The sequence below is a fragment of the Sphingopyxis sp. BE235 genome, from assembly GCF_031457175.1.
Lineage (GTDB): Bacteria > Pseudomonadota > Alphaproteobacteria > Sphingomonadales > Sphingomonadaceae > Sphingopyxis.
Genome location: NZ_JAVDWC010000005.1, coordinates 55,405 through 109,254, shown reverse-complemented (window position 1 = coordinate 109,254; position 53,850 = coordinate 55,405). Strand labels below are relative to the sequence as shown.

Sequence of the window (53,850 nt, the reverse complement as noted above, 5' to 3'; positions counted from 1 at the left end):
AATCTTGAGCTCGGTGCAGATCTGGTCGGCGATGCGGCCCTTTTCCTTGCTGCCGCCGGCCTTTTCGAAGCTTGCGAACAATGCCTCGACCTCGCGGTGGTCCTTGGTCAGGATGTGGGTGGCGTCAGTATCTTCGCGGTTCATTGCAGTCTCCGTTCATTGCCTCCCCCGGAGTGAAGGAGAAACGGGGGGCTGAGACGAAGGTTGCGCGGGAGTGGCTAATATCCCCCCTGCGCGCCTGGCGGGCGGTAGAAGCGATGGCGGGTGACCGCGCCGTCGATGATGTGACCACGCAGACGCAGGCGCATTTCTTCTGCGCCGGCAGGCGTGGTGCAGATGAGGCGGGTGCCGCCCGATTGCAGCGGCTCGATTGCGCTGATGCTGACGCCTTGCGACAGGCAGATTTGCTTCACCTCGCTCTCGGGCAGCGCGAGATTCATCGCGCGGCTCATTCGAAGCCCGGATCGCGCGCCCACGCACGGATTGCGGTGGCAACCTGTTCGTAGCCGGTGTCGCTGGCGGTTGCGACCGCGAGCGGGCGGCCACCGAGTTCGGCGTTCTCGCTATTGAGGAAAGCGATCGCGGGATCGCGCCCGCCCATCGTCAGAAAGGCGAGTTGGCTGATGTCGCCCTGTCGCCGCGCGTCTTCGCGGGGCAGCGGCGCGCGCTTTGGGCGGAAGAAGCTGTTCGACCGCGTCCTGGCGGGGGTAGCAGTCTCCTCGGTGACGGCCGGGTTGGCGGGGCTCGTTTCGGGATTCATGGCGCGCGGCTCCTCCTTGTAAGCGGGAGCGCGCATGTCTCTCAGTCGCGGCGGCCTACGAAAAACGCGTGCCGCGATAACGCTTATATGGGGGCGCTGTGGGGACATTGTAAGGCGCCGCCGGGGAATGGTTCCCCGGCGGTGCGCTTTGGTTTAGCCGACCTCCTCGGCGAGCGGGCGAACGGCGCGCGGGCGGCGGTCGGGACCGACCGCGACGAAAATGAAGACCGCCTGCGTGACCTTGTTATCCTCGTCGGCGTGGCGATCGCGCGCCCAGGCTCCTACTTCGACGTGCATCGAGGTGCGGCCGACTTTGACGAGGCGCCCGAACACCGACACCTCGTCGCCGACGAAGACGGGGCGGTGGAAGGACATGCCTTCCACCGAGATCGTCACCGCGCGGCCGCGTGCGTGGCGCGAGGCCACCGACGACGCCGCAAGGTCCATCTGCGCCATCAGCCAGCCGCCGAAGATGTCGCCGTAAACATTGGCGTTGGCGGGCATCGCGGTAACGCGGACGGCGGGCTGGCCGGTCGGCATGGCAGGCTCAGTTTGCATTATAGGCGCCCCGGATGCGCATCGCCTGCGCGGCGGCGACCATCGCGGTCAGCGCGGGGCGCACCTCGTCCCATTTGCGCGTCTTGAGCCCGCAGTCGGGGTTCACCCAGATCTGCGCGGCGGGGACATGTTTGCCGGCGAGGGTCAGGAGGTCGGTCATCTCGCGCTCCGCGGGGATGCGCGGGCTATGGATGTCGTAGACGCCGGGGCCGACCTCGTTCGGATAGGCGTAGGTGGCGAAGGCGTCGAGCAGCTCCATCTGCGACCGCGCGGTCTCGATCGAGATGACGTCGGCGTCCATCGCGCCGATCGCGCGGATGATGTCGTTGAACTCCGAATAGCACATATGCGTGTGGATCTGCGTGTCGTCGCGGACGCCGCTGGCGGTGATGCGGAAGCTTTCGACCGCCCAGTCGAGATAATGCTGCCATTCGCTGCGGCGAAGGGGGAGGCCTTCGCGCAGCGCGGCTTCGTCGATCTGGATGATCGCGGCGCCGGCCGCCTCGAGATCCTGCACCTCGTCGCGGATCGCGAGCGCGATCTGGCGGCAGCTCGTCTCGCGCGGCTGGTCGTCGCGGACGAACGACCAGTTGAGGATGGTGACGGGGCCGGTGAGCATGCCTTTCATCGGCCGGTCGGTCTGGTCCTGCGCATAGCGCCACCAGTCGACCGTCATCGGTGCGGGGCGCGAGACGTCGCCGTAGAGGATCGGCGGGCGGACGCAGCGCGAGCCATAGCTTTGCACCCAGCCGGCGCGGGTGAAGGCGAAGCCCGCGAGCTGCTCGCCGAAATATTGCACCATGTCGTTACGTTCGAACTCGCCGTGGACGAGGACGTCGAGGCCGATTTCCTCCTGCCATTTGACCGCCGCGCGCGTTTCGACGCGCAGATACCGGTCGTAGGCGGCATCGTCGATCTCGCCCTTGATATGCGCGGCGCGGGCTTTGCGGACCTCGGGGGTCTGCGGGAAGCTGCCGATCGTCGTGGTGGGGTAGGCGGGGAGGGCGAGGCGCTTTTGCTGGGCGTCGCGGCGCGCAGCGAAGGGAGAGGCGCGGTTGGTGGCGCTGTCATCGAGGGCCGCAAGGCGCTTTGCGACCGCGGGGTTGTGGATTTTCGGCGAGGTCTGGCGTGCGACCGCGGCGATGCGCGAGGCCGAGAAGGCGGCGAAGCTCGCGTCCTCGCCTTCGTTCAGCGCCTTGGCGAGCGCGGCAAGCTCTTCGATCTTTTGCGCCGCGAAGGCGAGCCACTGCGCGATTTCGGGGTCGAGCGACGTTTCGAGCACGAGGTCGACGGGGACGTGGAGGAGCGAGCAGGACGGAGCGAGGATGAGGTCGCGTTTGCCGGCGAGCTCCTTGAGCCGCCAGTAGAGGTCGGGGAGGTTGGCGCGCCAGATGTTGCGGCCGTCGACGACGCCGAGCGAGAGGAGGACGTGCGGCTGGAGCTTTGCGAGCGCGGGTTCGAGCTGGCCCGGCGCGCGGACGAGGTCGAGGTGGAGGCCGTGGACGGGAAGGTCGGCGACGAGACCCAGATTGTCGCCCAGACCGCCAAAATAGGTGGTGAGCATCAGCTTCGGCCCGCGGGTGGCGAGGCGGGCGTAGGCGCGCTCGAACGCGGTGCGTTGCTCCGCGCTGAGGTCGAGGACGAGGCAGGGTTCGTCGATCTGGACCCACTCGGCGCCGGCCTTGGCGAGGCGCGACAGGATTTCGGCGTAGGTGTCGAGGAGCCCAGGCAGCAGCGCGAGCGGTTCGACTGCCTTGCCCTTGGCGAGCATCAGATAGGAGACGGGGCCGAGGAGGACGGGGCGGGTCTGATAGCCGAGCGCCTTCGCTTCCTCAAATTCGCCGAAGATCTTGGTCGAGGCGATCTTGAATGTCTGACCCGCGGTGAGTTCGGGGACCATGAAATGATAGTTGGTGTCGAACCATTTGGTCATTTCCTGCGCGGTGGTGTCGTGGCTGTGGCCGCAGGCGGACGGCCCCTGCGCGCCGCGTGCCATTGCGAAATAAAGGTCGGGGTCGACGATCTCGCCGTCCCAGTCATAACGCGGCGGGACCGCGCCGATCAGCGCGCTGGTGTCGAGGACATGGTCGTAGAGCGAGAAGTCGTTCGACGGCAGGATGTCGGCGCCGAGTGCCTTTTGCCGCGTCCAATTGAGGGCGCGGAGGCCCGATGCGGCGGTCTGCAATTCGGCGAGGGTTGATTTGCCCGCCCAATAGCTTTCGAGCGCGAATTTGAGCTCGCGGCGAAGGCCGATGCGGGGGAAGCCGAGGGTGGCGACGCTGACAGTCATTTCTTCAAGCACCTTGCAAGGGGCAAGGCGCCGGGCAGACGAGCAGGCACGCGTCTGCGCCCGCAAAGCAAGGGTCGGGCGCAGCCATGCATGCGGCCTGACCGGACACCCCGCCGGAGGACGTATCTGACGAGGCAGGTCTCCTGGCTCACGGATCGACGCGGCGGTCTGGCCTTCCCGGTTCCTTGCGAACCAGTGACACATAGCGACCATCGCTCACCGCTTACAGTTGCGGGGGCAGCGCCGGTTTTGCACCGGCTTCCCGTCTTAGCTCCACGCCGTGCAACGGGCGCGGAGAACCTCGACAGGTTGAAACATAACGAAACGGCGGGCTCTGTCAACACACATATAAAGAATTCTTTATATGATATTTCCGGGGCACGGATCGGGCGGCGCCCCGGCCCGGCGCGCCATGCCATCGTCAAGTCGTTTGTCGATTCGAAATGGCGACCCGTCGAACGGACCGCTGATGATACTGGGCAGTATGACAATGATATGCCGTATATTTTCGAGGTCGTGCGCCGCCCTTCGTGGTGCCGTCCGTATGTCCGTGTGACGCAGGAGACGCATCGCCGACCCAATATTTCGCCCCCGGCGGCGGTCACGGCTGGGCCAGCCGTCGGGACTGCCCCCTTCGTTTCCCCCACCGAAGGCTCTCCCCCAATGAAGCTCCCCCAGCAAAACCCCAGCGGCTCCAACGACGGCGAATGCGACTGTCTGCCGCGTCCAGAAATACAAGCCGACAGGCCCGCGCTGACGACCTTTGTCCTGCGATACCAGGATGCCTGGTTCGGAATGGAAAAGCGTGTCGCGTTCGAGGCCGAAGATGTCGCGGCGGCGCTCGTGATGATGGAGCGCGAGCCGATTGGCGCGTGGGCCGAGCTCACGAGCGAGGGCGAACTGATCTGCCGCCGCGGGTATGAGCCGGGCGGCGCGGCCGGCTATTGGGTCGTCGACTGAGGCGCGGGGCGAGCCGCTCGCCACCGCCACCTCAGCCGCGCCCGCGGAGCCGCCGGACGAGCCGGAAGGCGCCATAAGCGAGCAGGCCGACAATCGAGCCGTATATCAGCACCCCGATCGCCACCATCTGCAGGTCGCGCCAGACGAGCGGCAGCGCGCTCGGCGGGGCGCCCAGGGTGCCATAGACGATAAGGGCCGCGCCAAGCCCGAGCCATTGCCGCACGCTGAGCGCAAAGCCGCGTGCGATCTTTTCGTGGCGCGTGAGCGTGCGCAACGGGGTGTGATGCGCGACCGCTTCCCACACCCGATATTTGAAGCGGGCGCGGATGATGCGCTGCGCGATCGCGGTGAACCACCAGCCGAACATCGAGAGCAACGCGAGCCCGATGAACAGCGGCGCTTTATATTTGACGCCAAGGGTCCCGAACAGGATCAGCAACACGACCGAGGCCCAGACCGAATGACCGAAGCGGCGTGCGTGCCGGTGGGCGAGCGCGGCATAGTCGCTCCAGAACCCGACGGCTTCGTCCTCGGACACCACGCGTCCTTCGCCGCCCGGCGAGGTCGAGAAGATGAGGTGTCCGCTCTGGGCGCGAAAACAGGCGGCGAAGCCCTGCAATTCGCGTTCGAGTGAGGTGTTTCGCGCGGCCATGGCCGGTTCCTATCCGTCCGGGGTAACGATCTGCCTAACATTGCGATGCACTGGCCCGTCTGTCTTGCCGCGGCGAGGACGCGCAGCCTATCCGGTGGCCTGTTTGCCGCTCGCACGGGCGGGCGCCGGGTCGTTCGCGGGGGCGGGGAGGGCGAAGAAGGCGCAGCGGGCGGCTTCGCCGGCGCGGCGCAGCGGTTCGACGAGTTCGGCATGCGCGGCCTCCCACGCTTCTTCCTCGTCCGCGTCGAGCGTGCGCGCATAATCCTCGTCGCCGAACACGCCTTCCTCGATGCCGATAAATCCGCCCGGCGGCGGGAAGTTGGTGCGCAGCTCGCCGGTTTCCTCGTCGTGCCAGACGGTCATTGCCGCGGCCTCTTCCTCGGGGGTCGGCCCCTCCTCGTCAGCGCTTTCGGGTCCGGCGTCGAAAATGGCGGAAATCTGCGCAACTTCATTCGCGATTGCGGTTCCGCGCCACAGGCTGGCGAGGGGATTGGCGCGGTTGTCGCGCGCGGCGAGCCAGAGGGCGAGGGGGGCGGCCATTCCGTCCTTCTGCCCCTCGGCGTCGGTGTTCCCCGCCCCGGCGGCGCCCGGCGCCACAGCCTCGGCGGCGTCGAAGAGCGCGAGGAAGCCCCGCCAGTCGCCGGCGATGATCTGCGCGAGCATCTCCTCGCCGGCCCATCCTCCTTTTTGGGAGGCGCGCGTTTCGACCATCCTGTCGAGCCGCGCGAGCATCGCGAGGCCGAGGCGCGAGTCGAGGCGGCGGCGCTTGACGAAGCTCCGGCCCTCCTCGCGCTGGATCTCGGCGGTCTCGTCATGCCCCCAGATCGCGCGGTCGAGCAGCTCGTCGACGAGCCGCCCGCGCGCGATCAGCAGCGCCGCGGCGCAGCCGAGCCGGAACGCCGCGCCCTCGGGACGCTGCTTCAGCTGATAGACGGCGGAAGGCGACATGCTCACCTTGGCCGCCGAAATCTTCACCGACCCGTTGGTGGCGAAGGCTTCGAGAAAGTCGCGCTGGAGTCGCGGCGTCCAGTGATAGCTGCCGGGGGCGGGGATGGTGGCCGGATTATGCGCGGCGTCGTCTATCGATTCGTCCTTTCGGTTAGATAAAACCGATAGAATAAACCATATGGGTGAAATGTAGGAAAGGAGTTTCTACACTCTATCTGGCTAGCTCAACCACAAATATGCAATCCATTAGGGCATGCGCTGCTTCGCTTTGGAATGCTCATCATTTAACTTCGGTCAGTCGTGAAATGTTTGGAGTTCGTATGTTCGAAAGTGCATTGCTGAAAATTGGCCGCGCGGACCGGCATATACAGGACTTTGAGGGGGCCCTCCGGGAATTCCAAGCCGGTCATGGGCACACAATTAGGGTTCATGGGAAAATAAAAGGACCGATGTTCTTTGAGACGATCTCGGACGCTCCATTGCCGATCGACCTGTCTTTAATTCTGAGTGACGCTCTTCATAATCTAAGAACGGCGCTCGATCACGCCACTTGGGAGCTGGTCGGCATCGATGATGGGGTGCAAGACCGCTTTCTGAAGCTTCCGACGGGCAACGATCAACAGAGCTTCGACGCTGCATGCAGAGGGATGAGAACTCCAAATACGAGCACGAAGGATTTCTTTACAAATCTTGCAATTTATCCGGGCGGAGTTGGTGAACTGATTTACTGGCTGTGCCAGTTAGACAATGCTGAGAAGCACACCATAATTTCCCCTGTGGTCCAAGCCGCTAGCGTTGATCGAATTATATTTATCGATCTGGATACGAAGGAGCGTTGGGCAAGTGATAATGTCGTGTTGCACCCAGGAGTGGACGGAAGAAGCTACATTCAATTGGAGCCTGGGCTCGGGGTCGATTGCAGTAGGCATTTCAATACTAAGAGCGGGGTGTTCTTTGGAAAGGCTCCGGGAGTTAGTCAAAAGCCTGTAATTCCAAAGCTTTTTGAGTTTCGCGAAGCCGTTGTCGGCGTTCTGACGGATTTTCAGCGTCTTGTGGATGGCAGGAGCAGCCGCGCACAGTAAGGGCTTGCTGCCTTGCCCCTCCACCGCTCGCTGCGCGAGCGGTCCCCCTCCCCATCGCTTCGCGACAGGGAGGATTTGGGGTTTTGGTCCGGGGTGGGGCGGGTTGGGGTTTGTGATTTCCTCCCTGCGCCGTAGGCGTGGGGAGGGGGACCGCCGCCGCAGGCGGTGGTGGAGGGGCTGGGGCGCCCGCGCTTTTGGCCCCTCCGTCAGCTGCTTTGCGGCTGCCACCTCCCCATGGCCTTTGGCCACAGGGAGGATTGATTTGGGGGAGGGGCGGTGGGGCGTTCTACTTCTAAGGCGGTGGTCAAAATGGCGCGTGGGTTGCGGCGGGAGATGTCGTTGCCTGAGGTGATGTTGTGGCAGCGGCTCCGGGCTCGGCCGGGTGGGGTGAAGTTTCGGCGGCAGCATCCGGTGGGGGCTTATGTAGCGGATTTTTATGCGCCGGATGTGCGGTTGATCGTTGAGGTGGATGGGTTGGCGCATGATCATCGGGTGGAGCGGGATGCTGTGCGCGATGAGTGGTTGATCGGGCAGGGGTTTGTTGTGGTTCGGGTGGCGGCTTCGGATGTTTTGAAGGATGTGGATGCTGTGGTTGAGGGGTTGGTTCGGTTGATTTTGGCGTCGCGCTAGTGGCCCCTCCGTCAGCGCTTCGCGCTGCCACCTCCCCATGCCTTCGGCACAGGGAGGATTTGGAAGCGTGGTGCTTTATCCTCCCTGTCGCGTAGCGATGGGGAGGGGGACCACGAAGTGGTGGAGGGGCGGCGGCCTTACGCGCCGTTGGCGGCTGAAAGGATCGCCCGCACGCTCGCCGTCGCGACGTCGGTATCGAGTCCGCAGCCGAACAGGCTCTTCCCGTCGGCGGTGCGGCACTCCACGTACGCCGCGGCCTGCACATTGCTGCCCTGGCCGATCGCGTGCTCGCTATAGTCGACGATGTCCATGATCGGGCCGCCTGACTCGGCGAGCGCGGCGATGACGCTGCTCATCAGGCCGTTGCCGCGGCCGCTGACGCTGCGCGGCGTGCCGTCGATGGTGAGTTTCCCGGCGAAGATGCGGTCGGTGCCCGCATGGCTTTCCGACCAGTCGACGAGCTGGAAGCGCTTGCCCTCGGTAACCAGATAGGCGTGGTCGAAGGCGCCCCAGATGTCCTCGGCGCCGAGTTCGCGGCTCGTCTCGTCGGCGAGTGCCTGCACGACATGGCTGAAGCTCGCCTGCATTTTCTTGGGCAGTTTCAGCCCCTTGTCCTGTTCGAGCACCCATGCGACGCCGCCCTTGCCCGACTGGCTGTTGACGCGGATCACCGCTTCATAGCTGCGGCCGAGGTCGGCGGGGTCGATGGGCAGGTAGGGGACTTCCCAGCGCTCGTCATTCTGGCGCTCGCGCGCGGCGAAGCCTTTCTTGATCGCGTCCTGATGGCTGCCCGAGAACGCCGTGTAGACGAGCTCGCCGCCATAGGGGTGGCGCGGGTGGACGGGGAGCTGGTTGCAATATTCGACCGTCTGGATGACCTCGTCGATGTTCGAGAAGTCGAGTTCGGGGTCGACGCCCTGCGTGTACATGTTGAGCGCGATGGTGACGAGGCAGGTGTTGCCGGTGCGCTCGCCATTGCCGAACAGGCAGCCCTCGACGCGGTCGGCGCCCGCGAGCAGGCCGAGCTCGGCCGCCGCGACGCCGGTGCCGCGGTCGTTGTGCGTGTGCAGCGAGATGATCGCCTTGTCGCGGCCGGGCAGATTCTTGCCGAAATATTCGATCTGGTCGGCGTAGATGTTGGGCGTCGCCGCCTCGACCGTCGCGGGGAGGTTGAGGATGATCGGGTTTTCGGTGGTGGGCTGGAGGATGTCCATCACCGCGGCGCACACCTCGATGCTGAAATCGATTTCGGCGGTCGAGAAGGTTTCGGGGCTGTACTCGAAGCGCCAGTTCGTCTGCGGCAGACGCGCGGCGTTGTCGCGGAGCTGCTTTGCGCCCTCGATCGCGATCTGCTTGATCTCGGCCATTTCCATGCCGAAGACGATCTTGCGCCACGCGGGGCTGACCGCGTTATAGACATGGACGATCGCGGTCTTTGCGCCCGCGAGGCTGTCGAAGCTGGTGCGGATGAGGTCGGCGCGGCTTTGCGTCAGCACCTGCGGGGTGACGTCTTCGGGGATGCGGCCCGATTTGACGAGGCCGGAGATGAAGTCGAACTCGGTCGCGCCGGCGCTGGGGAAGCCGACTTCGATCTCTTTCAGGCCGATGCGGACGAGCAGGTCGAAGAAGCGCGCCTTTTTCTCGGCATCCATCGGGTCGATCAGCGCCTGATTGCCGTCGCGCATGTCGGTGGAGAGCCAGATCGGCGCCTTGGTGGTGACGCGGGCGGGCCATTCGCGGTTCGTCAAGGGAATCTGCGGAAAGGTGCTGTACTTGACCGAGGGGTCGCGGAGCATGGTCATGATGTTTGGACTTCTTCTGGTGGTTGCGATGCTGTGTCGATCGGACCCTTGAGCGGGTGGCCGCGACTAGCGCGCAGCCAGTGTCACGCCCAAGGGCGTGTAAGTCGCAGAAGAAGAAGGGCGTTGCCGCGCATGGGGAGGCTATTGGTTCAAAATGTCGCGTTTGGCAAGGGGGGAGTGTGAAAATTGCGTGATTGCGCCTCCTTCGTCATCCCCGCGAAGGCGGGGATCCCGCTATTGCGGTAAAAGCGGGACCCCCGCCTTCGCGGGGGTGACGAGTGAAGAACGGCGGCGGGCTCAGCCCGTCACCCATTCGACCTTCGGATCGGTGAAATCGACGACGTCGGCGAGCTCGCGGACGTTGGGATAACCATAGCCGACGAGGTTGATGAAGGTCTGGATATTGAGCGCGAGCGCCGCCGATTTGAGCGGCACGGGGCTGCGGTGGTTCGAGAAATTATTGTTGCAATAGATGAGGATGGGACGATCGGGGCTGGCGCCGATCACCGCGGCGAGGCTCTCGGCGGTGAAGTCGGTGAGCGGCAGGTTGACCGCGCCCTTGATATGGCCGCGCGCGAAGGCGTCCTTCGAGCGCGCGTCGAGGAGGAGGGTGCCGGGCTTTGCGGCCTCGGCCTTGAAGGCGTCGAAGGCGATGAGGCGCGTCGTGCGCGCCGGGGCGACGCTGGCGGTGAGCGCCTGGAAGGCGGGATAATCGATTTGCGGGTTCGCTTGCGCCAGCGCGGGGGTGGCGGCGGTGAGGGCGAGAGCGAGAAGCAGGGTGCGCATGGTGATCCTCCCTTGAATATGGGGAGGCTACGCCGCGGTTGCTGGCTCTGCGATGAACCGAAAATGTCGCCGGGCCGCAAGGGATCTTGCGGCCCGGCGCAGTGCAGGGGGTGGTGGCGGGGCGAGCGTCAAGCGGCTTCGCTCTCGTCGTCGTCTTCGTCCCACGGTTCGAAAACCTCGTCCTCGATCAGATTGTCGACCGCGTGGATGCGCACGCCGATGCACCAGTCCAGAAGCGGGCCTTCCCATGCGGCCTCGACTTCCGAAAGCACTTCGGCGGCGTCCGCCGGGCGATCGCCGACGAGGTCGAAATCCTGCACGCCGTCGTCGGGCGGGGTGATGTAGACATGCGGGTCGAGCCGGATATTCGCCCAGCCGATGGTGGGGGCAAGACCCTCGACCTCGACGACGAGCAGCGGATTTTCCTCGTCGCCGTCGATCGAGGCGTTCACTTCGACAATTTCGCGTACCAGTTCGCTCATCACATGGCTCCTGTACGAAAAGGGGCGGGACCATCGCTGGTCCCGCCCCGTTCATACGCAGCGCGTGTGACAGATTAGCGTGAGCTTACTGCTTTTCGAACGCCGCGTGGATTTCGAGTTCGACCGCGTCGCTGACGTAGGGAATGCCCATGTTGATGCCGAAATCGCTGCGCTTGATCGTGGTTTCGGCCTGGAAACCGATGGTTTCCTTCTTGTTCATGCCCATGCCCGCGCCGTGGAAGTCGACGTCGAGCGTGACGGGCTTGGTCACGCCGTTGAGCGTCAGATTGCCGGTGACCTTGGCCTCGTCGCCGTCGCTGTCGAGCACGACGCTGGTCGAGACGAATTTGGCGTCGGCGGGGGCGGCGCCGAAGAAGTCGGGCTTGCCGCCGTCCTTGCCGGCGCGCAGCAGGTGGCTGGTCAGGCCGGCGCTGGCGGTGGTGACCTTTGCCACGGGGATCGTGACGTCGACCTTAGCCGCGGCGAGATTCTTGGGGTCGATGACGAGCGTGCCGGTCACGTCGCCGAAGATGCCGGTATATTTGCTGAAGCCGAGGTGATCGACTTCCCACACGACCATCGTGTGGCCGGCGTCGGCGGCGTAGGTGCCCGCGGTGACGCGCGTCTTGTCGGGTGCGCCGGGGGCGGAACCGCCCTGCGCGAGGACGATCGGGGTGGCGACGACGGCGAGTGCGAGGGCGGCGAGGGGGACGATGCGACGCATGAGAAAGTCTCCTGTTGAGGACGGCGCGAAGCTAGGCGAAGGCGAGGGACGGCGTCAATAAGCCCCACGGAAACGCAGCGTTGCGATTTGGGTTGCGGCTGCGCATCACCGCAAGGCGCTTGTGCCGCGCCCGCTTTCATGCTGCAATGCGGTAAGCTACGAAAGCTGGGCACGAAGGCTGGGGGGCCGACGTCGATGGATAGCTTGTTCGCCCGCGAAGCGGGCGAGGTTGAAAATGCCTTTCTGGCGGCGCCGTTCGAAGCGGACGGCTGGAACGCGGCGTTGCGTCTGTTCGCGCGGCGGACCGGTTCGTCGCGCGCGCAATTGCTGGGGCTGGGCGACGACGCGACTTTGTTCAACTTCATGCCCGATATCGACCCCGCCTATCAGCGCGAATTCGTGGAAATCGAGGGATGGCGGCCCGAGGTCAACTGGCGCGTCGCCGCGAGCGGCCGCCCGCTCGAGATATTGAGCGAGGCGCATTACGACATCGCGCGCCAGCACAGCGGCACCGACGATTATGAGGAGCATATCCGTAAGTGGGACGGCGTCCACGGCTGCCAGACCGTGCTGGTCGAGGGCGAGGGGCTGCTCGTCGGGCTGGCGGCGCTGCGGTCCGAGCGCGACGGCCGCACCGGGCAGCGCGACCGCAAGCTGTTCGCCGCGGGCGCAACCTATGCGCTGGCGGCGGTCCGCATGCAGCAGGCGATGGCGCAGCGCGGCGCCGCGATGACCGTCGGCGCGTTCGACGCGATCGATGTCGCGGCCTTTCTGGTCGACCGCCACGGCGCGGTTGCGGCGCTGTCGGGGGCGGCCGAGGCGATTGTCGGCGACGGTGCGGACGGGGCGCTGCGCCTGCGCCGCGGCCGGCTGGGCGCCGCGCGCCGCGATGCCGATACGGCGTTGCAGGCGGCGCTGACACGCGCGCTGAACGGGGAGGCGATGCAGCAGCACTGGATCGGGTCGCCGCAGGAGGGCGAGGACGGGTTATTGTGCGAACTCTTCCGCCTGCCGCGGCGCGAATGGGATTTCGGATTCGACCCGCGCGTGCTGGTGGTCGCGCGGCGCGCCGCGGATATTCCCGCGATGCGGATCGTGCCGCTGCGCGCGGCGCTGGGCCTGACCGAAGCCGAGGCCGAGATCGCGCTGCGCCTGGCGAATGGCGAGGCGCGCGAGGATATCGCGGCGGGGCGCGGCACGAGCACGCAAACGCTGGGCACGCAGATCAAGTCGATCCTGCGCAAGAGCGACGTCGCCCGCGAGGCCGAACTGACGGCGCTGGTGAACCGGTTGCTGCGCTAAAGGAACGGACCGGAAGATACCGGCGGCGGGTCGCGAGCCGCCGATATCCCCCCTCAGGCCGGGCGCCGTCATTGCCGTGCAACGCCGTGCCCTCCATCATCCACCGGCAGGCCGAGGCAAGCCGTTGATCCGCGGCGGGTATCATCGATCTGTCGCGAGTGTCATACCCCGTTCGGGGTATATGCGACGAGCGGAGGGTCAGGGGCCTGGCCCTAGGGCGCGCGGCGTGCCTCGAACCATTCGCGCATCGCCGCGGCGGCGCAGCCGGTGAAACCGTAGCTGCCGACGGGCGAGCAGCTGTTCGGGCGGCTCGCTGCCGCGGCGCCATTGGTATAGCCGTCGACGGCCGAGGCCCAGCTGCCGCCGCCGGCGGGAACATCTTCCTTCAACTCTTCGCGCAATTCCTTGGGCACGCGGTAGCGTTCGGTCTCGGGCTGCTGCGCGCAGACGACGATCTCGTCGCCTTTGGGTTCGGGGCAGGGTTCGTCGCCATAGGTGTAGAGGACCGAGGTGCGCTGCGGCGGCTCGCCCGATTGCGCGAGCGAGCTGTCATTCTGCGCCAGTGCGGGCGCGGCGAAGGCGAGTGCCGCGAAGAGGGGGAGGAGGAGGCCGGCTGTTTTCTTCATTATCGATCGCGTTCCCAGACCCCGTATCCCCGCGGCGCAGATTGATGCGCGAAGATGAACCTAAGCCGAACTCGCCCGGCCTAACCCATTGCGCTTTCGGCGGGAACGGGAATGCGGCGGCCCGGCGCGGGGCCGATGTTACTCAGATGGTGTCTCGAAAATGGAAAACCAGACCCCGTTCCGGTAGTTCGTCGCAGCGGGGTGGGCCTTTGCAACGCTGCATGCCCCCCGACCCCTCCCGCAAGCGGGAAGGGAGAAGGATGGCAACTTCCGGTCGATATCGTCGCCGCGGAGCGGCTGTCTTGGCCGGTAAACCTTCCGGCAGCCGATCTTTGATGTGAACCGACTGGAGCGCCGCGCCTAACATGCTAAGGGCATCCTATGCTTCACATGCACGGCCACGGCGGCACCGTCCAAATCGATGGTGTCAAATATGACTGGGAACTCCTGAGCGAGCCCCAACTGTCCTCTTCCGAAGGCTGGAGGGGCATGAGGGTCGCCCTGCGCCAGAGAGATATGCCACGCGAAGCCGTGCTGGAATTTCCGACGCCAAAGCGCCTGTTGAAGGGATTGCCGAAAGGGCGTTCGCACATCAACGACGCGATAGCCCTGCGAGGGGTGCGGGCGGCATTGTCGGCAGGATGGGACCCGGCTTCTCGCGGCAAGCCGATAGTCTTCATGGTCGATGCCAACGGCGACTAGGCGCAATCGTCTGGAGCACTGGCATCCAGCCTGAAGCGCGGCAATTCCTCCTTTGGGAGAAGGGGAAGATGAGGGTTTATTTTAATCGCCCAACCAATCGGTTGTGATCGCTCCCCTATGCCCCTCCGGCGCCAGCGCGGCGCGCAGGGCTTCCAGCAGAGGCGGCAGCGCCTGCGTGAAAGCGTAGGGCGGGTTGACGATAAAAAGGCCCGCGCCGTTATAGATGTCGGGCTGATCGCGATCGTACAACCAATGCTCCACCACCAGAAATTTCGGGATGCCGAGCTTGCGTAGCTGCGCCTTCCACCGCACATGCGTGGCGCGGTCCTTCAGCGGATACCAGATCACCGTCACGCCATGCGCCCATTTGCGGTGCGCGGCGGCGAGGGTGGCGGTAATCTGTGCGCGTTCATCGGTCTGCTCGTACGGCGGGTCGACCACCACCACGCCGCGCGCGGTGCGGGGCGGCAGCATCGCCAGCCAAAGCTCGTAGGCGTCGCGCTGATGCACGGCGGCGGATGTGCCGCGCATTGCGCCGCGCAGGGCATAGGCGTCGTCGGGATGCTTCTCGTTCAGGATCAGAAAATCCTGCGGCCGCAGAAGCTGCGCCAAGAAGCGCGGCGATCCGGGGTAGAGGCGCGGCTCTTCCCCGGCATTTACCGCCTGTACGGCGGCGCGATAGTCGTCCAGCAAGGGGTTCGTGTCGGCAAAGGCGCGCACTACGCCTTGTGTAGCCTCACCGGTGCGCCTCGCCTCCTCGCCTCCAAGGTCGTACAGCCCGCACCCGGCATGGGTGTCGATCAGGGTGAGCGCGCTCTCTTTGAGCTGCAACGCCCGCACAAGGGCGATCAGCAGACTGTGCTTTACGACATCGGCGCTGTTGCCAGCATGGAAGGAATGGCGATAATTCATTGTAATTCAAAATCCTGGCGATCTGCCTCTATACCAACGGCTGGGCGCGGAAGCCGAACGCGAGGCGATGGAAGCAACCAATCCGGTGCCCGTATAGAATCGGGCGGAAACCTTCAAAGCATTCTGCACAAGGCCTCAACGAGCCGGATGCGATTGGCTTTGCCGCGAAGCGTCCGGTCGTCTGATGTCGGCCAAACATTCATATAATGTCGCATTATCAGAACTGCGGCGCTTCGACTCCGCGTCCGTCAGTAGCGGACCTGCACCCGCCCGATGTCGAATGACTTGGATTGGTCGTTTCCCGCCACTGCCCTATATGGCGCCGAGCGAGGCGCTGATCGCACCCCACACCTGCGTCAGTTCGTCCGCGGTGATGCAATAGGGCGGCATCACGTAGAGCGTGTTGCCGAGCGGGCGGAGGAGGACGCCGTGGTCGCGGGTGAAGGCGATCAGGCGCGGGGCGAGGTTCGAGAGATAGCCCGCGTCGGGGACGACGATGTCGAGCGCGGCGATGGTGCCGAGGCGGCGCGGGTTTTGGGCGCGCGGGTCGTGGCTGAGCAGCGAGAGGTGCGCGGCCTGCGCATCGGCGAGGGTGTCGATGCGTTGCTGGACGGGTTCGTCGCGCCAGATTTCGAGGTTCGCATTCGCGGCGGCGCAGGCGATCGGGTTCGCGGTGTAGCTCGACGAATGATAGAAGGTCTTGGCGCGGTCGGTCGAGAAATGCGCCTCGAAGATCGGCTCGATGCAGAGGGTGACCGCGAGCGGCAGCGCGCCGCCGGTCAGGCCTTTCGAGAGGCAGACGATGTCGGGGATCACGCCTGCCTGATCGCAGGCGAAGCGCGTGCCGGTGCGGCCCCAGCCGGTCATCACCTCGTCGGCGATGAAGAGGACGCCGTGGCGCGCGCAGATCGCGCGCATCTCGGCGAGCACCCATGCGGGATAGATGAGCATGCCGCCCGCGCCGAGGATCAGCGGTTCGACGATGAAGGCGGCGGGTTTTTGTGCGCAGGCGGCTTCGAGCGCGTCGAGCGCCGCCTGTTCGCGGCGTTCGTGGGGGAAGGGGATGGTGTCGACGTCGAAGAGTAGCGGCTGCCAGGCGCGGTTGTAGACGCCGCGCTCGCCGACCGACATCGTGCCGATCGTGTCGCCATGATAGCTATGCTCGAGGACGAGGATGCGGCTGCGCGGCTCGCCGATGTTGAACCAGTAGCCGAGCGCCATTTTGAGCGCGACCTCGACGCTGGTCGAGCCCGAGTCCGAGAAGAAGACGCGCGTAAGCGGATCGGGGGTGATGCGGATCAGCTCGGCGGCGAGGCTTTCGGCGGGCTCGTGCGTCCAGCCGGCGAAGATGAGCTGGTCGAGCTTTTCGGTCTGGGCGCGGATCGCGGCCATGATGCGCGGGTGCGCGTGGCCGTGGGTGGTGACCCACCATGAGGAGATGGCGTCGATCCAGCTTTGGCCGTCGGCGGCGTAGAGTTTGGCGTCTTTGGCGTGCGAAATCAGCGGGATGGGGTCGCCGAGGCCGTGCTGGGTGAAGGGGTGCCAGATGGGGGAGGTCATGTGGGAACCATTCTCTTTCGTCATTCCCGCGAAGGCGGGAATCCCGCTTAGTCGCGAACGATGCAAAGAAAAAGCGGGACCCCCGCCTTCGCGGGGGTGACGAAAATTAGAGGAAGTCCGCGAGGTCGAAGTTCGCGCTGAATGCGGCGGCGAGCGTTTCGCTGGTCAGCGGATCGATGATCGGCAGGCGGCCCAGGCGGCGAACGCCCGCGATGTCGGATATGATCGCCTCGCTGTCCTCCACCGCGTCGCCAAGGAAGGCGAGGCCGTGGATCGGGACGCCGCGCGCGCGGAGCGCCTCGATCGTGAGCAGGCTGTGGTTGATCGTGCCGAGCGCGGTGCGTGCGCAGACGATGACGGGGATCTGCCAGCGCGCGAAGAGGTCGGCGTAGAGGGTGGTGCGCGTCACCGGAACGAGCGCGCCGCCGGCTCCCTCGACGATGAGGTTGCCGGGGGGCGGGGTCAGCGTTTCGAGCTCGATGTTAACGTCGTCAATTTCGGCGGCGCGATGCGGTGAGGCGGGGGTGACGAGGCGGTACGCTTCGGGGTGGATCGCCACACCCGCGAGGCGCGCGACGGCCTCGCTGTCGGTCTCTTCTTCGAGACCCGACTGGATCGGTTTCCAGTAAGGCGTGCCGGCGGCCTGTGCCAAAGCGGCAGAAAAGATGGTTTTTCCGATACCGGTATCGGTGCCGGTGACGACGAAGCGCGTCATGCCGCGGCCATCGCCTGCGCCAGCGCGTCGGCCATATCGTCTATGTTATCTTCGTCAACATTGAGCGTGATCGCGATGCGGAGACGCGCGGTTCCCTGCGCCACCGTCGGCGGGCGGATGCCGCGGATGTCGAAGCCGGCGCCCTGCAGGCTTCCCGCGATGCGCATCGTGCGATCGTTGTCGCCGATGATCACGGGCAGGATCTGCGTGCCGCTCGCGGGGATGCCGAGCGGGACGAGGCGTTCGGCGGCGTGGCGGACGAGGGCGTGGAGGCGCGCCTGCCGTTCGGGCTCGTTCGCGACGATCTCGATCGCCTGCCGGACGAGCCACGCCATCAAGGGCGAGGGCGCGGTCGAGAAGATGAAGGGGCGGCCGCGGTTGACGATGAAGTCGGTCGCGACTGCGGGGGCACAGAGCAGCGCACCCTCGGCGCCCAAGGCCTTGCCGCAGGTGTGGAGGGTGATCAAATTGTCGCGGCGCGCGAGGCCGTGTGCGAGGCCGGTGCCCCCGGGGCCGAACACGCCGGTTGCGTGCGCTTCGTCGACCACGAGTATGGCGTCGTGGCGGTCGGCGACGGCAGCGAGATCGGCGAGCGGCGCGCGGTCGCCGTCCATGCTGTAGAGGCTTTCGACCGCGATCCATGGGGTTCCGGCGCCGCCGCCGGCGCGCCAGCGGGTAATGATGTCTTCGAACGCCTGCGCGTCATTGTGGGCGGCGGCGATGGTGCCGGCGCGGCCGAGCTTCATCCCGTCGTGCGCGCTCGCGTGGATGAGTTCGTCGTGGACGACGAGGTCGCCGCGCTGGGGGAGCGCCGCGAACAGCGCGGCGTTGGCGGCGAAACCGGTGGGGAAGAAGAGCGCGGCTTCGCTGCCATAATGGCGCGCGGCGTGGGCTTCGAGCGCTTCATGCTCGGCGTGATTGCCGCGGAGCAGGCGCGAGCCGCCCGAGCCCGCAGGAAGGCCGCGTTCGATGCCGGCGGCGAGGGCGGTGCGGAGCGCTTCGCTATCGGCGAGGCCGAGATAGTCGTTCGACGCGAAATCGCGGCCGGCGCGCGGTGCGAGCGAGCGGCGGCGGCTGTCGTGCGCGAGCGCCGCGAGATCGGCGTGGTGGGCGGTAAAAGGGGAGGTCACCATCTTCTTCCTTCTCTCGTCATTCCCGCGAAAGCGGGAACCCAGTAGCAACGCTGGCTCGCTGGGTCCCCGCTTTCGCGGGGAAGACGAAGTTTTTCAGTCTGTGCGGCTGCCGCCTTCTAGCGCCTGCCGTTCTTCGCCGGTCAGCCGGTACGGGATAGCGATCGGTTCGAGCGTTTTTGCGTCGAAAAGCGCGGCTTTCCGACGGTCGCCCGAGACGATGTCCTTGATCGCGCGTGTGAAAAAGCGCCGCATCAAGGTGAACATGCTCATTTTGGGTAGCTGGCTGGCGTCGCCGATCGCGTCCTGCGTGAAGAGATGGCCGCGGGGCGGCCCGAAGACCTGCTCGCGCGCCGCGGGATCGCAGGCGGCAAGCAGGACGGTGACGAAGGGGAGTTTGCCGTTCTTGAATGTGTTGAACAACGGCGTGCGACAGCAGGCCGCATACCAGCGCAGCGTCGGCGCGTCGGTCAGGTGGAGACAGGCGAGGCGCTCGCGGCCGGTGTCGAGGTGCATGCGCGCGCAGCGCGTCTGATAGAGCGGCGTGCCGCCGTGCGCGTCGAGCAACTGCGCGTGGCCGAGATGGTGCGTGAGGTCCTGGCAATCGGTGCAGTGGCAGACGACATGGTCGCCCTCGCCGGAGGTGACGCGCATCGTTCCGGTAACGGTTCCGCAGTCGCAGGCGAAGGAGAGATCGGATGGCATGATCCGGCCCTAGCTCCTCGCCCGCGACTGGGGAAGCGATCAGTTCTTCGACTTGTCGACGAGCTGGTTCTTGGCGATCCACGGCATCATCGCGCGCAGTTCAGCGCCGGTCTTTTCGAGCTGATGCGCGGCGGCGGCCTTGCGGCTCGCCTTCAGTTCGGGCTGGCCGGCCTGGTTGTCGAGCACGAAGTCCTTCACGAAGCGGCCCGACTGGATGTCGGCGAGGACACGCTTCATTTCGGCCTTGGTTTCGTCGGTGATGATGCGCGGGCCGGTCTTGATGTCGCCATATTCGGCGGTGTTCGAGATCGAATAGCGCATGTTCGCGATGCCGCCTTCATAGAGAAGGTCGACGATCAGCTTGGTTTCGTGGAGACATTCGAAATAGGCCATTTCGGGGGCGTAGCCGGCCTCGACGAGCGTTTCGAAACCCGCCTGGATCAGGTGGGTGATGCCGCCGCAGAGCACAGCCTGTTCGCCGAAGAGGTCGGTTTCGCACTCTTCCTTGAAGGTCGTTTCGATGATGCCGCTGCGGCCGCCGCCGACAGCGCTCGCGTAGCTGAGCGCGAGCGCCTTGGCGAAGCCGTTACCCGACGAACCTGCACCCTGTGCTTCCTGCGCAACCGCGATCAGACAGGGGACGCCGCCGCCCTTCTGATATTCGCTGCGCACGGTGTGGCCGGGGCCCTTGGGGGCGACCATGAAGACGTCGATGTCAGGGCGCGCGTCGATCAGGCCGAAGTGGATGTTGAGGCCATGGGCGAAGGCGAGCGCGGCGCCGGGCTTCATGTTCGGGCCGATGTCGTCGGCGTAGATTTTTGCCTGATGCTCGTCGGGGGCGGCGATCATGATCACGTCGGCCCATTCGGCGGCTTCCTTGTTCGAAAGCACCTTGAAGCCCGCAGCCTCGGCCTTTTTGGCGGTAGCCGAACCCGGGCGGAGCGCGATCGCGACGTCCTTGACGCCGCTGTCGCGCATGTTCTGCGCGTGGGCGTGACCCTGGCTGCCATAGCCGACGACGGCGACCTTCTTGCCCTTGATCAGATCCTGGTCGGCGTCGCGATCGTAATAAACCTGCATTGGAAAACCCTTCTAGTCCTGTGGCCCCGCGAGGGGGTGATTTGATGTGGAGAGTGGGCGCCGGCCTGCGCCGGAACCCGATGTTAACAGTGCTTTAGAGCGCCTCCGACCCGCGGGCGATGGCGACGACGCCGGTGCGGCCGACCTCGACCAGCCCGCATTCGCGCATCAGCGCGATGAAGCGGTCGACCTTGTCGCTGTTACCGGTGATTTCGAAGATGAAGCTGGTGAGCGTCGTGTCGACGACCTTGGCGCGGAAGACGTCGGCCATGCGCAGCGCCTCGATCCGCTTGTCGCCGGTGCCCGCGACCTTCACGAGCGCGATTTCGCGCTCGACATGCGCTTCGCCCGCGTCGTTGAGGTCGATGACCTTGTGCACGGGGACGAGCCGGTCGAGCTGCGCGATGATCTGGTCGATGATCGGCGGCGGACCCGAGGTGACGATGGTGATGCGCGACAGCGCGTGGTCGGCGGTAATATCGGCCACGGTCAGGCTTTCGATATTATAGCCGCGCGCGGTGAACAGCCCGGTGATCTTGGCGAGCACCCCGGCTTCGTTGTCGACGGTGATGGCGAGCACGTGGCGCTCGCCGGCTTCGGTTTTGATTTTCATGTGATTACACCAGTGCCTTAGCTTCGTCGTCCATCGTGCCGGTGACGTCGCTCGGCTGGAGGAGCATTTCGGTGTGCGCGGCGCCCGAAGGGATCATCGGGAAGCAGTTGGCGAGCTGCGCGACGCGGCAGTCGACGATCACCGGACCCGGGGTCTCGATCATCTTCTTGATGCCGTCCTCGAGTTGCCCGAGATTGTCGATGCGCAGGCCCGTCCAGCCATAAGCGTCGGCGAGCTTCACGAAATCGGGCAGGCTGTCCGAATAGCTGTTCGAATAGCGGCTTTCATAGGTCAGTTCCTGCCACTGGCGGACCATCCCCATCCATTCATTATTGAGGATGAAGATCTTCACCGGCAGGCGGTACTGGCTGACCGTGCCCATTTCCTGGATGTTCATCTGGAGCGAGGCTTCGCCCGCGATGCAGATGACGAGGCGGTCGGGGTGCGCGATCTGCGCGCCGACCGCAGCGGGGAAGCCATAACCCATCGTGCCGAGCCCGCCGCTGGTGAGCCAGCGGTTGGGGGCGGCGAAGCCGAAATGCTGCGCCGCCCACATCTGATGCTGGCCAACCTCGGTCGTGATGATCGGGTCGAGCCCGCGCGTTGCGTCGAACAAAGCCTTCACCGCGCGCTGCGGCATGATTTCGGCGCTCGCGTCCTTCTTTTCGGGGAAGTCGAGGCAGCGCGTCGCGCGCCAGCCGTCGACGCGGCGCCACCATTCGCCCAGGTCGCGGCCGTTGTGCCCCGCCGCCTGCCAGCCCGCGATGATCGCATCGAGCGCGCGGCCGGCATCGCCGACGATCGCGAGGTCGACGGGGACGATCTTGTTGATCGAGCTGCGGTCGATGTCGATGTGGATCTTCTTCGAATCGGGCGAGAAGGCGTCGAGGCGCCCCGTCACGCGATCGTCGAAGCGCGCGCCGACCGCGATGATCAGGTCGGCGCGGTTCATCGCCATATTGGCCTCGTAAGTGCCGTGCATGCCGAGCATGCCGAGCCACTTCTCGTCGTCCGACGGGAAGGCGCCGAGGCCCATCAAGGTCGAGGTGACCGGCGCGCCGGTGAGCGCCACGAGCTGGCGCAGCGCCGCGCTGGCGTCGGGACCGGCGTTGATCACGCCGCCGCCGGTGTAGAAGATCGGGCGTTCGGCCGCGGCGATCATCGCGACGGCGGCAGCGATCGCGTCGGCGTCGGGTTCGACCTGCGGGCGATAGCTTTTGTGCGCGATCTTTTCGGGGATCACATATTGGCCGGTCGCGACCTGCACATTTTTGGGGATGTCGATCACGACGGGGCCGGGGCGGCCGTGCGTCGCGATGTGGAACGCCTCGTGCATGATCGGGCCGAGGCGGTCGGGGTCCATCACCAGATAATTATGCTTGGTGCAGTGGCGCGTGATTCCGACGGTGTCGCATTCCTGGAACGCGTCGGTGCCGATCAGCGCGGTCGACACCTGACCCGTCAGCACGACCATCGGGATCGAATCGAGCAACGCGTCGGTGATGCCGGTGACGGCGTTGGTCGCGCCGGGACCCGAGGTGACGAGCACGACACCCGGCTTGCCGGTCGAGCGCGCATAGCCCTCCGCCGCGTGCGTCGCCGCCTGTTCGTGGCGGACGAGAATGTGCTGGATCGTGGGGTGTTTGTAGAGCGCGTCATAGATGGGAAGGACCGCGCCGCCCGGATAGCCGAACACCGTATCGACCCCGAGGTCGACCAGCGCCTGAACCACCATGTCGGCACCACTCATTTCCGTCACGACGAAACTCCTTCCAGACACAAAAAGGCAGCGCCTTGTGCGCTGCAACAGGGTGCGGGCAATAGGTGTATGATTCTAACCTGTCAACAGCTTATCACGTAATATTATTGCTAATTCCTTGATAGAATCGATGTTTAATGACTCGGTGTGGCGCGGCCAGTTGGCGGGCGGCTGGTTGCGGAACCACGTATATTGGCGCTTTGCATATTGGCGGGTCGCGGCTTGTGTAAGGCCGAGCGCTTCGGCGCGGGTGATGTCGCCGCCGAGGTGGCCGGCAATCTGCGGCACGCCGATCGCGCGCATGGCGGGGAGGTCGGGGTCGAGACCGCGTGCGAGCAGGGCTTTGGCCTCTTCGACCGCGCCATGGTCGAACATCTGGACGAGGCGCGCGTCGCAGCGATCGCGCAGCCAGTCGCGCGGGGGCAGGAGGACCAGCGGGGCGAGCGCGATCTCGCCCCCGATGCCGCCCGCAATTGCTTGCTGCCAGTCGGTGAGGGTGCGGCCGGTCGAGCGCACGACTTCGAGTGCGCGCGCGACGCGGGTGGTGTCGGCAGGGTTGAGGCGCGCGGCGGCGTCGGGGTCGGCGGCAACCAGTGCAGCATGGGCGTCGGCGACCGGGAGTGCGCGGACGGCCTCGCGAATGTCGGGGGCGATCTCGGGCACGGGCGCGATGCCGTGGAGCAAGGTGCGCATGTGGAGGCCGGTGCCCCCGACGAGGATGGGAATTCGCCCCGTGGCATGCGCCTCCGCGATCACGCCGCGTGCCTCGTCCGCCCAGCGCACGGCATTATGCGCGTCGGCGGCGTCGATGTGGCCGAAGAGGCGGTGGTCTATGCCCTCCATCTCTTCGCCCGTCGGCCGCGCCGAGAGAATGCGAAGGTCGGCATAGACCTGGCTCGCGTCGGCGTTGACGACGAGCGCGTCCCGGCCTGTCCCGCAAAGAGATTTTGCGAGCGCGACCGCCAAAGCGCTCTTGCCGCTGGCGGTGGGTCCGGCGATAAGTGCCACGGGAGGCCGCGCACTGGCGGTCGAGAAAGAAGGAGATGCCATGTTCGTCGCGACGCTGATAGCAGCAGGAAAGCTGACCGACGAGGTGGTTCGCGAGGGGATCGACCGGCTCGCCGCGACGGGGCACGATGTCGGCGCGCCGCACTGGATCGACGAGCATGACGCGGCCGACATCGTATTCCACGGCAGCCTGGTGAGCGCGCGCAAGGAACTGGCGCTGATGGACCATGGCTCGCTCGACATCGTCGTCCAGCCGCTGGGTGACCGGACGAAGAAGCTGATCATCGCCGACATGGATTCGACGATGATCACCGTCGAATGCATCGACGAACTCGCCGATTATGCGGGGCTGAAGCCGCAGATCGCGGCGATCACCGAGCGCGCGATGCGCGGCGAACTCGATTTCCGCGCCGCGCTGGAGGAGCGCGTCGGCCTGCTCGCGGGGATGCCCGAGACGACTTTGGTCGATTGCCGCATGGAGCGCGTGCGGCTGACGCGCGGCGCGCGCACCTTGGTGCAGACGATGAAGGCGCATGGCGCGCACTCGATCCTGATCTCGGGCGGCTTCACCGCCTTTGCCGGCCCGGTGGGCGAGGCGATCGGGTTCGACAAGGTCGTCGCGAACGAGCTGGAGATCGCGGGCGGCAAGCTGACCGGCAAGGTGCGCGAGCCGATCGTCGACAGCAAAACGAAACTGGAGACGCTGAAGGCCGAGGCGGCGAAGCATGGGCTTCCGCTCGCCGAGACGCTGGCGGTCGGCGACGGCGCGAACGACATTCCGATGATCACCTCGGCGGGGCTGGGGATCGGCTATTATCCGCATCCCGCGGCGGGCGAGGCGGCGGCAGCGGTGATCCGGCATCATGATTTGACGGCGTTGCTGTGGGCGCAGGGCTATCCGCGGCGGAGCTGGGTGCTGGGGTAGGGCTGGTAGCGGCGGCTAACGAAAGTTCCTCAAGACAAGTAAGCATGCTCAATGATTCCCTCTGAAATATTGTCGGCCATGCGCGGTCGCTTTGCCTTTCATCGCCTCTCTGGGCTTGAAGCCGCAACGGCCAACTATGACGAAGCTGGCAAGCATATCCGGATCGATTTCTTCTTCGCCGGAACAAGCGAAGAGGTGGACTTTGAGGAGCTAGAGGCGGGAACCCTTGGCGAGTTGATTACAGATGCTTGGGCTGGTGTTAATACGATCGGGTTCGCCGTATATTTTGATGCCCCATCGGCTGAGAAAGCCCGCCTCGACCCTTCGAGACTTTACCCGGCCTGAACGACCGCAAACTGCCCCGAAGCGGACATGCTCCTCGTCATGCCGGACTTGATCCGGCATCCATGAACTAAGCCGTCGTCTGGATCCCGGATCAAGTCCGGGATGACGAAGAGAAGGGCGATGGTTATGGTGTCCGATGTGGAGGGCCTATGACGAAGCACCGCATCTATTCGATCAGCGTCGCGAGCGTTTATCCGCATTATATCGCCAAGGCCGAGAAGAAGGGGCGCACCAAGGGAGAGGTCGACGAGATCTTCCGCTGGCTGACCGGATATGACCAGAAAGCGCTCGAGGCCGAGTTCGCCAAGGGGACGAATTTCGAGGATTTCTTTGGCGCGGCGCCGAAGCTGAACCCGGCGCGCGAGCTGATCACCGGGGTGATTTGCGGCGTCCGGGTCGAAAATATCGAAGAGCCGTTGATGAAGGAGATCCGCTATCTCGACAAGCTGATCGACGAACTCGCCCGGGGCAAGAAGATGGAGAAGATCTTGCGGAGCTGATCACGAACGATGACGTGATCGCGGTTTCTCCTGTCAATATTAACAATGTCAACATTTCTGTCGTTCAAATGCGATCGATGTTTACGTCGTCAACACTGGTGCGGAAATTGGCGTCGGCGCGGCGGTTGGAAGCGGCCGCGGCGCCGGCAGGATTGGCGTCAGTCCTTCGCCTTGACCTTGACCCACACATGAACCGTCGCGGCGAATTTGCCGGGTTCGGGTTTGCCCACGTCGATCCGCTCGGCGGTGACGAGTTCGCCGGTTGCGAGGTTGAAGCTGGCCCATGGTTTCGGCATGCGGCCGAAGGTCATTTTCTGGATCGGCTGGCCGGTGGCGGTGTTCATGATTGTTGCGGTGATACCCATGGCGGCCGGGTAGCGGCGGGGCGGCACCTCTGTCCAGAGCTGAAGTGGATGGTGGGTCTGGTTATGGCCGGTAGCTGACCTATCAATCATCGTCACCCCGGACTTGATCCGGGGTCCCGCTTGATGTCGAAGCCAGTCGTGCCTCAAAAAAGCGGGATCCCGGATCAAGTCCGGGATGACGAAGGAAAAGGAAGCAGCGACAGCTCACCACCCCAAAGCGGACATTCCTATGGCCATTCAGGCGGAAATTTCCCCTGTCGCCATTTCATCGGTCAGCCAGCCGCGGAATCGCAGCATCGCGTCGTTTTCGGGGCGCGACATCAGGCGGGTGAGCCAGTAGCGGCCGGCGTCGATCGTGACCGCGAAGGGCTGGACGAGTAGCTCGGCGGCGAGTTCGCGGGTGAACATTGCGGGGGGCGCGAGCGCGACGCCCTGACCTGCCGCCGCCGCGGTCGCCATCAAGGCCGAGCTGTCGAAGACGGGGCCCCGCAGCACGGGGACCGGAACGCCCGCGGCGGCGAACCAGAGCGCCCATTCGTCGGCGCGGTACGAGCGCAGCAGGCGTTCGTGGATCAGGTCGGCGGGGGTCTTGAGGCGCGCGGCGATCGTGGGGGCGCAGACCGGCGCCATCGGCGCGGCGAGCAAAGGCTCGGCATGCGTGCCGTGCCACGCGCCGTCGCCGAAGCGGATCGCATAGTCGAGCGCCTCACCCGCGAGATCGACGCGGTTGTTGTTCGTCGAGATGCGGAGGTCAATCGCGGGGTGCAGGCGCGCGAAGGCGTCGAGGCGCGGGAGCAGCCAGCCGGTCGCGAAGGTGCCAACGACGCCGACCTTGAGCGCCTCACGGAAGCGGCCGCCCGCATATTGGTCGAGCGTCGCGGCGACGCGGTCGAAGGCATCGGCGACGACGGGGACGAGCGCATGCCCTTCGTCGGTGAGCGCGAGGCCGCGCGGCAGGCGGTGGAAGAGGCGCGTGCCGAGACGGCGTTCGAGCTGCGCGACCTGATGGCTGACCGCGCCCTGGCTGACGCAGAGTTCGATCGCGGCGCGGGTGAAGTTGAGGTGGCGCGCCGCGGCCTCGAAGGCGCGGAGGGCGTTGAGGGGGAGTTGGGCGCGGTCCATTGGGCTTCCTGTATTGTGATATGGCCTGCCTCGTCATCCCGGACTTGATCCGGGATCCATGGCCCGACGGCGGCGCGAGTGGACCCCGGATCAAGTCCGGGGTGACGAAAGCTTTGGGAGAAATGTATGAAAAATTCTCATGGCTTTGTCGAGAAATCATGCTTTGTGGGCGGCGCCCGAGCGCGGCATCCCGGCGGGGAAGGGAGACAGATATGATCGCGATGATGACAATTGCCGCCTGGCTTGCGGGTGTGAGCCATGTGCCGTTGCCGCTCGTCCAGGAGGCGAAGGCGCAGATGGTGGCGGGCGGGGTGGCGCCGGGCGCGGACGACCCGTTGACGCGGCCGATTGCGGCCTCGCGGGCGGCCGAATGGCTGGCGCCCGCCAGACCTGAGAAGATTTTCGGGGCGAGTTATCTCGTCGGCTTCGGCGGGCTGAGCGTCGCGCTGATCGATACCGGCGACGGGCTGGTGCTGGTCGACGGCGCGCTGCCGCAGGCGGCGCCCGCGATCCTCGCCAATGTCCGCGCGCTGGGGTTCGACCCCAAAGACATCAAATATATTCTGAGCACCGAACCGCATTTCGATCACGCCGGCGGAATCGCCGCGCTGGCGCGCGACACCGGCGCGACGGTGGTTGCGAGCGCGCGCGGCGCCGAGGGGCTGCGGTCGGGCAAACATGCGGCGGACGACCCGCAGCTCGCCTATGGCGGGAGCTGGCCCGCCGTGACGCGGCTGCGGGTCGTCAAGGACGGCGAGGTGCTGAAGCTGGGCAAGGCCGCGATCACGGCGGTGGCGACGCCGGGGCACACGATGGGGAGCATGAGCTGGAGCTGGCGGGCGTGCGAAGCGAAGGCGTGCAAGACGATCGTCTTTGCATCGAGCCTCAACCCGGTGTCGGCCGACGACTATCGTTATACTGCGCCGGCGAGCGCGCCGATCGTGAAGGCGTTCGAAGCGAGTCATCGCAAGATGGACGCGCTCGCATGCGATATCCTGATTTCCGCGCACCCCGACAATGCGGGGAGCGGACGATATAATGACCAGCCTGGTGCGTGCCGCGCTTACGCCGAGCGGTCGCGCAAGGCGCTGGCAGCGCGTCTCGCGAAGGAAGCGGCCGGATCCTGACCCGCCTGCCGCTACTCTAGTCAGGGGAGCGGCGGCTCCGCCTGGAACGGATCATAGCGGGCCGGGTCATAGGCACCGAAACGCACGGCGCCTTCGGTTTCGCTCCATCCTTTCGACAGCGCGACCGCGACCTCGCCGTCGTCGTCGAGGAGAGCGCGGTGCACGGCGGCGCAGGGCACCGATGCCTGGTCGCGACAGACCAGCGGCCCCGGCGGGAGCGGATCGGATCGCCAGATCTGAAGAAGTGTTGCGGCGGTGCCGGGATCGTCGGCCTGCAGCTGGCGCCAGGGGCCTTCGGCGAGCGCCGCGACGTCGGTGCGGCCGGCAAGCAGCTCAGCCAGGGCGGCTTCGTGGGTGCCCGCATGGCGCCGCGTCGCAAAAGCCGGGGCGCGACCGGTGCTTCGCAGCGCGGCCGCCTGAACCAGTGCGCCGGACGTCGAGCCCGGCAGCACTTCGGTGTAGCGCAAGTCGCCGGCGCGCGCACCGAGGGCGTCGAGCGACGCGAGGCCACTGTCGCGGCGCACGAGCAGGACGCCCCGATAGCGATCGAGCACGGCCGGAGGCGTGGAAAGGACGGCGATCGGCCGGACATCCGGGCAGGAGCGAGCCTCGACGAATGCGCCGAGATTGGTCATCGCAATGTCGATCTCGCCGCGGCAGAGCGCCTTCGCCAGCGCTTCGGGCGTGTCGAGCAAGCGGACCTCGGTCGGCCGCCCGGACGCGCGTTCGACGAGTGCGGCAAGCGGCGCGAGCGCAACCGACCGGTCGTAGCGCGGATAATGATAGGTGCCGACGCGCAGCGCCGGTGGCGTTTCAACCGGCGATGCCCACGCCGCGAGAAGAGTTAGAATCATGACTGCGCGATGGACGGGACGGTCGCCGAAGCAAAGGATTCTACGACGAACGACATGTCGGCGCGACTAGCGATCCATCACCAGACAGGCCTGACCGCTCTTGCGCACGCTCGCGCAGAAGCTCTCGGCTTCGCCCTTGTTCGCGAAGCCGCCGGCCTGGAGGCGGGTGAGCTTGCCGCTCTTAACCAGATAGGGCGTGCGGCCGGCGAAGGCGGGATTTTTCTTTTCGAGCGCGGTCCAGAGATTGCGGGCGTTCGCCTCGACGCCGAAAGCGCCGAGCTGCGCGCGCCAGGGGCTCGCGGTGCCGTTGTGGACGCGGACCGGCGCCGGAGTGGCTGCGGCGGTGGCGACGGGGGCGGCCTTGACGGGTGCGGGCTTGACCGGCGCGGGTTTGGGTTCGGCGGGCTTGGGCGCGGGCTTTGCCGGTTCGGGCTTCGGCGGGAGTTTGCCGCTTTCGGGCGGCGCGGCGTAGGTCGTGCCCGGCTGGCCGGTGGCGGCGACGGCGTTGGCGGTTGCTTCGGCGGCGGCGGCTGCGGCGGCGCTCGCCACGGGCGATGAGGCCACCGCGACACTGCGGATCGGTTCGGGTTTGGGCTGCGGTGCCGGCGTGGGCTTGGCGGCGGGCGGCGTGTCGATCACCGGCGGCGGTGTGTAGCGGGTGCCGGGGGTCGAGGCGGGCAGGCTCGCGACCTTCACCGGCGAGGCCGCCGGCACGGGTTTGGGCGCGGGCGGCGCAGCGGCGTTGACCGCGGCGAGGCGCGCCTGCTGTTCGCCGCGCTCGATTTCGGGGATCAGCGCGAGGCCGCGCTGGCGCTGGTCGAGCGGGATCAGATTGTCGAGCTGCGCGAGGCGCGCCGAAGCGATGCCGAGCCCGGCGTCGCTCGCGCGCTTGGTCAGCGCATAGGCGCGCGGCCAGTCCTCTGCGGCGAGGTCGCCGTTGAAGTGCGCGGTGCCGAGAACATATTGCGCGCGCGGTTCGCCGCGCGCGGCCGAATTGATGATGAAGGGCATCGCCTCTGCGCGGCGGTTCGCGGTGAAGAGCACGAGGCCGAGATTATCCTCCGCCTGCAAATGCCCCTGCTTGGCGGCGCGGCGATACCAGGCCTCCGCCTGCACGAGATCGGCGGGAACACCGCGGCCGAGCTTATAGGCTTGCCCCAGATTGAATTGCGCATCGGCGTCGCCGGCGAGGGCGAGCGGGCGCCATTCGGCAACGGCGGCCGCATAATTGCCCGCCTGCCAGGCATCGACGCCGTCCTTGACGTCGGCATAAGCGGGTGCCGCGAGCATCGATGCCGCGATCAGCGGCAGAGCCAGCGAAAGGGCGGTGCGGAAAGAACGCATCTTATTCTCCAATGACTTGCGCCGCATGAGGCCGGCTGCAGTCCCCGGGGTCTTTATAGCGCCAATTGGCTAACACGGCGTTAGCGACAAAAGCGCCCACGCCAAACTTGATCCGTTCTGGTACAAGTTCGTCTTAGGAGAGTGTTTACCATATTCGCGAGGAAGTCGTTCACCCTCTTTTTATCATCGTTAACCCAATTTTAGCGCCCCGCATGGCATCCCTTCGCCGAATTCTGGATTTCCGAGGGGGTAAACGCAGTGCGCGTATTGGCATTGGCTTCACAGAAAGGCGGGTCGGGAAAGACCACGCTGTCGGGGCACCTCGCGGTGCAGGCGCAGCTTGCGGGCGCCGGCCCCGTCGTTCTGATCGACATCGATCCGCAGGGCTCGCTCGCCGACTGGTGGAACGAGCGCGAAACCGACCTTCCGGCCTTTGCGCAAACGACCGTTGCGCGGCTGGCTTCCGACCTCGAAATCCTGCGCCAGCAGGGCTTTAAGCTGGCGGTCATCGATACGCCGCCGGCGATCACCATGGCGATCCAGAGCGTGATTTCGGTCGCCGAACTGATCGTCGTCCCGACCCGGCCGAGCCCGCATGACCTGCGTGCCGTCGGCGCCACCGTCGACCTGTGCGAACGCGCCGGCAAGCCGCTGGTGTTCGTCGTCAACGGCGCGACGCCGAAAGCGAAGATCACCAGCGAAGCCGCGGTCGCGCTGTCGCAGCACGGCACCGTCGCCCCGATCACGCTGCACCACCGCACCGATTATGCCGCGTCGATGATCGACGGCCGCACGGTGATGGAAGTCGATCCCAACGGACGCTCGGCCGACGAGATCCGCCAGCTGTGGACCTATATGAACGACCGCCTCGAAAAGAATTTCCGCAGGACCGTATTTGCCGCGCCGCTGCCCACACAGGGCAATTATGGCGCGGTTCGCCCGATGGGTGGTGGCTTTGGCCGCCGCATCGCTGGCCAGTGACGGGGAGTACGGGAATCATGGGCGAACCAAAACCTCTCGCATCGCTGAGCGCTGGCCTCCTTGCCCGCAAGGGTGGAGCGCGTCCCGCCATGCGCCGCCAGCCGCTCGGTAGCGGCCCCGCACCCCTCAACCCCGGCGGTTACGACGACCTCGGCTGGAACGACATGGGTTATGATGTCGATCCCGACCAGTCGGCCGAACCCGCGCGGATGCTCGACCTGAAGCCGCTGCTCACCGGATCGGTGCTGGCGCATAATGTCGAGGCCGAACATGCGGTCGACGAGAGCGTCGGTCACGAGCTGACGCCCGAATTTTCGGCCGAATATACCGGCGAACCGGTCGGGCTCAGCGAGGATTATGGCGTCGACCAGTTCGAAGCCGAAGCCCCCGAGGTTCCCGAAGTCGTCCGCCAGCAGGAATCGCTGATCGAGCGCGTCGCCGCGGTGGCGCGCAAGGTCGAGGCGCGTCCGGCGCCGGCGCCGAAGAAAGAAAAGGCACCGCGCGCGCTCCGTGCCCGCGAAAAGGCCGCCTTCACGCTGCGCCTCGATGCCGAGCGCCATTTGCGCCTGCGCCTCGCGAGTGCGGTGACGAACCGGTCTTCGCAGGTGATCCTGACCGACCTGCTCGACGAATATCTGGCTTCGCTGCCCGAAATCGACGCGATGGCGAGCCGCCTGCCGGCGACGCGCCCGGTGCGCGGACAGCGCTGAAGAGAAAAGAGGGGGACCTGTCATGAACCGCAAGATGCTGATGAACCTGGCCGTTTCGGGATTTGTCCTGAGCGTGGCCACCGGATGCAGCGGCATGGGCAAGATGGCCGACGCGCCGTCGCGCGCCGCCGGCAAGCCCGCGATCGCCGCCAAATCGGCGAGCGAGGCGCGCGTCGCGCTCGAAGCCGGGAAAGCCAGCAAGGCGGTCGGCCTGGCCGAAGCCGCGGTTGCGGGCAGCCCGCGCGATGCAAATTATCGCGCGCTGCTGGGACAGGCGTACCTCAATGACGGGCGCTTTGCGTCGGCGACCGCGGCGCTGACCGAGGCGATCGAACTCGGCGCGAGCGACGGCAATACGGTGCTTTCGCTGGCGCTCGCGCAAATCGCGCAGGGCAAGGGCAGGGAAGCCGTGACGCTGCTGACCGAGCATCGCGCGGTGGTGCCGGCGTCGGACCTCGGGCTGGCGCTCGCGCTCGCCGGCGATAATGAAGGCGCGATCTATGTGCTGAGCGAAGCCGCGCGCGCCGAAGGCGCCGGGGCACGGACGCGGCAGAATCTGGCGCTGGCGTTCGCGCTGTCGGGCCGCTGGGCACAGGCGCGCATCCTCGCTTCGCAGGACCTGTCGATCGCCAAGCTCGAAGGGCGGATGGCCGAATGGTCGAAGCTGGCCGAACAGCCCGATGCGCAGATGCGCGTCGCGAGCCTGATCGGGACGAAGGCGCGGCAGGATGCCGGCATGCCGGTCCAGCTCGCGCTCAGCAATTTTGGTGACACGCAAATGGCCGCAGCCGAGCCCGCAACTCAGCTCGCGAGCGCCGATCCGGCGCCGGTCGCCGATTATGCGCCGCCGCCGCCCGTCCTTGCGGATGCGAGCAGCGCGATCCGCAGCGTCGAACTGCCGATGCCCCAGCGCAACGCCGATGGCGTCGTGCCGGTGACCGAATTGCCGCAGCCGAAACCGGCGGGCGAGGTGATCCTTGCCGACGCCGCGCCCTATCGCGCCGCACCGCGCGCCCAAGGCGAAGGGCGCATCCGCCCGGCGCAGCAGCAGGCGCTCGAGCTGGCGACGGTGCTGATCCCGAAGGCAATGGGTTTCGACGCGAAGAAGCCGAGCGGCTGGGCGGTTCAGCTGGGCGCCTATGACAGCCTCGGCATTGCCAAGGAAAAATGGGGCACGCTGAAAAAGCGGAGCGCCATGCTGGCGAATTTCCCGGCGTCGAGCCATGCCGCGAATGTGAAGGGGCGCACCTTCTATCGCCTGACGGTCAATGGCCTCGCGACGCGCGCCGATGCGACGAGCCTGTGCAACGAGTTGAAGGCGCACGGTCAGACCTGTTTCATCCGCGCGATGGGCGGCGGCGAGACGATCCAGTGGGCGTCGAAGGCCAGCACGATGCGGCTCGCTTCGCGCTAAAAGACTTTACCCGGATAAGGGGGAGGGGCGTGGCCGCGAGGCCGCGCCTCTTTTGTTTGGGGGTGTCCGGGTCCGACCGGTTGCGGACTCCAACACTCTCGTCACCCCGGACTTGATCCGGGGTCCCGCTTGAGGTCGGAGCCAGCCGATGCCTCAAAAAGCGGGATCCCGGATCAAGTCCGGGGTGACGAAGGGTAAGGAAACAACGTCCGCTCACCACCCCAAAGCAGACCTAACGGATGCGCAGTCCGCCCTTCCACATCATCGTCGCGCGGCCTTGCACGGGCATGCCGTCGAAAGGGGTGTTGCCGGCCCAGGCGGCCATTTTCTTGGCGTCGACCTGCCAGGGCGTACCCTCGTCGACGAGGATGAGGTCGGCTTCCTTGCCCACCGCGAGTGTCCCGGCGTTGACGCCGAGCAGGCAGGCGGGGGTGCCCGCGAGCAGTTCGAACAGGCGGCCGGGCGAGATATGTCCGTCGCGGACGAGGCCGAGGCCGAGCGCGAGCAAAGTTTCGGCGCCGGCCATGCCGGGCAAGGCTTCGGCGAAGGGCAGGCGCTTGTCCTCGGGGCCGCGCGGGTCGTGGCCCGAGGCGAGGATGTCGATCGTGCCGTCGGCGATCGCGGCGAGGCACGCGTGGCGGTCATCCTCCGAGCGGAGCGGTGGCGACAGGCGTGCAAAGGTGCGGAAGTCGCCGATCGCGGTGTCCGAAAGCAGCAGGTGCGCGGGGGTGATGCCGCAGAGGACGGGCAGCCCTTTCGCCTTGGCGGCGCGGATCAGGTCCAGCCCGCGCGCGGTGGTGACCTGGCGGAAATGGACGGGCGCGCCGGTTTCCTCGACGAGTGCGAGATCGCGGGCGATCGCGATCGCCTCGGCGATGGCGGGGGCGGAGGCGAGGCCGAGGCGCGTCGCCATCTCGCCGTCGGTTGCGACCGCGCCGGCCGTCAGTCCCTCATCCTCGGCATGGATGATCGTGACGAGGCCGAGCGAGGCGGCGTAAGTGAGGACGCGGCGCATCACGCCGCTGTCGGCGATGCGCGCGCGGCCGGTGGCGATGGCGCGCGCGCCTGCCTGTTTCATCAGGCCGATTTCGGCGAGTTCGGTGCCCGCGAGTCCTTTTGTGGCGGCGGCGAGCGGGTGGACCCAGAGGTCGGGCTTGCCGCCTTTCGCTGCCCGCTCGACGAGCCCGGCGCCGTCGAGCGGGCCGTTGTCGGGCATCAGCGCGGCGCGCGTGATGCCGCCGAAGTGGAAGGCGGGCTTGTCGGTCGCAAAGACGCCGAGGTCGATGATGCCGGGGGCGAGCCACTGGCCCTTGGCGTCGATCGTCTCGGTGCCTTCGGGGATTTCGGCCGGATCGAGCGCGGCGATGCGGCCATCGACGACGAGCAGGCTGCCCGCGCGCGGCGCGTCGCCGTCGATCAACTGCGCGTTCGCGATATGGAGGGGCTTCAGTTCCATCCGGCGACTCCCCGCTTGCGGCGCGTCAGGATGTCGAGGCAGGCCATGCGCACCGCGACCCCCATTTCGACCTGCTCGGTGATCGTCGAGCGGACCGGATCGTCGGCGACATTGCTGTCGATTTCGACCCCGCGGTTCATCGGGCCGGGGTGCATGACGATCGCATCGGGCTTGGCTTTCTCGAGGCGTTTTTCGGTGAGGCCGTAGAGCGCGTGATATTCGCGTGCGCTGGGCAGGTAAGCGCCGTCCATGCGCTCGTTCTGGAGGCGGAGCATCATCACGACGTCGGCGTCCCTGATGCCCTCGTCCATGTCGGTGAAGGTCGTCACATGCATGCGGTCGATCGCGGGCGGGGTGAGCGTCGGCGGCGCGACGACGCGCACTTCGTTGCCGAGCAGCGTGAGCGCGAGGATATTCGAGCGCGCGACGCGGCTGTGGAGGACGTCGCCGCAGATGGCGATGGTGAGCCCCTCGACGCGGCCGAGGCGGCGGCGGATCGTGAGCGCGTCGAGCAACGCCTGCGTCGGATGCTCGTGGCGGCCGTCGCCCGCGTTGAGCACGGGGCAGTCGACCTTGTCGGCGATGAGCTGGACCGCGCCCGAGCTGCCGTGACGGATCACCATCGCGTCGGCGCGCATCGCGTTCAGCGTCATCGCGGTGTCGATCAGCGTCTCGCCCTTTTTCACGCTCGACTGCGCGGCGTGCATGTTGACGACGTCGGCGCCGAGGCGCTTGCCCGCGATTTCGAACGACAGCAAAGTGCGCGTCGAGTTTTCGAAAAAGGCGTTGATGATCGTGAGGCCCGCGAGCCGGTCGTCGTGCTTGGCGGCGCCCGAGCGGTTGAGGTCGACCCATTGCTCGGCGGCGTCGAGGACGTAGGAAATCTCCCACGGGGTGAGCTGGGCGATGCCGATCAGGTGGCGATGGCGAAAGGCATCGCCACCGGGCGGATAGTCGCTGGCGGGTCGGATTGTTGAGCTTGTCATTAAAGCCGAGCGTCTACGCAGGCGGGGCGATTCTGGCAAGTATGATCCTCCCTGTCGCGCAGCGATGGGGAGGTGGCAGCGCGGAGCGCTGACGGAGGGGCGATAGCGCGACGTAGCGGCCCCTCCACCACCGCCTACGGCGGCGGTCCCCCCTCCCCATGGCTTCGCCATAGGGGGGATCAGGCGATCAGCGGATCAAGAAACCCGAGCGCCCACAGCAAAAGAACCACGAGTTCGAGGAACAGGATCGCGATCATCCGCGCCGCGAACGGCTGTTTGCGCGTCTTGTGGCGGATGAGGCGCGACGCGGCGAAGGTGCCGGCGGCGCCGCCGAGCAGCGACCAGCCGAGCAGGGTGCTTTCGGAAATGCGGCGCGCGCCGCCTTCGGCGAATTTCTTGTCGAGGATCATCAGCGCGAACGCGATCAGGTTTGCCGCGATCAGCCAGGCGACGAGATAGCTGGTCAACCCCGCGTCATCGCGTCGATGGCGCCTTGCAGGATGAACGCCGCGGCGGCGCTGTCGACGCGTTCGGCGCGTTTGGCGCGGCTGACGTCGGCGGCGATCATCGCGCGCTCGACCGCGGCGGTCGACCAGCGTTCGTCCCAGAGCAACAGGGGGAGGGCGAGGGGCGCGAGGTTGCGCGCGAAAGCGCGGGTGCTTTGGGTGCGCGGGCTGTCGGTGCCGTCCATGTTGAGCGGCAGGCCGACGACGAGGCCGACGATGTTGTGATGTGCGATCAGGGCTTTCAGCGTTTCAAGATCGACCGAGAATTTCTTGCGGATGATCGTCTTGTCGGGGGTCGCGAAGCTCCAGTTCACATCGCAGAAGGCGACGCCGATCGTCTTGGTGCCGACGTCGAGGCCCATGATGCGGCCGCCGTTCGGGAAGTGGGCGGCGAAATCGGGGGCGGCGGTGGTGATCATGCGACCATCCCTAGCCGTTCGTGTCGAGCGAAGTCGAGACACCGTGAAGGCATGCCCTGCCGATGGGCATCTCGACTTGGCTCGATGCGAACGGATTAAAAAGCGGGACCCCGGATCAAGTCCGGGGTGACGAAGGCGGGGTAGTGGGTGACGAGGGTGGGGAAGCGGGCGTGGCCGGAGGAGGCGTCGGCGCCGCTGGGGGCGGCACGGGCGACGGCTTGCCCTCGTAGGTCGCGAGGCGGCGGAGGGCGTCGGCGCGGACGTTCGCCCAGAAGAGGGTGATGTCGTAGACGTGATAATTGTTGCCGGGGAGCACATAGCCCGCGACGACGTAATTTTTCGCGATGTCGGCGTCGCCGATCATCAGGAAACCGCGCGTGTCGTCGCATTTTGCGCCGATCTTGCCCGCGATCAGCGACCCGCTCTTGAAGCCTTCGGTCGGCTTGAGCGTGCCGATATTCGCCTCGGGCGGGGCTTCGGTGTCGGGGATGCCGGTGAGCGGGTTGGTGCAGAGCATTCGCGTTTCGGCGCGCGGGCGGCCGTCGAAACCGATCGTGCCGTCATAGGCGCCGGTGACCATCGCGGGATCGGCGGGCTCGGCGAAACTCGCCCAGCCGATGATGCAGCCCTTTTGTTCGGGGGTCTGGCACGCGGGCAGGCCGAGCCCGGCGATGTCGGTGTCGAGGCTGACCGGCCAGCCGATGACGTACGCCGCCACGATGCGTTTCGCGAGCGGGGTGCCCGCGATTTTCGTGCGGAGCAAAGTCGTGAGGTGGAGCGCGCCCTGGCTGTGGCCCGCGAGGATGATCGGCTTGTTCTTCGGCTGCGCGGCGAGGAAGGCGTCGAACGCCTCCTCGACGTCGCGATAGGCCGAATCGATCGCTTTGCCCGCGGTGACGCGGTCCTGCGCGAGGAAGGCGCCAAGCGTCGCCTGACGGTAGCGCGGGGCCCAGATTTCGCCCGCGTCGGCAAAGGCGCTCGCCATGCCCTGCACGAAGAGGTTCGCGCGGTGGTCGGAATCGCGGTCCTCGAGCGGCGCGTTCCAGCTCGAGCGGCTGTAATAGCTCGTTGGGTGGACGAAGAAGATCGCGGCGTCGCCCTTCGGCGTCGCGGCTTCGGTTGTGGTCGGGGCGGCGTTGGCGGGCGGGATGATCTGGCCTGCCTGCGCTGCGGCGTCTTCGGTGCCGGGGGTCTCGCTGCCGTCGGCGGCGGGGCGCCACGCCGACGGGTCCTTTTCCATCCCCGGGCGCGCGAACCACATTTTCGGGTCGTCATAAGCGTTCGGCGCGACCGCTGCCTGCGGCTTGAATTCGGTGCTGGGGACGAAGGCGGTGCGCGCGATCCAGCCCGGGAAGAGCTGGTACACGACCCCGGCGGCGACGATCAGCAGGATGACGGCGGCAATGATGTAGAGAAATTTGCGGGCCAAATGGGATTCCATACGGTCGGGAGAGATGAATTCGGGCTTCTCTAGCGGCTCCGGTGCCCGGCTACAAATAACTCGTCATGCGGAATTCGGATCCGTAAACAGGTTCAGGAAGATGGTTTTACGCGAAAGGCTTTGACGCATGACCGAAGCGACCGCACCCGCCGCCCCCGATTCGCCCCTCCGTCCGCTCCACGTTTCGGCACGCCTCGACGAGAATGATCTGCCGTGGCCGCTGCGCCCGTGGATCATGGCGGCGATCTGCGCGCTCGCCGGGCTCGGCTTTTACCTGTTGATCGATCATCATTATGACGACGCGCTGTCGCACTGGCGCAGCGCGCTGGCGACGGGCGTTGCCGTCGCGGCGGTCGTGTTCGTGCTGGGGGTCGAGCTGCGTCGCTGGCAGTGGGCGCTGGGTTTCGCGGTTCTTTGGGGCGTCATCCTCGGACTGATCGCGTGGCAGACCGCGGCGTATAATATTCAGGGCAATCCGGTCGAATGGCCGTTCTGGTCGGGGATACTCGCGGTGCTCGTCGCGACGCCGCTGTTCCAGACGCGGCGCGATGTCGCGCCCGACTGGCGGTTCTGGAAGCTGTGGCAGATGCCGTATGAGCGGCTCCATAGCCATGCGTGGACCGATGCGGTGATCGGCGCGGCGTCGCTGGCCTTCGTCGGCATCACCTTTCTGCTGACCGTCTTGATCGGGCAGATGTTCAAGCTGATCGGGATCAGCCTGATCTTCGACCTGCTCAACGACGAATGGTTCGGCTGGATGCTTGCGGGCGCGGCGTTTGGCGGCGCGGTGGGCCTGCTGCGCGAGCGCGACAGGCTGGTTGCGACATTGCAGCGGCTGGTGATGATGGTGCTCGCGGTGCTGGCGCCGGTGCTGGCGGTTGCTTTGGTGCTGTTCCTGCTGTCGCTTGCGGGGACGGGGCTGCAAAAGCTCTGGGATTCGGGCTTTTCGACCGCGGCGGTGATGATGGCGGCGGCGGCGTTCGCGGTGCTGCTCGCCAATGCGGTGATCGGCAATGGCAGCGACGACCGTGCGACGAGCCCGGTGCTGCGCTGGGCGGCGCCGGTGCTCGTTGTTGCGGTGCTGCCGCTGGCGGGGATCGCCTATTACTCGATGCATTTGCGCGTGATCCAATATGGCTGGACCCCCGAGCGCATCTGGGGGGTGATCGCGGCGGTCATCGCGCTGGCTTACGGGATTGCGGGCGTGTGGGCGGTGGTGAAGGGGCGGCGCGATTTCGACGACTGGCTGCGGCCGCTGCAACAGAAGCTCGCGATCGGGCTGGCGCTGCTTGCGTTGCTCCTTGCGCTGCCGATCCTCGATTTCGGGGCGATTTCGACGCGCGATCAGCTGGCGCGGCTGAAATCGGGTGCGACACCGACCGAGAAATTCGACTGGGCGGCGCTGGCGTTCGATTTCGGGCCGAGCGGCCGCGCGGCGCTGCGGGATATTGCGAAGTCGGCCGACAAGACGAAGGCGGGCCTCGCGAGCTGGGCGCTGAAGGCCCAGGACCGTTGGGCGCTCCACCGCGACGGCGAGGCGATGACGGCGCGCGATGCCGCCTTTGGCGCGCGCAAGATCGAAGAGAAAGTGCGTGTTCTGCCCGCGAGCCGGCCGCTGCCTGCCGAACTTTATGCGTTGCTCGACCAGCGGAGCTTCTGCCGCACGGCGCCCTGTATCGTGCAATGGGTCGGCGACAGCCGCGTCGCGGTCGTTTCGCAAGGCGGCATGCTGACGCACTTCGCGATCGACCCCACGACGAAGAAGTGGAGCGACTATTATGAGGGAAGCGATCCAGCCGAACAGAAACGACGCGAATTGACCGTCGACGATATGGAACGGGGCGGGGTCGAAGTGCGCGCGGTGACGCGCCGCCAGATTTTTGTGAACGGCAAGCCGGTGGGCGGCGATTTCGAGTGATTTAATCCTCCCTGTCGCGCAGTGATGGGGAGGTGGCAGCGCGAAGCGCTGACGGCTGCCCCTCCACCACCGCCTTCGGCGGCGGTCCCCCTCCCCACGGCTTCGCCACAGGGAGGATCAGGATGGTTGAAGCGATCCGGCTGGGATGCTAGCGGCGCGGCTTCGTTAAAGTTAGGGCGATCATGTCAATCGATCAGGCAACAGTCAGGAAAATAGCGTCGCTGGCGCGCATCGCGATCAGCGATGCCGAAGCCGCCGCGATGGAAGGCGAATTGAACGGCATCTTGGGCTGGGTCGAGCAACTCGGCGAGGTCGATGTGACCGGGGTCGAGCCGATGACCGCGGTGATCCCGAACCATCTGCGGCTGCGCGACGATGTTGTCGATGCCGATCCGCTGACCGGCGGCGGCCGCCGTGACGATGTGCTGGCGAATGCGCCGGCGCCGCAGCACGGCTTTTTCGGTGTTCCCAAGGTGATCGAATAATGACCGATCTTACGAATCTTACCGTCGCGCAGATCCGCGACGGCCACCGCGCGGGCGATTTCAGCGCCGTCGAAGTGGCGGAGGCGTTCAACGCCAATGTCGCGGGTGCGAAGGCGCTCAACGCGTTTATCGTCGAGACGCCCGAGCATGCGCTCGCGGCGGCGAAGGCGGCCGATGCCGACCGTGCTGCCGGAACGCTGAAGCCCTTGTCGGGCGTGCCGATCGGGATGAAAGACCTGTTCGCGACGAACGGCGTCCAGACGACCGCGGCGAGCCACATGCTCGAAGGCTTTGTCCCGCGTTATGAATCGACCGTCTCGGCGAAGCTGTGGGACGCGGGTTGCGGCATGCTCGGCAAGCTCAATCTCGACCAGTTCGCGATGGGGTCGTCGAACGAGACGAGCTATTTCGGTAACGTCATCAGCCCGTGGAAGCGCAACGACGGCGGCAATGCCGCGCTCGCGCCGGGCGGTTCGTCGGGCGGCAGCTCGTCGGCGATCGCGGCGCGGCTGTGCCCCGCGGCGACGGGGACCGACACCGGCGGTTCGATCCGCCAGCCCGCGGCGTTTGTGGGGATTTCGGGGATCAAGCCGACCTATGGCCGCTGCTCGCGCTGGGGCATCGTGGCGTTCGCGAGCTCGCTCGATCAGGCGGGGCCGATGGCGCGCGACGTCAAGGATTGCGCGATCATGCTCGAGAATATGGCGGGCTTCGATCCGAAGGACGCGACGAGCCTGAACATGGCGGTTCCCAATTGGGAAGCGGCTTTGTCGAGCGATCTCAAGGGCAAGACGGTCGGTATTCCCAAGGAATATCGACTGGAAGGCATCGATCCCGACATCGACGCGATGTGGGATGCGGGGATCGCGATGCTGAAGGATGCGGGCGCGGACGTGGTCGAGATCAGCCTGCCGCACACCAAATATGCGCTGCCGGCCTATTATATCATCGCGCCCGCCGAGGCGTCGTCGAACCTCGCGCGCTATGACGGCGTGCGTTATGGTTTGCGCGACCTGCCGCAGGGTGCGGGGTTGCAGGACATGTACGCCGCGACGCGCGCCGATGGGTTCGGGCCCGAGGTCAAGCGGCGCATCATGATCGGCACCTATGTGCTGTCGGCGGGCTTTTACGACGCCTATTATACGCAGGCGCAGAAGGTGCGGACGCTGATCGCGCGCGATTTCGAGGCGGCGTTTGCAAGCTGCGACGTGATCCTAGCGCCGACCGCGCCGTCGGCGGCGTTCGGGCTGGGCGAAAAGATGGCGGACCCGCTGGCGATGTACCTCAACGACGTGTTCGCGGTGCCCGCGAGCCTCGCGGGGCTGCCCGCGATGTCGGTCCCTGCGGCGCTGAACCGCGAAGGGCTGCCGCTGGGGCTGCAGATCATCGGCAAGGCATTCGACGAGCAGGGCGTGCTGAACGCCGGGCTGGCTATTGAAGAGCGGGCGGGCTTTACGGCGCGCGCCGAGAAGTGGTGGTAACTCACGTCGCCCCAGCGAAAGCTGGGGCCGCTGGCGGCGCAACAGGACGTTAGCGATCCCAGCTTTCGCTGGGATGACGAAATTAGCGAGCGATCCCAGCTTTCGCTGGGATGACGAGGAAAAAACATGTCTGACTATCGCATCAAGGGCGAAACCGGCGAGTGGGAGGTCGTGATCGGCCTCGAGGTCCATGCGCAGGTCACCTCCAACGCCAAGCTGTTCTCGGGCGCCGCGACGGCGTTCGGGGCCGAGCCGAACACGCAGGTGTCGCTGGTCGACGCCGCGATGCCGGGCATGCTGCCGGTGCCGAACCGCGAGTGCATTCGCCAGGCAGTGCGCACGGGCATGGCGATCGAGGCGCAGATCAACAAATGGTCGCGGTTCGACCGCAAGAATTATTTCTATGCCGATTTGCCGCAGGGTTACCAGATTTCGCAGCTTTATCATCCGCTTGTCGGCGAAGGTTCGCTGACGATCGCAGCCGATGAGAAGGCGGGGATTCCGACCGACAAGGCGATCGGGGTCGAGCGCATCCATGTCGAGCAGGACGCCGGCAAGCTGATGCACGACCAGCATCCAACGATGTCGTATGTCGACCTCAACCGCAGCGGCGTCGCGCTGATGGAGATCGTCTCGCGCCCCGACATGCGCTCGCCCGCCGAGGCCGGCGCCTATGTCCGCAAGCTGCGCTCGATCCTGCGCTACGTCGGCTCGTGCGACGGCAATATGGAAGAGGGCTCGATGCGCGCCGACGTCAACGTGTCGGTTCGCAAGCCGGGCGACGAATTCGGCACGCGCACCGAGACGAAGAACGTCAATTCGGTGCGCTTCGTGATGGCGGTGATCGAGGGCGAGGCGAAGCGCCAGGTCGAGCTGATCGAAAGCGGCGGCACCGTGGTGCAGGAAACGCGGCTGTACGATCCCGACCGCAACGAGACGCGCTCGATGCGGTCGAAGGAAGATGCACACGACTATCGCTACTTCCCCGATCCCGACCTGCTGCCGCTCGAACTCGACGATGCGTTTCTGGCCGAGTGCCGCGATAGCCTGCCCGAACTGCCCGACGCCAAGCGCGCGCGCTATCTGGCGGCGGGGATTTCGCCGTATAACGCCGATGTTCTGACTGCCGAGGTCGAGGCGGCGCGCTGGTTCGATACGTTGCTCGATGCGGGCGCCAAGCCCGTTGCGGCGGCGAACTGGGTGACGAGCGAATTGTTCGGCGCGCTCAACCGCATGGGCCGCGACATTTCGGACTCGCCGGTATCGCCCGCGCACGCCGCCGAGTTGCTCGGCCTGGTCGCCGACGGCACGATTTCGGGGACGATCGCGAAGCAGGTGTTCGAAAAGATGCTCGAAAGCGGCGACGCCGCGGGCGTGATCGTCGAGCGCGACGGGCTGAAGCAGACGAGCGACACCGGCGCGATCGAAGCCGAGATCGCCAAGATCCTGACCGCCAATGCCGACAAGGTCGAGCAGTATAAGGGCGGCAAGGAAGCTTTGTTCGGCTTCTTCGTCGGGCAGACGATGAAGGCGATGCAGGGCAAGGCGAACCCGCAGGTGGTCAACGAGCTGCTGAAGAAGGCGCTCGGCTGAGAATAAGTGATCGGATTCACAGCGAATTCAGCTACTTCTGTGTCATAGGCATTGCAATCGGTGCCTATGTGACGAAGGATGTGAAGATGAAGCGGATTCTGGTTTCGTTTTATAGTGTGCTCGCACTGGGCGGCGCGGCGAACGCGGCGCCCGCGCCCGCGCCCGCGGTGAACAACGGTTATGACTGGGCGATGCGCGTCAACGACGAGGAACGCGCGCAGAGCGCGATCCTCGCCTATGAGGTTGACGGCACCGATGACCAGCCGCTGAACTTCACCTGCGAGGAGGGCGGCGACCGCGTCTTTGCGGGGATTTCGGGCGGGGCTCTCAATCTGACCGCGATCGAACTCGAAGCGGGCGGCCAGCGCGTGCGGCTAACCGGCACGACCGAGGTCGACGACATGCCGACCTTTACCGCGCAGGAAATGCCGGCGACCTCGCCGCTGTTCCGCGCCTTCGCGGCGAACGGCTGGCTGCGGATGACCGCAGACGGCGCCACGGTCGATATGGCAGCAACGCCGGGCGGCAAGCAGGCAATCGCGCGCTTTGTCAAATTCTGCGCCGGCTGACGCGGCGCGGCGGATGCTGCGCGCGCTGTTGACGCTGTGGTTGTTGCTCGCCTGCGCGACCCTTGCGCGGGCGGAAACGGTGGTTTTTACCGACGTCAATGTCGTGCCGATGGATCGCGAGCGCGTTATCGCGCACACGACGGTGATCGTCACCGACGGTGTGATTTCCAGCATCGGGATCAAGGCGAAGCTGCCCGCGGACACGCCGGTGGTGGACGGCAAGGGGGCGTGGCTGGTGCCCGGCCTCGCCGACATGCACAATCATGTAACGAGCCGCGACGATCTGGCGCTGCTGCTCGCCAATGGCGTCACGACGATGCTCAACATGGGCGAGGCGACGAACGCGTTCGCCGGGCGGACGCGGATCGCGGTGAACAAGGGCGAGGTGCCGGGGCCGCAGATCTTCACCGCCTTTGTCGTCGATGGCGACCCGCAATATGGACATTTCGTGGTGCGCAGGCCTGAGGACGCGCGTGCGATCGTGCGGCTGGCGAAGGCCAACGGCTACAGCTTCATGAAGGTTTACACCAATTTGTCGGCCGAGGCTTTCGCGGCGCTCGCCGACGAAGCCAGAGCGCAGGGAGTCGGGGTCGTCGGGCATAATGTGAAGGCGGTCGGGCTTGCGAAACAGCTCGCGGCGGGGCAGTCGATGGTCGCGCATGTCGAGGAATTCTTCTACGGCTTCTTCCCCGAACCGCCCGAAGCCGACCCGAACGCGCCGCCCGCCGACGCGTGGATGGCCGAGGCGATCGCGCTGGTAAAGGCGCATGATGCGTTCGTCACATCGGACCTGTTCAACTATCGCACCATCGCGGCGCAATTCGGCAAGCCCGAGGTGGTGAAAGCCTATCTGGCGGCGCCCGAGGCGCGCTATCTGTCGCCCGCCGACCGGCTGGCCTGGGCGGGGTCGGGCTATCAGAAGAAGGCGGTCGACCTGTCGCGGCGCGTGGCGTTCGAGGCGCGCTTCGTGAAGGCGATGGCCGACGCCGGGGTGCCGCTGATCGCGGGCGGCGACGCGCCGACGATCCCGGGGCAGGTGCCGGGATTCGCGCTGCACGAAGAGATTGACGCGATGCTGGCGGCGGGGCTGACGCCGTGGCAGGCGCTGTCGGCGGCGACGCGCACGCCGGGCGAATTCATCGCCAAGACGGTGCCGGGGGCGGCGAAGTTCGGCGTGATCGCGCCGGGCTATCGTGCCGACCTGTTGCTCGTCGCCGATAATCCGCTGGAAAAGCCCGCGACGCTGCGCGCGCCGCTCGGCGTGATGGCGGGCGGGCGCTGGTTCGACGCGGCGGCGCTGAAGGCGATGCTGGACGAGGTCGCGGCGAAGCGCGCGGCGCCTTAGAAGCGCCGCGTGCCGGCCGCCCAGTCGCCGCTGTCGCACTGGCCCGAGAAATTGGTGATCGCGTTGATCGTGATGCGGCCCGAGCGGCGATCGACCGTCAGTTTCGGCTTGTTGAGGCCGTTGATCCGGTAACTTGCGGTGATACGGTCGGGGGTGACGACCAGATTATCGAGGTCCCACCAGCCGTGATCGTCGCCGCTGTGTATCGGCGCGACGAGCTTTGGCCCCAGATGGATGCGGCCCTGATCGCCATAGAGTTCGATCTGGACGTCGCTGGTGAAACCCTGCGCACTATTGCCGACCTCGGTGCTCCATTCCCACTTATGGTTCCACGGATTCCATTTGTAGGTCGGCTTGCTGGTGACCGTCGGGCGGGTGCCCGCGCCATAGCAGACGAGAACAAGCGAATTCGGATCGCGATAGCCCGTTTCGGCGGGGCGATCATAGGCGTGTTGTTGCGGTGCATAGGCGTCGCGCGGCGGGCCGTTGTCGCAATTTTCGGCGGGCACCGCGATCAGCGCGCCATAGCGGCCATCGACGGTGGAGACCGAGAGGCAGCGGCCGAGGCGCTGATTCCACCAGAAGGTATAGCGTTGTTCGCCGACGGTGGTCGAATGGCGCGAGACATAGCCGCGTGCGAGCAATTGCGTCTCGCCGCTCGCCGCGCGCGCGCCGGCGAGGTCGGCGACATCGGGTGCCGACTGGGCGAAGGCCGGCGCGGGAAGCGCGGCGGTGACGAGGAGAAGCGCGAAATAGCGACGCATGACAAAGACCCCTGCTGCTGCCGGGGTAACCCCGCCATTGCAATGATATCGTGTCAGAAGTTCGCGCGCCAGACGCTGCGTCCCTCCTTGATCGTTTCGCGCACCTTGATCGACTTGATGTCATCGACCGGCGTGGTCAGCGGGTTCTTGTCGAGGATCACGAAATCGGCGAGCAGGCCCGCTTTGATGCGGCCCTTGCGGTCCTCTTCGAACGCCTGCCAGGCGGGGCCGGTGGTGAGCGCTTGTAGTGCCTCGTAAGCGTTCAGGCGCTCTTCGGGGCCGCTGACGACGCCGGTCGGCGAGACGCGCGCCATCGAGGTCCAGAGCATGAAGCGCGTGTCGAGCGGGGTGACGCTATAGTCGCTGTGGTTCGACGCGATGAGCCCCGCGGCGCGCGCCGAGCGGAAGGGGCTGATGAAATCGACCACTTCGGCGGGGAAGTTGGTGCGGTGGACGTCGGCCCAATACCAGGCGTGGTTCGAGAAATAGGCGGGGCCGACGCCGATGCGCTTGTAGGCCGCGAGCTGGTCGCGGCGCTGGAACTGCGAATGGATGACGATCGGGCGGCGGTTGTCGGCCGCCTTGATGCCGAGCGCGTCGAAGCCCTTGATCGCCATGTCGATCGCGGCGTCGCCATTGGCGTGGACGAAGAGCTGCCAGCCGCGGTCGTGGGCCTTGCGCGCCAGACCCTGAAATTCGGCGTCCGACATGCCGGGGTGACCGTGCCAGGGATGATCGCCGGCGGGGCTGCCGCGCGCATAGTCGCGCGTGAAATAGCCGGTGCGCGCCTGCACCGATCCGTCGAGGATGAACTTGATCCCCTGCAGCTTTACATGATCCTGATAGACGCCGAACTTGCGGTCGGGGCCGGCGAGCAGCGCGTCGAGCTCGGTGTAGATGGGGAGCAGTGCGAGATCGATCTTGAGCCGTTCGCGCGCCGCGGGGCTGGTAAGGAACGCGAGGTCGGCGCGCTGCGTCGCGCCGTCCTGCGCGTGGGTGTAGCCCTCGGCGAAATAGCGGTTCTGCGCCGCGTCGAGCGCCGCGAGCTTCTGCTCGGCGCTGGGCTGCGGCAGCTTGGCGAGGAGGATGAACATCGCCTTTTCGAGGAGGACGCCGTTCAGCTTGCCCCTGTCGTCGCGCAAGATCATCGCGCCGGGCGGAACGGGCGTGCTTTCGTCGATGCCCGCGGCGGCCAGCGCGGCGCTGTTCGCGACGGCGCCGTGCAGCGAAACGTGAAAGACGACGATCGGTCGGTCGCTGGCCACCGCGTCGAGTTCGGCGCGGGTGATATGCCGCTTTTCCGCGAGCGTTTCATGGTCATATTGCCAGACGACGACCCAGCCGCCCTTGGGGAGCGCGCGCGCGGCGATATGATCGCGGATCGCGGCTTGCAGGCCCGCGATGTCGGCGACCGGCGGCCCGCCGCCATCGCGCAGGTCGAGCCCGCCCGCCATCATCGTTGCAAGGGTGAAGTGCGAATGCGCGTCGATGAAGCCGGGGAGCAGCGTGGCGCCCTTGAGATCGCGGATCGCGGCGTCCTTGCCGGCGGCCTTGCGGGCCTGTTTTTCGGGGCCGGCGAAGGCGATGCGGTCGCCGCGCGTGACGACGGCCTCGACCGTTTGCGGCGTGTCGCCGTCCATCGTGACGATCGGGCCGCCGCGGTAAAGCGTGGTGTCCTGCGCGGTGGCGGGTGCAGTCGTTGCCAGGAGCAGCGCGATGGCGGCGGCGATGAATTTCATATTGTCTCTCCCCTGCGCCGTTTTGGCTGCCGGGGAGAGGGCCGGTCAAGTGGTTAGTAAGCTAAACTTCGTCATTCCCGCGAAGGCGGGAATCCCGCTAATGTAGCAAAAGCGGGATCCCCGCCTTCGCGGGGATGACGAAAGGATATGGGCGGGTCAAACCTGTTGCGGCGGCACTTCGTCCGGGCCGCGGCCGGGCTCGTCGATGTCGCCGCCGCCGGGGCTGCCGGGGATTTCGGTCGGCTGGCCGGCGGGGTCTTCTTGCGGGGTGGGCTGCACCGGCTGTTCGGGCGGCGCCTGCGGTTCGATCGTGTCGGGCTTCGGCTTGGGAAGCGGGTCGGGGTTGCTTGTCATTGTCACTCTCCTTGAGTTGACCAACGAACGGGCGCGTCCACCGTTCCGCCAGCGCGGAACGGGGGGCTTTGTGCCCCTTGCCCTCGGCCACGCGTCTGCTATAGCCCCGCGCGGCCCGCACGGGCGTGCGCGGCAGCGCGCGATTTCGTGCACCCGGCCGAAAACACCTGCGGGCGTGGCGGAATTGGTAGACGCGCTGGTTTTAGGTACCAGTATCGCAAGATGTGGGGGTTCGAGTCCCTTCGCCCGCACCAATCTGCAATGCAGGCCGGGATCATGGGGAACTCCGCCACTCTGGCGGGGTTCGATACGAGATTTTGAGCAAGGATAAGACCAAGGCAATGAAGACCGTCGAAACGCTGAACGAAGGCCTGAAGCGCGAATATCGCGTGACCATCACCGCCAAGGACATCGACGCGCGCGTCGACGACGAGGTGAAGAGCATCGCCCCGACCGTCCGCATGCCCGGCTTCCGCCCCGGCAAGGTGCCGCCGAACCTGATCCGCAAGATGCACGGCCCGGCGCTCTCCGCCGACGCGCTCAACAAGGCGATCGACGCCGGCGTGCGCGACCTGATGGCGAAGGAAAAGCTTCGCCCGGCGCTGCAGCCCGCCGTCGCGCTCGACGAGGGCTATGAAGCCGGCAAGGATGCCGAGCTGACCGTCAGCCTCGAAGTGCTGCCCGAAATCGCTACGCCGTCGATCGACGGCCTGAAGCTCGAACGTCTGACCGTTCCCGCCGACGACAAGGCCGTGATGGCCAAGATCGAAGAATTCGCCGCGCAGATGAAGCGCTTCGAAGAAGCACCGAAGACCAAGAAGGCCGCCACGGGCGACCAGGTCATCATCGACTTCGCCGGCAGCGTCGACGGCGTCGCCTTCGACGGCGGCACGGGCGAGGACATGGCGGTCGAAATCGGTTCGGGTCAGCTGATCCCGGGCTTTGAAGACCAGCTGGTCGGCGTCAAGACCGGCGACGAAAAGGTGCTGAAGGTCAGCTTCCCCGACGATTATCCGGTCGCGGACCTGAAGGGTCAGCCCGCCGAATTCGCCGTGACGGTGAAGGAAGTGAAGGTTCCGGCGGCGTCGAAGATCGACGACGAGTTCGCCAAGACGCTCGGCCTCGAAAGCCTCGACAAGCTGAAAGAGCTGATGAAGGACCAGGTCGAGCAGGAACTGAACGGCCTGACGCGCACCTATATGAAGCGCAAGCTGCTCGATCAGCTCGCCGCCGCGCACGACTTCGACGTGCCGCCGACGATGGTCGAGGCCGAGTTCAACCAGATCTGGCAGCAGCTCGAGCATGAAGTCAGCCACGAGGAAGATCCCGAAGCGGCGAAGGCCGAACTCGAGAACGACCGCGACGATTACCGCTCGATCGCGGTCCGCCGCGTCCGCCTTGGCCTGCTCCTCTCGGAAATCGGCCAGGCGCATGGCGTCCAGGTGTCGAACCAGGAAATGTCGCGCCTGATCGCACAGGCGGCGCAGCAATATCGCCCCGAAGACCGCACGCGCTTCATCGAATATGTGCAGCAGGATGCGCTCGCCGCGGCGCAGCTCCGCGCCCCGCTGTATGAAGACAAGGTCGTCGACTTCCTGTTCGAAAAGGCCGAGATCACCGACCGCGAAGTGACGCGCGAAGAGATCGAAGCCGCAATCGAAGCCGATGATGATGGCCACGTCCATGGCCCGGGTTGCGGCCACGACCATGACCACGACCACAAGCCCGCCAAGAAGGCTGCCGCGAAGAAGCCGGCCGCCAAGAAGGACGCGGTGAAGGAAGAAGCCAAGGCCGAGGAAGCGCCCGCCAAGAAGGCGCCGGCGAAGAAGGCCGAAGCCAAGGCGGAAGAAAAGCCCGCCGCGGCGAAGAAGGCTGCTCCGGCGAAGGCCGCCGAAGACAAGCCCGCCAAGGCTCCGGCCAAGAAGGCCGCGGCGAAGAAATAAGCTTCGGCTGACGATCGACAAAAAAAGGCCGGGTGGAGCGATCCACCCGGCCTTTTTTATATCTCGTCGCCCCGCGAAGGGGGGCCGCTGGCAACCTTGCGCTACGCCGATAGCGGCCCCCGCCTTCGCGGGGGCGACGAGATGATCAGATCACGTCCATATTGTAGCAATGCCAGCTGAAGATCGCCGCGGCGCCGCGATGCGGGCGCCACGCCTCCGCCAGTTCGCGCGCCCGCTTCTCGCTCGGCCGCGCGCCGAGCTGGAAGATGCGGCCGACGGCCTCCTGTACTGCGAGGTCGCCCGCGGGCCAGATGTCGGGACGCCCTTCGGCAAAGAGGAGGTAGATTTCGGCCGACCAGCGGCCGATGCCCTTGACCCTGGTGAGCAGCGCGATCGCTTCCTCGTCGTCGGCGGGCAGGGCGTCGAACTGGAGCTCGCCGTCGAGGATCAACTGCGCGAGGCTTTTGGCATAGCCTTGTTTCTGCCCCGACAGGCCGCACGCGCGCAGCGTGTCGAAGTCGGCGGCCGCGACGACCTCCGCCGGGCAACCCTCGCCGAACTGCGCCTCCAGCTTGTTCCAGATCGAGTTGGCGGCGGCGACGCTGACCTGCTGGCCGACGATGGTACGCAGCAACGTGGCATAGCCGCGCGCGCGGATGCGGGGTTCGGGATAGCCGACATTGCCGAGCGCGCGCGCGAAATTGGAATCCTGCGCCGCGAGCGCATCGATTCCCGCGTTCAGCTGCTGCTGGCTGAGACCCATCGCATATTCTCCTTTTGTTCCTTCGGTAGCCAATAGCAACGCTTGATTTGACAAGCAACGCGCGACATAGCGCCACCAACATCGAAGATATGGGGACTAGCATGGCCAAGCTGATTGTCGTGACGCGCGACGGGACCGAACATGAGATCGAGGGCGACACCAGCCTGACGGTGATGGAAAATATCCGCGACGCCGGGTTCGACGAGCTGCTCGCGCTGTGCGGCGGCTGCTGCTCGTGCGCGACGTGCCACGTCCATGTCGAAGCGGGCGCGACCGACCAGCTTCCCGCGATGAGCGAGGACGAGAACGACCTGCTCGATTCGACCACCGACCGCGACGACAGTTCGCGCCTGTCGTGCCAGCTGCCGTTCAGCGAGGCGCTCGACGGGCTGAAGGTGCGGATCGCGGCGGAGGATTGATCCGAACCGTCGCCCCAGCGAAGGCTGGGGCCGCTATCGTCCATTCAGAACGTGAGCGATCCCAGCTTTCGCTGGGATGACGATCAGCTTTGCGCCGTCGCCACCGCATAGAGCGCGACCGCCGCGGCGTTCGAGATATTGAGGCTCTCCATCCGCGGCGAGATCGGCAGCTTTGCCAGCACGTCGCAATGCTCCATGACATTGTGGCGCATGCCGTCGCCTTCGGAGCCGAGCACCAGCGCGACGCGGCTGCCGTCGAGCGTCGACCCGAGCGTCGTTTCGGTGTCGCCCATCAGGCCGATGCGCCAATATTGCGCCTCGGCGATTTCCTCGAGCGCGCGCGACAGGTTGACGACGCGGACCCACGGCACGATTTCGAGCGCGCCCGACGCCGAGCGTGCGATGACGCCGCTTTCGGGCGGGCTGTGGCGATCCTGCGTGACGATCGCCGCGGCGTCGAACGCCGCCGCCGAGCGCAGCACTGCGCCGATATTGTGCGGATCGGTGACCTGGTCGAGGACGATCAGCGGGCGCTTGCTGTCGGCGTCGACCTCCTGCTGCAACAGATCGCCGAGGAAAACATCCTCGAGCGGGTCGACTTCGATCACGAGTCCCTGATGCGGCGCGTCGCGCGCGACGAGTCGCGCAAGGTCGGTGACCTCGGCGTAGCTGATCGGAATCACCGGCGGCAGGTCGAGCTGGCCCAGGGCCTCGCGCGTGCCCCAGATGCGCTTGACGGTGCGTTCGGGGTTGGCGAGCGCGGCCAATACGGCGTGGCGGCCCCAGAAACGGATGGCCTGTCCGCGCGCGTTTTGGCTGGCGGGACGACGGTGACGGGAAAATTGTCTCATGCGCGCGCCTTTCCCACGACTGCCATTGACAGGCAAGCCTCGTTTCGCCATTGGACCGCTTCCCAAAGCGGGCCCCAATGGACAGGTGGCCGAGTGGTTAAAGGCAGCAGACTGTAAATCTGCCCGGGTTTCCGTACGCTGGTTCGAATCCAGCCCTGTCCACCACCCTCCCATCCGAGGGTGTCCGCCTAACCCTCTAGAAATCCCAGAAAACCTAGCGTATCATCCACGCATCGTCCGCATGCGTCCGGGGCAATTTGCCTGCAGCCGGAGCGTAGTGTGGGGGAAGTGTGGGGGAAGATTGTCTTTCCCCCACACTCGTGTTCCCCAGAATGTGGGGAGAAAGTGTGGGGGAAGATTCCCATGGGCAAACTCACGGCGGTTGCGGTCAAGGCCGCTCTTGCGAATCCGGGCACCTATCAGGATGGTGACGGCTTGTTTTTGAAGGTCGATAGGCGTGGAGGGGCATCTTGGATCCTTCGTCTGCAGCGCGACGGTAAGCGTCAAGACATCGGACTGGGCAGCGCGAAGTTGTTCACTTTGGCGCAGGTCCGCGAGAAGGCCGGCGAGCTTCGCAAGGCGGTCAAGGTCGACCGGCGCGACATATTGGCTGAGCGGAAAGACGAGGCGTCTGCCAAGGTGACGTTTCGCGAAGCGGCGAGGCAATATCACGCCGAGAACGAGGCGGGATGGAAGAGCGAGATCTACGCCCGCCAATGGCTTTCCAGCCTTGAGAATTACGCCTTCCCGAAACTGGGCGACGAGCAGACCGGTGCGATTGTCGCGGCTGACATCATAAACGTGCTCACGCCGATCTGGCAGGAGATACCCGAGACCGCCCGTCAGGTGCGCAACCGGATCTGCACCGTGCTGGATTATGCACATGCAAAGGGCTGGCGTTCACGAGAGGCTCCCTCAGGTAATAGCAGCCTGAAAGCGGGGCGTGGCTTGCCGCGGCAACTCAAGAAAACCGAGAATCGCAAGGCTATGCCATATGCGGCTTTGCCCGGTTTCATCACTGCACTGCAGCGCAAGCCATCCTACAGCAGGCTTGCGCTGGAACTACTCATCCTGACCGGTGCGCGCAGCCAGGAGGTGCGTCTGGCGACCTGGGACGAACTCGACATCGAAGCGCGGCTATGGACTGTGCCCGCCGATCATATGAAGCGTGGCAAGTCGCATATCGTGCCGCTGTCCGATGCCGCGCTGGAAGTGATTGCAAAAGCGCATGCTTTCAGGCTCCCGGACACAGACGTGATTTTCCCCGGTGCGAGTGGGAAGAATATGTCCGATATGACGCTGCTCAAAGTCCTTCGTGACATGGCTGAGCCTTTTCATGTCCACG

Annotated in this window: 56 protein-coding genes, 2 tRNA genes and 1 riboswitch (2 of these 59 cut by a window edge); of the genes, 23 read left to right on the top strand and 35 right to left on the bottom strand. The window is 66.0% G+C overall.

Features of this window, described 5'->3' with window-relative positions:
* From J2X38_RS19000 to metE, 5 genes are all read right to left on the bottom strand, one after another.
* Positions 1-144 carry the 5' portion of a hemerythrin domain-containing protein gene (locus tag J2X38_RS19000; protein ID WP_310256306.1) on the bottom strand. 351 nt of this gene lie to the left of the window's left edge, so the window shows 144 of its 495 coding nt (coding positions 1-144); its start codon is at positions 142-144; the stop codon falls past the left edge of the window.
* A gap of 74 nt (positions 145-218) precedes the next feature.
* Positions 219-440, bottom strand: coding sequence for a hypothetical protein (locus tag J2X38_RS18995; protein WP_231732549.1), 222 nt, complete (start codon positions 438-440; stop codon positions 219-221).
* Positions 441-448: 8 nt separating this feature from the next.
* Complete coding sequence (locus tag J2X38_RS18990) at positions 449-760, bottom strand: hypothetical protein (RefSeq protein ID WP_310256304.1); 312 nt, start codon at positions 758-760, stop codon at positions 449-451.
* 153 nt (positions 761-913) lie between these two features.
* Positions 914-1,318: an acyl-CoA thioesterase gene (locus tag J2X38_RS18985; protein WP_310256302.1), complete on the bottom strand. Its 405-nt coding sequence runs from the start codon at positions 1,316-1,318 to the stop codon at positions 914-916.
* A complete protein-coding gene (metE, locus tag J2X38_RS18980; RefSeq protein WP_310256301.1) occupies positions 1,308-3,608 on the bottom strand; it encodes a 5-methyltetrahydropteroyltriglutamate--homocysteine S-methyltransferase in 2,301 nt (766 codons plus the stop codon). The genes J2X38_RS18985 and metE overlap by 11 nt, the downstream gene beginning before the upstream one ends.
* A gap of 115 nt (positions 3,609-3,723) precedes the next feature.
* Positions 3,724-3,927: riboswitch (cobalamin riboswitch) on the bottom strand.
* Between the two features lie 476 nt (positions 3,928-4,403).
* On the opposite strand from metE, the gene J2X38_RS18975 reads away from it, so the two are divergent.
* Complete coding sequence (locus tag J2X38_RS18975; RefSeq protein WP_310256299.1) at positions 4,404-4,568, top strand: hypothetical protein; 165 nt, start codon at positions 4,404-4,406, stop codon at positions 4,566-4,568.
* A gap of 31 nt (positions 4,569-4,599) precedes the next feature.
* On the opposite strand, the gene J2X38_RS18970 is transcribed toward J2X38_RS18975, so the two are convergent.
* On the bottom strand, positions 4,600-5,220 hold the full coding sequence (locus tag J2X38_RS18970) for a hypothetical protein (protein WP_310256297.1): 621 nt from the start codon (positions 5,218-5,220) through the stop codon (positions 4,600-4,602).
* A gap of 87 nt (positions 5,221-5,307) precedes the next feature.
* Positions 5,308-6,168, bottom strand: a complete 861-nt coding sequence (locus tag J2X38_RS18965) for a hypothetical protein (protein ID WP_310256295.1) — start codon at positions 6,166-6,168, stop codon at positions 5,308-5,310.
* Positions 6,169-6,488: 320 nt separating this feature from the next.
* Here J2X38_RS18965 and J2X38_RS18960 point away from each other — a divergent pair, with 320 nt between their 5' ends.
* Positions 6,489-7,250 carry a hypothetical protein gene (locus J2X38_RS18960; protein ID WP_310256293.1) on the top strand — a complete coding sequence of 254 codons (762 nt, stop codon included), beginning with the start codon at positions 6,489-6,491 and terminating at the stop codon, positions 7,248-7,250.
* Positions 7,251-7,559: 309 nt separating this feature from the next.
* Positions 7,560-7,880, top strand: coding sequence for a DUF559 domain-containing protein (locus J2X38_RS18955; protein ID WP_310256291.1), 321 nt, complete (start codon positions 7,560-7,562; stop codon positions 7,878-7,880).
* 137 nt (positions 7,881-8,017) lie between these two features.
* Here J2X38_RS18955 and leuA read toward each other — a convergent pair whose 3' ends face one another.
* The 4 genes from leuA to J2X38_RS18935 all read right to left on the bottom strand — a co-directional run bounded on the left by leuA (position 8,018) and on the right by J2X38_RS18935 (position 11,674).
* The gene (gene leuA / locus J2X38_RS18950; protein ID WP_310256289.1) at positions 8,018-9,682 is read right to left on the bottom strand and encodes a 2-isopropylmalate synthase; all 1,665 of its coding nucleotides are present in this window, start codon (positions 9,680-9,682) and stop codon (positions 8,018-8,020) included.
* Between the two features lie 297 nt (positions 9,683-9,979).
* Positions 9,980-10,468: a rhodanese-like domain-containing protein gene (locus tag J2X38_RS18945; protein WP_310256288.1), complete on the bottom strand. Its 489-nt coding sequence runs from the start codon at positions 10,466-10,468 to the stop codon at positions 9,980-9,982.
* 128 nt (positions 10,469-10,596) lie between these two features.
* Complete coding sequence (locus tag J2X38_RS18940) at positions 10,597-10,950, bottom strand: hypothetical protein (RefSeq protein ID WP_310256286.1); 354 nt, start codon at positions 10,948-10,950, stop codon at positions 10,597-10,599.
* Positions 10,951-11,035: 85 nt separating this feature from the next.
* Positions 11,036-11,674: a YceI family protein gene (locus tag J2X38_RS18935; RefSeq protein WP_310256285.1), complete on the bottom strand. Its 639-nt coding sequence runs from the start codon at positions 11,672-11,674 to the stop codon at positions 11,036-11,038.
* A 195-nt stretch (positions 11,675-11,869) separates the two neighbouring features.
* Between J2X38_RS18935 and J2X38_RS18930 the strand changes: the two genes are divergently transcribed.
* Entirely contained in the window at positions 11,870-12,976 is a 1,107-nt protein-coding gene (locus tag J2X38_RS18930; protein WP_310256283.1) for a helix-turn-helix transcriptional regulator, read from the top strand.
* Between the two features lie 212 nt (positions 12,977-13,188).
* Here the strand turns inward: J2X38_RS18930 and J2X38_RS18925 are convergent, their stop codons facing one another.
* A complete protein-coding gene (locus J2X38_RS18925) occupies positions 13,189-13,602 on the bottom strand; it encodes a hypothetical protein (RefSeq protein WP_056371080.1) in 414 nt (137 codons plus the stop codon).
* Between the two features lie 381 nt (positions 13,603-13,983).
* Between J2X38_RS18925 and J2X38_RS18920 the strand changes: the two genes are divergently transcribed.
* Positions 13,984-14,304, top strand: a complete 321-nt coding sequence (locus tag J2X38_RS18920; protein ID WP_310256281.1) for a hypothetical protein — start codon at positions 13,984-13,986, stop codon at positions 14,302-14,304.
* A gap of 81 nt (positions 14,305-14,385) precedes the next feature.
* Here the strand turns inward: J2X38_RS18920 and J2X38_RS18915 are convergent, their stop codons facing one another.
* The 9 genes from J2X38_RS18915 to miaA all read right to left on the bottom strand — a co-directional run bounded on the left by J2X38_RS18915 (position 14,386) and on the right by miaA (position 23,828).
* A complete protein-coding gene (locus tag J2X38_RS18915) occupies positions 14,386-15,216 on the bottom strand; it encodes a 23S rRNA (adenine(2030)-N(6))-methyltransferase RlmJ (protein ID WP_310256279.1) in 831 nt (276 codons plus the stop codon).
* 312 nt (positions 15,217-15,528) lie between these two features.
* Complete coding sequence (locus J2X38_RS18910) at positions 15,529-16,776, bottom strand: adenosylmethionine--8-amino-7-oxononanoate transaminase (RefSeq protein WP_310256277.1); 1,248 nt, start codon at positions 16,774-16,776, stop codon at positions 15,529-15,531.
* A gap of 106 nt (positions 16,777-16,882) precedes the next feature.
* On the bottom strand, positions 16,883-17,491 hold the full coding sequence (gene bioD, locus J2X38_RS18905; RefSeq protein WP_310256275.1) for a dethiobiotin synthase: 609 nt from the start codon (positions 17,489-17,491) through the stop codon (positions 16,883-16,885).
* Complete coding sequence (locus J2X38_RS18900) at positions 17,488-18,624, bottom strand: 8-amino-7-oxononanoate synthase (RefSeq protein ID WP_310256272.1); 1,137 nt, start codon at positions 18,622-18,624, stop codon at positions 17,488-17,490. The genes bioD and J2X38_RS18900 overlap by 4 nt, the downstream gene beginning before the upstream one ends.
* Positions 18,625-18,717: 93 nt before the next feature.
* The gene (locus tag J2X38_RS18895) at positions 18,718-19,326 is read right to left on the bottom strand and encodes a DUF6151 family protein (protein WP_310256270.1); all 609 of its coding nucleotides are present in this window, start codon (positions 19,324-19,326) and stop codon (positions 18,718-18,720) included.
* A gap of 39 nt (positions 19,327-19,365) precedes the next feature.
* Complete coding sequence (gene ilvC, locus J2X38_RS18890) at positions 19,366-20,406, bottom strand: ketol-acid reductoisomerase (protein ID WP_056371067.1); 1,041 nt, start codon at positions 20,404-20,406, stop codon at positions 19,366-19,368.
* A gap of 94 nt (positions 20,407-20,500) precedes the next feature.
* On the bottom strand, positions 20,501-21,019 hold the full coding sequence (gene ilvN / locus J2X38_RS18885; protein WP_167922884.1) for an acetolactate synthase small subunit: 519 nt from the start codon (positions 21,017-21,019) through the stop codon (positions 20,501-20,503).
* Positions 21,020-21,023: 4 nt separating this feature from the next.
* The gene (ilvB, locus tag J2X38_RS18880; protein ID WP_310256266.1) at positions 21,024-22,778 is read right to left on the bottom strand and encodes a biosynthetic-type acetolactate synthase large subunit; all 1,755 of its coding nucleotides are present in this window, start codon (positions 22,776-22,778) and stop codon (positions 21,024-21,026) included.
* Between the two features lie 75 nt (positions 22,779-22,853).
* On the bottom strand, positions 22,854-23,828 hold the full coding sequence (miaA, locus tag J2X38_RS18875) for a tRNA (adenosine(37)-N6)-dimethylallyltransferase MiaA (protein WP_310256264.1): 975 nt from the start codon (positions 23,826-23,828) through the stop codon (positions 22,854-22,856).
* Here miaA and serB point away from each other — a divergent pair.
* From serB to J2X38_RS18860, 3 genes are all read left to right on the top strand, one after another.
* On the top strand, positions 23,827-24,711 hold the full coding sequence (serB, locus tag J2X38_RS18870; protein ID WP_137894115.1) for a phosphoserine phosphatase SerB: 885 nt from the start codon (positions 23,827-23,829) through the stop codon (positions 24,709-24,711). The genes miaA and serB overlap by 2 nt on opposite strands.
* 51 nt (positions 24,712-24,762) lie before the next feature.
* Positions 24,763-25,056, top strand: a complete 294-nt coding sequence (locus tag J2X38_RS18865) for a hypothetical protein (protein ID WP_310256261.1) — start codon at positions 24,763-24,765, stop codon at positions 25,054-25,056.
* 149 nt (positions 25,057-25,205) lie between these two features.
* Positions 25,206-25,556, top strand: coding sequence for a DUF2200 domain-containing protein (locus J2X38_RS18860; protein WP_310256259.1), 351 nt, complete (start codon positions 25,206-25,208; stop codon positions 25,554-25,556).
* 158 nt (positions 25,557-25,714) lie between these two features.
* Here J2X38_RS18860 and J2X38_RS18855 read toward each other — a convergent pair whose 3' ends face one another.
* Together J2X38_RS18855 and J2X38_RS18850 are read right to left on the bottom strand one after the other, a co-directional pair.
* Positions 25,715-25,921: a hypothetical protein gene (locus tag J2X38_RS18855; RefSeq protein WP_037518897.1), complete on the bottom strand. Its 207-nt coding sequence runs from the start codon at positions 25,919-25,921 to the stop codon at positions 25,715-25,717.
* 237 nt (positions 25,922-26,158) lie between these two features.
* Positions 26,159-27,043, bottom strand: a complete 885-nt coding sequence (locus tag J2X38_RS18850) for a LysR family transcriptional regulator (protein ID WP_310256255.1) — start codon at positions 27,041-27,043, stop codon at positions 26,159-26,161.
* A 212-nt stretch (positions 27,044-27,255) separates the two neighbouring features.
* Here J2X38_RS18850 and bla point away from each other — a divergent pair, with 212 nt between their 5' ends.
* Positions 27,256-28,170 (top strand): subclass B3 metallo-beta-lactamase, encoded by a 915-nt coding sequence (gene bla / locus J2X38_RS18845; protein WP_310256252.1) that lies wholly within the window; start codon positions 27,256-27,258, stop codon positions 28,168-28,170.
* A gap of 20 nt (positions 28,171-28,190) precedes the next feature.
* Here the strand turns inward: bla and J2X38_RS18840 are convergent, their stop codons facing one another.
* Entirely contained in the window at positions 28,191-29,024 is an 834-nt protein-coding gene (locus tag J2X38_RS18840) for a PhnD/SsuA/transferrin family substrate-binding protein (RefSeq protein WP_310256250.1), read from the bottom strand.
* Positions 29,025-29,090: 66 nt separating this feature from the next.
* On the bottom strand, positions 29,091-30,368 hold the full coding sequence (locus tag J2X38_RS18835) for an SPOR domain-containing protein (protein ID WP_310256248.1): 1,278 nt from the start codon (positions 30,366-30,368) through the stop codon (positions 29,091-29,093).
* Between the two features lie 258 nt (positions 30,369-30,626).
* Between J2X38_RS18835 and J2X38_RS18830 the strand changes: the two genes are divergently transcribed.
* From J2X38_RS18830 to J2X38_RS18820, 3 genes are read left to right on the top strand one after another with little or no spacing between them, the layout of a single operon-like run.
* Positions 30,627-31,349: a ParA family protein gene (locus J2X38_RS18830; RefSeq protein ID WP_037518907.1), complete on the top strand. Its 723-nt coding sequence runs from the start codon at positions 30,627-30,629 to the stop codon at positions 31,347-31,349.
* Between the two features lie 17 nt (positions 31,350-31,366).
* Positions 31,367-32,059 carry a hypothetical protein gene (locus J2X38_RS18825; protein ID WP_310256246.1) on the top strand — a complete coding sequence of 231 codons (693 nt, stop codon included), beginning with the start codon at positions 31,367-31,369 and terminating at the stop codon, positions 32,057-32,059.
* A 22-nt stretch (positions 32,060-32,081) separates the two neighbouring features.
* Complete coding sequence (locus J2X38_RS18820) at positions 32,082-33,473, top strand: SPOR domain-containing protein (RefSeq protein WP_310256244.1); 1,392 nt, start codon at positions 32,082-32,084, stop codon at positions 33,471-33,473.
* 232 nt (positions 33,474-33,705) lie between these two features.
* Here the strand turns inward: J2X38_RS18820 and J2X38_RS18815 are convergent, their stop codons facing one another.
* The 5 genes from J2X38_RS18815 to J2X38_RS18795 all read right to left on the bottom strand — a co-directional run bounded on the left by J2X38_RS18815 (position 33,706) and on the right by J2X38_RS18795 (position 38,269).
* Positions 33,706-34,929, bottom strand: coding sequence for a dihydroorotase (locus J2X38_RS18815; RefSeq protein ID WP_310256242.1), 1,224 nt, complete (start codon positions 34,927-34,929; stop codon positions 33,706-33,708).
* On the bottom strand, positions 34,920-35,915 hold the full coding sequence (locus tag J2X38_RS18810; RefSeq protein WP_310256240.1) for an aspartate carbamoyltransferase catalytic subunit: 996 nt from the start codon (positions 35,913-35,915) through the stop codon (positions 34,920-34,922). The genes J2X38_RS18815 and J2X38_RS18810 overlap by 10 nt, the downstream gene beginning before the upstream one ends.
* Before the next feature lie 179 nt (positions 35,916-36,094).
* Positions 36,095-36,382, bottom strand: coding sequence for a DUF1294 domain-containing protein (locus J2X38_RS18805; RefSeq protein ID WP_310256239.1), 288 nt, complete (start codon positions 36,380-36,382; stop codon positions 36,095-36,097).
* The gene (gene ruvX, locus J2X38_RS18800) at positions 36,379-36,840 is read right to left on the bottom strand and encodes a Holliday junction resolvase RuvX (RefSeq protein ID WP_058536178.1); all 462 of its coding nucleotides are present in this window, start codon (positions 36,838-36,840) and stop codon (positions 36,379-36,381) included. Before ruvX ends, J2X38_RS18805 begins: the two co-directional genes overlap by 4 nt.
* 115 nt (positions 36,841-36,955) lie before the next feature.
* Positions 36,956-38,269: a DUF3089 domain-containing protein gene (locus tag J2X38_RS18795; RefSeq protein ID WP_310256237.1), complete on the bottom strand. Its 1,314-nt coding sequence runs from the start codon at positions 38,267-38,269 to the stop codon at positions 36,956-36,958.
* A gap of 139 nt (positions 38,270-38,408) precedes the next feature.
* Between J2X38_RS18795 and J2X38_RS18790 the strand changes: the two genes are divergently transcribed.
* The 6 genes from J2X38_RS18790 (at position 38,409) to J2X38_RS18765 (ending at position 45,672) form a co-directional block, all read left to right on the top strand.
* The gene (locus tag J2X38_RS18790; protein WP_310256235.1) at positions 38,409-40,199 is read left to right on the top strand and encodes a DUF4153 domain-containing protein; all 1,791 of its coding nucleotides are present in this window, start codon (positions 38,409-38,411) and stop codon (positions 40,197-40,199) included.
* A 182-nt stretch (positions 40,200-40,381) separates the two neighbouring features.
* Entirely contained in the window at positions 40,382-40,684 is a 303-nt protein-coding gene (gatC, locus tag J2X38_RS18785) for an Asp-tRNA(Asn)/Glu-tRNA(Gln) amidotransferase subunit GatC (protein WP_037518935.1), read from the top strand.
* Positions 40,684-42,165, top strand: coding sequence for an Asp-tRNA(Asn)/Glu-tRNA(Gln) amidotransferase subunit GatA (gene gatA / locus J2X38_RS18780; protein ID WP_310256232.1), 1,482 nt, complete (start codon positions 40,684-40,686; stop codon positions 42,163-42,165). Before gatC ends, gatA begins: the two co-directional genes overlap by 1 nt.
* Positions 42,166-42,291: 126 nt before the next feature.
* Positions 42,292-43,758 carry an Asp-tRNA(Asn)/Glu-tRNA(Gln) amidotransferase subunit GatB gene (gatB, locus tag J2X38_RS18775; protein ID WP_310256230.1) on the top strand — a complete coding sequence of 489 codons (1,467 nt, stop codon included), beginning with the start codon at positions 42,292-42,294 and terminating at the stop codon, positions 43,756-43,758.
* An 86-nt stretch (positions 43,759-43,844) separates the two neighbouring features.
* Positions 43,845-44,327: a hypothetical protein gene (locus tag J2X38_RS18770; RefSeq protein ID WP_310256228.1), complete on the top strand. Its 483-nt coding sequence runs from the start codon at positions 43,845-43,847 to the stop codon at positions 44,325-44,327.
* 13 nt (positions 44,328-44,340) lie between these two features.
* The gene (locus J2X38_RS18765; RefSeq protein WP_310256226.1) at positions 44,341-45,672 is read left to right on the top strand and encodes an amidohydrolase family protein; all 1,332 of its coding nucleotides are present in this window, start codon (positions 44,341-44,343) and stop codon (positions 45,670-45,672) included.
* Here J2X38_RS18765 and J2X38_RS18760 read toward each other — a convergent pair.
* The 3 genes from J2X38_RS18760 to J2X38_RS18750 form a co-directional block, all read right to left on the bottom strand.
* The gene (locus J2X38_RS18760) at positions 45,669-46,436 is read right to left on the bottom strand and encodes a hypothetical protein (RefSeq protein ID WP_310256224.1); all 768 of its coding nucleotides are present in this window, start codon (positions 46,434-46,436) and stop codon (positions 45,669-45,671) included. The two genes, J2X38_RS18765 and J2X38_RS18760, sit on opposite strands and share 4 nt — an antisense overlap.
* Positions 46,437-46,489: 53 nt before the next feature.
* Positions 46,490-48,175, bottom strand: a complete 1,686-nt coding sequence (locus J2X38_RS18755) for an amidohydrolase (RefSeq protein ID WP_310256222.1) — start codon at positions 48,173-48,175, stop codon at positions 46,490-46,492.
* 156 nt (positions 48,176-48,331) lie between these two features.
* Entirely contained in the window at positions 48,332-48,529 is a 198-nt protein-coding gene (locus J2X38_RS18750) for a hypothetical protein (RefSeq protein WP_310256220.1), read from the bottom strand.
* 169 nt (positions 48,530-48,698) lie between these two features.
* Between J2X38_RS18750 and J2X38_RS18745 the strand changes: the two genes are divergently transcribed.
* Positions 48,699-48,783: transfer RNA gene (locus J2X38_RS18745), tRNA-Leu, on the top strand.
* A gap of 87 nt (positions 48,784-48,870) precedes the next feature.
* Positions 48,871-50,472, top strand: coding sequence for a trigger factor (gene tig, locus J2X38_RS18740; protein ID WP_310256217.1), 1,602 nt, complete (start codon positions 48,871-48,873; stop codon positions 50,470-50,472).
* A 145-nt stretch (positions 50,473-50,617) separates the two neighbouring features.
* Here the strand turns inward: tig and J2X38_RS18735 are convergent, their stop codons facing one another.
* On the bottom strand, positions 50,618-51,235 hold the full coding sequence (locus tag J2X38_RS18735; RefSeq protein WP_310256215.1) for a DNA-3-methyladenine glycosylase 2 family protein: 618 nt from the start codon (positions 51,233-51,235) through the stop codon (positions 50,618-50,620).
* Positions 51,236-51,336: 101 nt separating this feature from the next.
* Here J2X38_RS18735 and J2X38_RS18730 point away from each other — a divergent pair, with 101 nt between their 5' ends.
* Positions 51,337-51,654 (top strand): 2Fe-2S iron-sulfur cluster-binding protein, encoded by a 318-nt coding sequence (locus J2X38_RS18730; RefSeq protein ID WP_058536189.1) that lies wholly within the window; start codon positions 51,337-51,339, stop codon positions 51,652-51,654.
* Between the two features lie 83 nt (positions 51,655-51,737).
* On the opposite strand, the gene J2X38_RS18725 is transcribed toward J2X38_RS18730, so the two are convergent.
* Positions 51,738-52,505, bottom strand: a complete 768-nt coding sequence (locus tag J2X38_RS18725) for an RNA methyltransferase (protein ID WP_310256211.1) — start codon at positions 52,503-52,505, stop codon at positions 51,738-51,740.
* Positions 52,506-52,584: 79 nt separating this feature from the next.
* Here J2X38_RS18725 and J2X38_RS18720 point away from each other — a divergent pair.
* Together J2X38_RS18720 and J2X38_RS18715 are read left to right on the top strand one after the other, a co-directional pair.
* A tRNA-Tyr gene (locus tag J2X38_RS18720) sits at positions 52,585-52,670 on the top strand.
* A gap of 198 nt (positions 52,671-52,868) precedes the next feature.
* Positions 52,869-53,850, top strand: partial view of a phage integrase central domain-containing protein gene (locus J2X38_RS18715; protein WP_310256209.1) — the 5' portion only. The gene runs 245 nt beyond the window's last position; only the first 982 of its 1,227 coding nucleotides appear in the window; the start codon lies at positions 52,869-52,871; its stop codon lies beyond the right edge, outside the window.

What these genes read in the sequence shown, in the direction of transcription:
- J2X38_RS18835 (WP_310256248.1), bottom strand. Translation starts at nt 30,368, where the DNA reads ATGCGTTCTTTCCGCACCGCCCTTTCGCTGGCTCTGCCGCTGATCGCG.
- J2X38_RS18760 (WP_310256224.1), bottom strand. Translation starts at nt 46,436, where the DNA reads ATGCGTCGCTATTTCGCGCTTCTCCTCGTCACCGCCGCGCTTCCCGCG.
- J2X38_RS18730 (WP_058536189.1), top strand. Translation starts at nt 51,337, where the DNA reads ATGGCCAAGCTGATTGTCGTGACGCGCGACGGGACCGAACATGAGATC.
- gatA (WP_310256232.1), top strand. Translation starts at nt 40,684, where the DNA reads ATGACCGATCTTACGAATCTTACCGTCGCGCAGATCCGCGACGGCCAC.
- J2X38_RS18955 (WP_310256291.1), top strand. Translation starts at nt 7,560, where the DNA reads ATGGCGCGTGGGTTGCGGCGGGAGATGTCGTTGCCTGAGGTGATGTTG.
- J2X38_RS18765 (WP_310256226.1), top strand. Translation starts at nt 44,341, where the DNA reads ATGCTGCGCGCGCTGTTGACGCTGTGGTTGTTGCTCGCCTGCGCGACC.
- leuA (WP_310256289.1), bottom strand. Translation starts at nt 9,682, where the DNA reads ATGACCATGCTCCGCGACCCCTCGGTCAAGTACAGCACCTTTCCGCAG.
- J2X38_RS18940 (WP_310256286.1), bottom strand. Translation starts at nt 10,950, where the DNA reads ATGAGCGAACTGGTACGCGAAATTGTCGAAGTGAACGCCTCGATCGAC.
- J2X38_RS18840 (WP_310256250.1), bottom strand. Translation starts at nt 29,024, where the DNA reads ATGATTCTAACTCTTCTCGCGGCGTGGGCATCGCCGGTTGAAACGCCA.
- J2X38_RS18975 (WP_310256299.1), top strand. Translation starts at nt 4,404, where the DNA reads ATGGAAAAGCGTGTCGCGTTCGAGGCCGAAGATGTCGCGGCGGCGCTC.
- bioD (WP_310256275.1), bottom strand. Translation starts at nt 17,491, where the DNA reads ATGACGCGCTTCGTCGTCACCGGCACCGATACCGGTATCGGAAAAACC.
- J2X38_RS18895 (WP_310256270.1), bottom strand. Translation starts at nt 19,326, where the DNA reads ATGCCATCCGATCTCTCCTTCGCCTGCGACTGCGGAACCGTTACCGGA.
- J2X38_RS18850 (WP_310256255.1), bottom strand. Translation starts at nt 27,043, where the DNA reads ATGGACCGCGCCCAACTCCCCCTCAACGCCCTCCGCGCCTTCGAGGCC.
- J2X38_RS18860 (WP_310256259.1), top strand. Translation starts at nt 25,206, where the DNA reads ATGACGAAGCACCGCATCTATTCGATCAGCGTCGCGAGCGTTTATCCG.
- serB (WP_137894115.1), top strand. Translation starts at nt 23,827, where the DNA reads ATGTTCGTCGCGACGCTGATAGCAGCAGGAAAGCTGACCGACGAGGTG.
- J2X38_RS18915 (WP_310256279.1), bottom strand. Translation starts at nt 15,216, where the DNA reads ATGAATTATCGCCATTCCTTCCATGCTGGCAACAGCGCCGATGTCGTA.
- J2X38_RS18810 (WP_310256240.1), bottom strand. Translation starts at nt 35,915, where the DNA reads ATGACAAGCTCAACAATCCGACCCGCCAGCGACTATCCGCCCGGTGGC.
- J2X38_RS18985 (WP_310256302.1), bottom strand. Translation starts at nt 1,318, where the DNA reads ATGCAAACTGAGCCTGCCATGCCGACCGGCCAGCCCGCCGTCCGCGTT.
- J2X38_RS18725 (WP_310256211.1), bottom strand. Translation starts at nt 52,505, where the DNA reads ATGAGACAATTTTCCCGTCACCGTCGTCCCGCCAGCCAAAACGCGCGC.
- J2X38_RS18820 (WP_310256244.1), top strand. Translation starts at nt 32,082, where the DNA reads ATGAACCGCAAGATGCTGATGAACCTGGCCGTTTCGGGATTTGTCCTG.
- gatB (WP_310256230.1), top strand. Translation starts at nt 42,292, where the DNA reads ATGTCTGACTATCGCATCAAGGGCGAAACCGGCGAGTGGGAGGTCGTG.
- J2X38_RS18935 (WP_310256285.1), bottom strand. Translation starts at nt 11,674, where the DNA reads ATGCGTCGCATCGTCCCCCTCGCCGCCCTCGCACTCGCCGTCGTCGCC.
- J2X38_RS18960 (WP_310256293.1), top strand. Translation starts at nt 6,489, where the DNA reads ATGTTCGAAAGTGCATTGCTGAAAATTGGCCGCGCGGACCGGCATATA.
- J2X38_RS18770 (WP_310256228.1), top strand. Translation starts at nt 43,845, where the DNA reads ATGAAGCGGATTCTGGTTTCGTTTTATAGTGTGCTCGCACTGGGCGGC.
- J2X38_RS18920 (WP_310256281.1), top strand. Translation starts at nt 13,984, where the DNA reads ATGCTTCACATGCACGGCCACGGCGGCACCGTCCAAATCGATGGTGTC.
- J2X38_RS18900 (WP_310256272.1), bottom strand. Translation starts at nt 18,624, where the DNA reads ATGGTGACCTCCCCTTTTACCGCCCACCACGCCGATCTCGCGGCGCTC.
- J2X38_RS18790 (WP_310256235.1), top strand. Translation starts at nt 38,409, where the DNA reads ATGACCGAAGCGACCGCACCCGCCGCCCCCGATTCGCCCCTCCGTCCG.
- J2X38_RS18755 (WP_310256222.1), bottom strand. Translation starts at nt 48,175, where the DNA reads ATGAAATTCATCGCCGCCGCCATCGCGCTGCTCCTGGCAACGACTGCA.
- J2X38_RS18945 (WP_310256288.1), bottom strand. Translation starts at nt 10,468, where the DNA reads ATGCGCACCCTGCTTCTCGCTCTCGCCCTCACCGCCGCCACCCCCGCG.
- J2X38_RS18735 (WP_310256215.1), bottom strand. Translation starts at nt 51,235, where the DNA reads ATGGGTCTCAGCCAGCAGCAGCTGAACGCGGGAATCGATGCGCTCGCG.
- J2X38_RS18925 (WP_056371080.1), bottom strand. Translation starts at nt 13,602, where the DNA reads ATGAAGAAAACAGCCGGCCTCCTCCTCCCCCTCTTCGCGGCACTCGCC.
- J2X38_RS18910 (WP_310256277.1), bottom strand. Translation starts at nt 16,776, where the DNA reads ATGACCTCCCCCATCTGGCACCCCTTCACCCAGCACGGCCTCGGCGAC.
- gatC (WP_037518935.1), top strand. Translation starts at nt 40,382, where the DNA reads ATGTCAATCGATCAGGCAACAGTCAGGAAAATAGCGTCGCTGGCGCGC.
- J2X38_RS18855 (WP_037518897.1), bottom strand. Translation starts at nt 25,921, where the DNA reads ATGGGTATCACCGCAACAATCATGAACACCGCCACCGGCCAGCCGATC.
- J2X38_RS18815 (WP_310256242.1), bottom strand. Translation starts at nt 34,929, where the DNA reads ATGGAACTGAAGCCCCTCCATATCGCGAACGCGCAGTTGATCGACGGC.
- J2X38_RS18965 (WP_310256295.1), bottom strand. Translation starts at nt 6,168, where the DNA reads ATGTCGCCTTCCGCCGTCTATCAGCTGAAGCAGCGTCCCGAGGGCGCG.
- tig (WP_310256217.1), top strand. Translation starts at nt 48,871, where the DNA reads ATGAAGACCGTCGAAACGCTGAACGAAGGCCTGAAGCGCGAATATCGC.
- J2X38_RS18970 (WP_310256297.1), bottom strand. Translation starts at nt 5,220, where the DNA reads ATGGCCGCGCGAAACACCTCACTCGAACGCGAATTGCAGGGCTTCGCC.
- bla (WP_310256252.1), top strand. Translation starts at nt 27,256, where the DNA reads ATGATCGCGATGATGACAATTGCCGCCTGGCTTGCGGGTGTGAGCCAT.
- J2X38_RS18990 (WP_310256304.1), bottom strand. Translation starts at nt 760, where the DNA reads ATGAATCCCGAAACGAGCCCCGCCAACCCGGCCGTCACCGAGGAGACT.
- ilvC (WP_056371067.1), bottom strand. Translation starts at nt 20,406, where the DNA reads ATGCAGGTTTATTACGATCGCGACGCCGACCAGGATCTGATCAAGGGC.
- J2X38_RS18930 (WP_310256283.1), top strand. Translation starts at nt 11,870, where the DNA reads ATGGATAGCTTGTTCGCCCGCGAAGCGGGCGAGGTTGAAAATGCCTTT.
- miaA (WP_310256264.1), bottom strand. Translation starts at nt 23,828, where the DNA reads ATGGCATCTCCTTCTTTCTCGACCGCCAGTGCGCGGCCTCCCGTGGCA.
- J2X38_RS18865 (WP_310256261.1), top strand. Translation starts at nt 24,763, where the DNA reads ATGATTCCCTCTGAAATATTGTCGGCCATGCGCGGTCGCTTTGCCTTT.
- ruvX (WP_058536178.1), bottom strand. Translation starts at nt 36,840, where the DNA reads ATGATCACCACCGCCGCCCCCGATTTCGCCGCCCACTTCCCGAACGGC.
- J2X38_RS18750 (WP_310256220.1), bottom strand. Translation starts at nt 48,529, where the DNA reads ATGACAAGCAACCCCGACCCGCTTCCCAAGCCGAAGCCCGACACGATC.
- J2X38_RS18995 (WP_231732549.1), bottom strand. Translation starts at nt 440, where the DNA reads ATGAATCTCGCGCTGCCCGAGAGCGAGGTGAAGCAAATCTGCCTGTCG.
- ilvN (WP_167922884.1), bottom strand. Translation starts at nt 21,019, where the DNA reads ATGAAAATCAAAACCGAAGCCGGCGAGCGCCACGTGCTCGCCATCACC.
- metE (WP_310256301.1), bottom strand. Translation starts at nt 3,608, where the DNA reads ATGACTGTCAGCGTCGCCACCCTCGGCTTCCCCCGCATCGGCCTTCGC.
- J2X38_RS18825 (WP_310256246.1), top strand. Translation starts at nt 31,367, where the DNA reads ATGGGCGAACCAAAACCTCTCGCATCGCTGAGCGCTGGCCTCCTTGCC.